Genomic DNA, 57,103 nt, shown 5'->3' on the forward strand with positions numbered 1-57,103 from the left:
TGCCAGAGCCAGCAACCCCAGCCATGCCAGACTGCCAACAATAATGTAGGGCCGCTTCACCAGCTCGACACCCAATTGCCCCCAGTCCAGGCCAAGAATAAACAAGGCATACAAGGTCACGTGCAGAACCGCGTATGCAAAGCACCATAACCCCAGTTGCCGGCGCACAGCCATCCACCCACCCCACCCAGTAAGGCGGGCCAGCGGCGTCATGCATAACGTGATCAACAATAGAATCAGCGTGCCAAGCCCCAACCTGTCTACCAGCACCTTGCCCGGGTCTGGCCCCAGCGCAAAGATCCATGCCTCATACAACCACCAGACCGGCCACACCAGCACCAGCATAAAGACCATCAACCGCCATACGCCGTAACGCATCAGTAATCCTTGCGCAGATCCATACCGGAATACAGGGACGCCACCTCTTCCCCATAACCATTGAACATCTCGGTCTGCCGCACATTGGGGCTGAACAAGCCGCTGGGCAACCGCCTTTCTCGTGCCTGGGTCCAGCGCGGATGATCGACCGTCGGGTTCACATTGGCATAAAAACCATACTCACTGGGCGCCAGGCTTTGCCAGGTGGTGCGTGGCTGCTCATTGACCAGGCTGATCCGTACAATTGACTTCACACCTTTGAAGCCATACTTCCAGGGCACTACCAGACGCAACGGCGCACCATTCTGGTTGGGCAGCTCACGTCCATACATCCCCACCGCCAGAATGGTCAGCGGATGCATCGCCTCATCAAGCCGCAACCCCTCTACATAAGGCCAGTCAATCAGAGCAAACCCCGAACGCTGGCCGGGCATTGACTGCGGATCCTTGAGGGTCTCGAAACGGATGTAGCGCGCCTTCGAAGTCGGCTCAACCTGCTTGAGCAATTCAGCCAGCGGAAAACCTATCCAGGGAATGACCATTGACCAGGCTTCGACGCAGCGCATCCGGTAGATCCGCTCCTGTAGCTGGAAGGGCTTGATGAAATCCTCAAGCGCATAGCGGCCCGGCTTAGCCACCTCTCCGTCAATGACCACGCTCCAGGGCTCGACCTTGAGAGACCCGGCATTCTGCGCCGGATCACCTTTGTCAGGGCCGAACTCATAGAAGTTGTTGTAGTGAGTGGCATCCTTGTAAGGCGTGACAGCTTCGTCTTTGGCCGTCACGACCTGCCACTGCAACGAACCGAGCTTGTCGTTGAACCAGCCAGGCGCCCTGCCCGGCTCGACATCAGCATAGCGAGAGGGCTCGCCGGCATTGGCCCAGTGAGGCAAGCCGGCCATGGCCAACCCCGCCATGGAACTGCCCAGCAGAGTACGGCGGGAGAGATAGATGGATTCGGGCGTGACATCCGACTCGCGAGAGTCGGATGCAGAAGGAAACTTGATAAGCATGATGACTCCGTAGCTTGAGTGGCAGGCACCACCTATAGACTACGGAGTATGCAGAAGATCAGATCACTTGCGCCGCTGTAGACGTAACAGATATTGAGCGGGGCCTGACAGCGCATAACCCAGGAAAATCAACAGCAGGATACGCGGCGGGTCACTGAACACCACGGCAAACACCAACACCACCACAAGAATTGCAACAAAAGGCACCCGCCCCTTGAGATCCAACTCTTTGAAGCTGTTGTACTTGATATTGCTGACCATCAGCATGCCCGCCGCAGCCACCAGCAGCGCGACCAGAAACGACAGCTTCGAGCCCTGGATGCCGTAGTCACTGAACGCCCACACCGTACCGGCGACCACACCGGCTGCTGCCGGACTGGCCAGACCGATGAAGTAACGCTTGTCGGCTTTGCCAACCTGAGTATTGAAGCGCGCCAGGCGCAGCGCGGCGCCCGCCACATAGATGAAGGCGACCATCCAGCCGACCTTGCCCATATCACCCAGTGCCCAGCCGAATGCCAGCAGGGCAGGCGCAACCCCAAACGCGACCATGTCGGACAGCGAGTCGTATTCAGCACCAAAGGCACTTTGGGTATTGGTCATGCGGGCCACTCGACCATCCAGGCCGTCGAGCACCATGGCGACGAAAATCGCGATGGCTGCAAACGCGAAGTACTTGCTGGCACTGGCAGAATCGCCGGCGCTCATGGCACTCATCGAACTGATGATCGAATAGAAGCCGGCAAACAGATTGGCGGTGGTGAACAGATTGGGCAGCAGATAGATACCACGGTGCCGAACCTGACGCCCTTCGGCATCACGCACCTCTTCTACATGCTCATCGATGGGTAGCAGGCTTTCGGCGTCAGAACCCTTGCGGGATTCTTCAGGACGTTCGCTCATGAAGATTACCTTGCAGCGGTTTGAAAATATGACAGGTGTCTGCCCCGAGGGTTCGGGCGCAAACGATGCAGCTTTATACCAGAACTGGCGGCGCTTGAAGCCCAAACACATGTATCGAGACTGAACAGTAGCCATTTCCTACACGCCAAAATGAAAAAACGCGGCCAAGTGGCCGCGTTTTTTCACATCACCGAGAACTTAGTTCTTGGCTTTGTCGACGATTTTGTTCGCCGCGATCCAAGGCATCATCGAGCGCAGCTGCTCGCCAATGACTTCGATACCGTGAGCGGCGTTGTTACGACGCTTGGCGGTCATCGATGGATAGTTGGTAGCGCCTTCGCTGATGAACATCTTCGCGTACTCGCCGTCCTGGATGCGCTTGAGAGCATTGCGCATGGCCTTGCGGGATTCTTCGTTGATGACTTCTGGACCGGTCACGTACTCGCCGTACTCGGCGTTGTTGGAGATCGAGTAGTTCATGTTGGCGATACCGCCTTCGTACATGAGGTCAACGATCAGTTTCAGTTCGTGCAGGCACTCGAAGTAGGCCATTTCTGGCGCGTAGCCAGCTTCAACCAGGGTTTCGAAACCGGCTTTGACCAGCTCAACGGTACCGCCACACAGAACAGCCTGCTCGCCGAACAGGTCGGTTTCAGTCTCGTCCTTGAAGGTGGTTTCGATGATACCGGTACGGCCGCCGCCCACGCCCGAAGCGTAAGACAGTGCAACGTTTTTGGCGTTGCCCGAAGCGTCCTGGTAGATAGCGATCAGGTCAGGAATACCGCCGCCTTTGACGAACTCGGTACGTACGGTGTGACCTGGCGCTTTTGGCGCGATCATGATCACGTCCAGGTCAGCGCGTGGCACGACCTGGTTGTAGTGGATGGCGAAACCGTGGGAGAACGCCAGGGTAGCGCCCTGCTTCAGGTTTGGCTCGATTTCCTGCTTGTACAGCTGGCCCTGGAATTCGTCCGGAGTCAGGATCATGACCAGGTCGGCAGCAGCAACGGCAGAAGCGACGTCAGTCACTTTCAGGCCATGAGCTTCAGCCTTGGCGACAGTAGCCGAACCTTTACGCAGGCCGATAGTGACGTCAACGCCGGAGTCTTTCAGGTTGCACGCTTGAGCGTGGCCCTGGGAGCCGTAGCCGATGATCGCGACTTTCTTGCCCTGGATGATCGAAAGGTCACAGTCTTTGTCGTAGAAAACTTTCATGGAAATCCCCTGTTATCTCGGCCGTTCAGGCCATATTGCAAATTGATTTAGATGCTCAGCACTTTGTCGCCACGGGCAATGCCCGTCACGCCACTGCGAACTGTTTCCAGGATAGCGGCGGTGCCGATGGCCTGAATGAAGCTGTCCAGCTTGTCGCTGGTGCCGCTCAACTGCACGGTATAAACGCTGGCCGTGACGTCGACGATCTGCCCGCGGAAGATATCCGTGGTGCGCTTGATCTCGGCACGCTGCGCGCCAGTGGCCTTGACCTTGACCAGCATGAGTTCACGCTCGATATGCGCGCTCTCGGAGAGGTCGACCAGCTTGACCACTTCAACCAGTTTGTTGAGGTTCTTGGTGATCTGCTCGATCACCTCATCGTGCCCCACAGTGGTCAGCGTCAGACGCGACAGGGTCGGGTCTTCAGTCGGTGCCACGGTCAGGCTTTCGATGTTGTAGTTACGCTGGGAGAACAGACCCACGACGCGCGACAGTGCACCCGGTTCGTTTTCCAGCAGTAGGGAAATGATGTGCCGCATGATTATGTCCGCTCCGTCTTGCTCAACCACATATCGCGCATCGAGCCGTCCTTGATCTGCATCGGATAGACGTGCTCGCTCACATCGACCTGGATGTCGACAAAGACCAGGCGATCCTTCATGGCGAAGGCTTCTTCCAGTTTCGGCTTCAGGTCTTTCAGGTCGGTGATGCGGATGCCGACATGGCCATAGGATTCGACCAGCTTGACGAAATCAGGCAGCGACTCGACGTACGAGTGCGAGTGACGTCCGCCATAGCTCATGTCCTGCCACTGACGGACCATGCCAAGCACGCCGTTGTTGAGCAGGATGATCTTCACCGGCAGGTCGTACTGCAGGCAGGTGGACAGTTCCTGGATGTTCATCTGGATACTGCCCTCGCCGGTCACACAGGCGACGTCGGCGTCCGGGAAGTTCAGCTTGATGCCCATGGCTGCCGGGAAACCGAAGCCCATGGTGCCCAGGCCACCGGAGTTGATCCAGCGATTGGGCTTGTCGAAGCGGTAGTACTGAGCAGCAAACATCTGGTGCTGACCCACGTCGGAGGTGACGTAGGCATCGCCTTTGGTCACTTCGTGCAGGGTCTCGATGACCTTTTGCGGCTTGATGATGCTGCCATCGCCACGGTCATACGGGAACAGGTCGCCACCCGCGCGCCATTCGTCAATCTGCTTCCACCAACTGCCAACCGCTTGCTGGTCAGGGGTCTGGCCGATTTCCTTGAAGGTCGCGACCATATCGGTCAGCACGCTCTCGACAGGCCCCACGATCGGCACGTCGGCCTTGATGGTCTTGGAGATCGAAGCCGGGTCGATATCGATGTGGATGATCTTGGCGTTCGGGCAGAACTTGGCGGCACCGTTGATGACGCGGTCGTCAAAACGGGCGCCAACGGCCAGGATCACGTCGGTATTGTGCATGACCATGTTGGCGGTGTAGCTGCCATGCATGCCGAGCATGCCGACGAACTGACGGTCAGTGCCAGGATAGCCGCCCAGACCCATCAGGGTATTGGTGACCGGAGCGTCGAGCAGACGGGCCAGTTCGGTCAGTGGCGAAGCGCCGTTGCCCATCACCACGCCACCACCGGAGTAGATGACCGGGCGCTTGGCGGCCAGCAGCATTTCGACCGCCTTGCGGATCTGCCCGGAGTGACCACGAACGGCCGGGCTGTAGGAGCGCAGCTTGACCTTTTTCGGGTAAACGTATTCGAACTTCTCGGCCGGGTTGGTCATGTCTTTTGGCAGATCGACCACGACCGGGCCTGGACGGCCGGACTGCGCCAGGTAAAAGGCCTTTTTCAGGACATCCGGGATTTCCGACGGGTGCTTGATCATGAAGCTGTGCTTCACGATCGGGCGCGAGATACCGATCATGTCGGTTTCCTGGAAGGCATCGGTGCCCACCAGGGTGCTCGGCACCTGACCGGAGATCACCACCATCGGAATCGAGTCCATATAGGCAGTGGCAATACCGGTAATGGCGTTGGTCGCGCCAGGGCCGGACGTTACCAGCACCACGCCGGCCTTGCCGGTCGCACGGGCATAACCATCAGCCATATGGGTCGCGGCCTGCTCGTGGCGGACCAGGATATGGCTGACTTCAGGTTCCTTGAACAGCGCATCATAGACGTGCAGCAAAGCGCCGCCCGGGTAGCCATAGATGTGCTTAACGCCTTCGTCACGCAGGAAGCGGACGACCATTTCAGCGCCAGATAAAAGCTCCACGTTGTTCACCTCTAAAACGCCAGAATACCGTCCATACGTGGACGGGTCTTAATAGGTTTACTGCCAAGCAGAGCATGAGCGACGGTGGTCGCCGACTACGTCAGCACTGACTGAGCAAGTATTGGGATGTCCCTGAGTGTTGCGGAACGGTCCCACCCAGCGCGAGGTAACGCGTTGCGGGTGTTACAGGTCGACGCGGATGTGCGCCTCATGATCTACCGAGACGGTCTGCTTCTGGCAGTCCCCCTACAGCGAACTTTGGATTGTTGTGATTCGCCCCTTGCAAGTCAAGTGATCCGTAAGCTTTCTTGACGATTGCCGGGTAAATCAGCCGTATTCGGACGGACAGAGGGGCAATATGATAGCTTGCGCCACAAATGACACTCCAAGGATGCATGATGCGCTGGATGACTCTTGCAGCGGTCCTGGCCATGGCCATGACGGCAACCGCTCAGGCTGCTCAGATTTATAAATGGGTCGATGCACAAGGCGTAACGCACTATGACGCCACGCCGCCGGCCGGGCAGCAGGTCGAGTCGGTGGACATCCAGAAGCCGGCCATGTCAGGCTCTGTGGCGACGCCTGCCACACCTGTCGACCCGCAGCGCGCGATTGACGCCAGGGTCAGAAAGCAGGCGCAGGCAGCCGAAGCCAAGCGCACCGCCAACTGCGAAATCATTCGCACCAACCTGGCCAAACTCAAGGCTTATGCCCGTATACGCGAACCGACCGAAGACGGCTCCAAACGCCTGACTGAGGAGGAACGTCAGGCGCGTATTGGTGAGACCGAGAAGATGATTGCCGAGTACTGCAACTGACTCAGCCGGCCTGAGCGATCAAGCGATCAAAGCGGCTCAGCGCTTCGAGCAGAGCGCGGGCCTGCTCGGCGCGGTCGACAAATACCATCTCGGCCATTTCACGGATACCCGAGGCATTGGGCAATGCCAGGTTCTGCTCGATGATGACTTTCATGCGCGGCAGGAAGATCCATTGCAGCCACTGCTCGAATGCCAGGGTATCGACCGCAAAGGGCTGCTGGCTGGCCAGCGCCTGGGCATCGGGCGGTGAGGCATCCCACCAGCCCTGCTCGCGCAACGCCTGCTCGATCGACAGCAACTGATCTGCCAGCTCTGACACACGCTTGTCCATCAGAGGTTGACCCGGGCTTTCTGACGAGCCTGAGCAGCCCCGGCAGCATCACCCTGCTTTTCACGCGACTGGGCAATCAGCTCCCAGAGGCTGGCCTGCAGGCTGGGGCGACCGTTGGAATAGGTCAGGGCGCGGCGCGACAGTTGCTCGGCCTGGGCGGCATCACCTTGAGCCAGACGCACCTGGGCCAGCTTGTACAGCACTTGCGGCTCGCGCGGGGCAACCCGCTGGGCACGCTCCAGGCTGGACGAGGCGCCATTGAGGTCGCCGCCGCTCTGTTGTTGCTGGGCAGTGGTCAACAGCGCCAGTACCGGACCGTCCAGTTGCTCATCGGCCGACAGCCCGCCGGCATTGTTCGATGGAATACCGGTCGGCACCGATGGCAAATCATAGCTGCCGGTGCTGGCAGGTGCTGAACTGATCGGTGCCTGGTAAGCCCCCGAGGTATCGATCGGCGCCGAATTGACGCTGATCGGTGCCTGACCGACGGGCGCCGAGTAGGTCTGGATGCCGCTGCCACCGGCCGGGATCATCACCGTCACGCCCGAGTCTTCGGGAATCGCCTGGGCCTGAGGCCGGGCCGCCTGGGCGGTATTGGTGCGGTAGCCGGTATTGTTGCGCGACGCCGTTACGCGCTCGCTGTTGGATACCTTGGAGCCCGAATCCACCACCGGAATCGAGCCTTGCTGAACACTGGCACAGCCGCTGAGTACTGTCAGGGCAGTTACGGCCGGGAGCCACCATTTATTCACGTCAAACCCTCTTTGCTTAGTTCAGCCAGCCCTTGACCCAGTCCATGACGGCCTCGGCCGGGGCCGGACCGCTGCCACAGGCTGCGCCTGGCACCGGTTCGCTGCCGCGAATATACGGCATCTGCACCGCGTTCGGGCAACTGGCGTCGGAACCCTGCCCTGTCGCGGCATCCACCCAGGCCTGCACCACGTTGTCCGGCATTGCCATGTCCAGCGGCAAAGGCTCGGCCTTGCGCATGAAACTGGTCCAGACCTGCAACGCACCGGTCGCACCGGTGAACGGGGTCTTGCCATTGTCGTCACGGCCCATCCACACCACGGCCAGGGTGTCCTGGCTGAAGCCGGCAAACCAGCTGTCGCGCGAATCATTACTGGTGCCGGTCTTGCCAGCCAGATTCAACGACCCCGGCAACACGTTGTAGACCGACTTGCCAGTACCTTCCCGCATGACCCGCTGCATGGCGTTCTGCACCAGATAGATCGCGCCCGGATCGAAGCGCTGCTGGATCTGGAACGGGTAACGCTTGAGCGGCTCGCCCTCGGCGGTCAATACACTGCGAATGCCGCGCATCGGCGTGTTGAAGCCGCCACTGGCGATGGTCTGGTACATGGTTGCCACTTCCATCGGCGTCAGGCCGCCAGCGCCCAGCAGCATCGACGGATAGGCCGGCCATTCACGCGTCACGCCCAGCTTGTTAAGGGTCTTGAACACGTTCGGCACACCCAGCTCCAGACCCAGTTTGGCCGTGGACAGGTTGTAGGAATGCGCCAGCCCCTGATACAGGAAGATGTTGCCGTGGGATTTGCGGTCGTAGTTCTGCGGCTTCCAGACCTGGCCATCGGCGCCTTTGACCTGGAATGGCTCATCGGCCACCCAACTGGTCAGGGTGTATTTACTCGGCTGCTCCAGTGCCGTCAGGTAGATCGCCGGCTTGACCAGCGAGCCGATCGGCCGCACCGCATCAATGGCCCGGTTGAACCCGGCATAACCGGCCTGACGGCTGCCAAGCAAAGCCTGAACCTCACCGGTTTCCGGGTTGGTCACCACCATCGCCGACTCGACCTCATCGGCGCCCTTGCGCCCGGCCAGACGTTTGAAGGTCTCATCCATCGCGGCTTGAGACTTCATTTGCAGGATCGGATCGAAACTGGTGAAGATTCGCAGACCTTCTTCGGTCAAGTCCTCGTCGCGATAGTCTTCGCGCAATTGACGCTTGACCAGGTCAAGGAAAGCCGGGAACGAACTGTCCGCCAGGCTGCCAGTGCGGGTTACACCCAGTGGCATTTTCTTCGCAGCCGCCACCGCTTCCGGTGTGGCGACCCCCTGTTGCTCCAGCAGGTCGAGCACCAGGTTACGTCGCTCCAGAGCACGCTCAGGGTTGCGCCGCGGGTTGTAATACGACGGCCCCTTGACCAGACCCACCAGCAACGCCACCTGATGCAGTTTGAGTTCCGAGAGCGGCTGGCTGAAGAAATACTGACTGGCCAGACCAAAGCCATGCACGGCGCGCGGGCCGTCTTGGCCGACGAACACCTCGTTGAGATAAGCCTCGAGAATTTCCTGCTTGCTGTAGTGCACCTCAAGCAGCACCGACATCATCGCTTCATTGAGTTTGCGTGACAGGCTGCGCTCGTTGGTGAGGTAGAAGTTTTTTACCAACTGCTGGGTCAGGGTACTGCCGCCCTGGCGCATCTGCCCGGCCGAGGTGTTGACCCAGATCGCCCGGGCAATGGATTTGGGCGATACGCCAAAGTGGCTATAGAAGTCGCGGTCTTCGACCGCTACCAACGCGTCGAGCAGGTAGGGCGGCGCCTGATCAAGCTTGATCAGGATCCGGTCTTCGAGATTTTTCGGATACAGGCCGCCGATCAACAGCGGCTCCATACGCGCCACCGCCAGCTTGGCACCATTGGCAGCGCTCAGGTCGGCGACAAAGTCACCGGAGAAACGCACGCGAATCTGCTGCGCAGGGTCGGCACCTTCATAGAATTGAAAACCGCGAGTGTTCAGATCCACGGTATTGCCATTGACCGCTGCGGCCCCGGGACCATTGGCCACGCTTTCACGACGGTAGCCCAGCGCGTCGAGCTCAATGAGAAAATCGTCGCGGCTAAGCTTCTGGCCGACGAATAGCTCCAGCGGCCGGGCATAAACCTTGGCCGGAATCATCCAGCGTTTGCCAGAAAATTTCTCTTGGACCACGGCATCGAGATACACCGCGAAACCGGCCAGGATAACCAGGCCGACAATGCTGAGTTTCAGCCCCCAGCCAAGCCAGGTACGCAGCCTGCTGGTGGGTGGGCGTTTCTTGGAGGTACGGGAAGAACGGGATCGAGTCATGGGCGCGGATTATACGCACTTTAAAAAGGTTCGACAGACGCCTCGGCCAGCGGTTTGCAGTGCTGGGCCAAGCAGCCATAATGGCCGGCTTGAGGCATTAAAATTCCAAACATTTTGAAGGATCACCTGTGAGCCAGTCACTCATTGCAGCCCTGCAGAACCCTGCCCTGTTTCCCCATCCGGTGGAAAACTTCCAGGTCATCGAAACGCACATCTCATGGGTGCTGCTCACAGGCCCTTACGTTTACAAAATCAAGAAACCGATGAACTTTGGCTTCCTGGACTTCACCAGCCTGGAGTCACGCAAGCACTTTTGCCATGAAGAGCTGCGTCTGAACCAACGCCTCACCGAAGGCCTGTACCTTGAAGTGCTGCCACTGACCGGCTCAGCCGAAGCGCCGCAACTGGGCGGCGAAGGCCCGGCCATCGAATACGCCCTCAAGATGCGCCAGTTCCCGCAAAGCGGCCTGCTCAACGTCATGCAGGCCAACGGCGAACTGACTCAGGCACACATCAGCGAACTGGCCAGCCAGATCGCCCGCTTCCACCTGTCAGCGCCGAAGGTCGGCGACGAAACCGAGCTTGGCTCGCCAGACAGCGTCATGGCCCCGGTGACCCAGAATTTCGAACAGATCCGGCCAATGATCAGCGAAAAAGCCGACTTGCAGCAGCTTGAAGCACTGCAGGCCTGGGCCGAGTCGAGCTTTGAGCGGCTCAGGCCCCTGTTGGTTCAACGCAAGGCCGAAGGTTTTATCCGCGAATGCCATGGGGATATCCACCTGGGCAACGCCGCGCTGATCGACGGTAAGGTCGTGCTGTTCGACTGCATCGAATTCAACGAGCCGTTCCGCAAGACCGACGTCTACGCCGACATCGGCTTCCTGGCCATGGACCTGGAAGACCGCGGCCTCAAACCACTGGCCAACCGCCTGATCAGCGAATACCTTGAACTGACCGGCGACTACCAGGGGCTGGAGCTGCTGAACTTCTACAAGGCCTACCGCGCTTTGGTTCGCGCCAAGGTCGCGCTGTTTGGCCTGGGGCCGGATGCGGACGCCGAACGCCGCGCCGCCGTGCTCGCTCAATACCGCAACTATGCCAACCTCGCAGAAAGCTACAGCGCCATCACTTCGCGCTTTCTGGCCATCACCCACGGTGTCTCGGCAGTCGGCAAAAGCCAGGTGGCGCTGCGCCTGACCCAATCGCTGGGGGCCATTCGCCTGCGTTCGGACGTTGAGCGCCAGCGCCTGTTCAGCAGCGAGAGCGGCGAGCGCTACGGCAGCGATGCCAGTGCAGCCACCTACAGCCGCCTGAACGAACTGGCCAGCCAGGTTCTGCACGCCGGTTTTTCGGTGGTTCTGGACGCCACCTTCCTCAAGCAGGCGCAGCGTCAGACTGCTGCACATGTCGCAGAGGAAAACGGCGTGCCGTTCCTGATCCTCGACTGTGAAGCACCCCAAGCCGTCATCGAGCAGTGGTTGCAGCAGCGCCAGACCGAAGGCGGCGACCCCTCCGAAGCGACTCTGGAAGTGGTACAGGCCCAACAGGCTGCCCGCGAGCCGCTGAGCGCCGAAGAAGTCCTGCTCAGCCAGCGCATCCAGACCCATGTCGGCAGCGACCTGGACAATCTCGCCGATGAACTGCGCCAGCGCCTGCCAGGCCTGTAAATAGCTGAAGAGCCGTTGAGCAGATGCTGCTTCACGGCCCCCAGATAGTGGCGATATAATGGCGCCATAAATCCAACGAACCCGAGTTAATGCTATGAGCCAGCCCAAACAGATCGACTCACCGCTGTATCTGTTACTGCGCAAGGATGATGTGGACGGCTTCAACAGGGAAAAACCCAGGGACGGCGTGATCGACCTGCGTGGTGGTGATTTCCGTGGCCTGGACCTGCGTGATCTGGACACTACCGGTATCGACTTTACCGATGCCTACTTCCGCTCTGCCGACTTACGCGGCCTGGATTTGCGCAACATCCCGATGGAAGGCGCCAGCATTGCTCACGCGCAGATTTCCGGAGCCTACTTCCCACCGGAACTGACCGCCGATGAGATTCTTATGTCGGTGAATTTCGGTACCCGCCTGCGCTACCGCACCCGCTGAGCGGTTCTGGTTGTAACCCGCCTGCGCAACGCAGGCGGGTAGCTGCACGTTTGCCTCCCCCCGTTTCCCGCTTGTTTGTCCCGACGGCTCGACAAGACTGAGCTGACGGCTGGATTCGTCGCGCAGCGCCATTGCAAAAAATTAATAAAACAACTGTTGACTTCGAAATGAGAATCGTTATGATTATCACAACTGGTCGCGAGACTGGTCGGTAACCTGAAAGACCTTGGTTCGGACTCTCAGATTATCTCCTCATCAGGCTAATCACGGTTTTTGACCCGGCACTTTGCCGGGTCTTTTTTTGTCTGCTCAATACCTGCCCGCCTCCAGTACACCCAAACTCACCAACAAGTCATCGAGCAGCACAGAGCCGCCGATCCGGACCCGCTGCGGCGAACACCAGGCGCTGCTGAAGCGGCTGCTGGCCAGACTCATGAGCGGTCTGGCGTCATTGAGGGTACGGACCCCGCCAACGATCTTGCAGCCCACCAGCCCTCCCGTTTCCGCTATCGACTCCAGCATGATCCGCACGATTTGTGGGCTGACCGGTGCCACCAGGCGGTCGGTGCAGCTCTTGAGAAAATCCGCGCCGGCGGCTATGGCGTCACGGCAGGCGCTGCGAATCAACTGCGGGTCGCGCAACTCGCCGGCTTCCAGGGTCACAGTAAAGCTGGCGCGGCTGCCGCACTCGGCCTTGCACGCAGCAAGCAACTCCGTTACCAGCGGGGCGTTACCGGCAAGCAGGGTGCGAAACGGATACACCACGTCGATTTCATCAGCACCAGAAACCAGCGCCGCACGTGCTTCCCGGACCACCATGTCGACGCTGTCGTTGGCCCATGGGAAATTGACCTGCGCCACCACCCGCACTTGCCGCGCTCGCAAACGGTCCAGAGCAGTCCGGGCCAGGCAAACAAAACGTGGCGCCACACAGACCGCCGCCACCGCGCCGACCGGCGTCAGGGCACGCTTGCAGAGGTTAATGATCCGCTCTTCGCTATCGTCGTGGTTGAGGGCCAGCAGTTCCAGCATCTCCAGGGCCCGGAGCGCCAGTTGCTCGGCATCGTCGCTCATTGCGTGCATCTCCCATCAGGAAAAGGATGGGCAGGACAATAACCGAGGCGCCAAGGTAAGAATCTGGCATACCAGGTTCAGGGAAGAGAGCTACATGAATGCAGGAAATGTCTGACTCAGCATCAGCGGGCAATCACCAGTGGATGCCCCAACTCCGGATGCGCCTGCACCAGCACGTCCAGGCCAAATACATGCTTGAGTGCTGCCGGCTGCAAGACTTCAAACGCCGTCCCCGCAAGATGCACGCAACCCTCATTGATCAGCAGCAAGCGATCGCAGTAACGCGCTGCCAGATTCAGGTCGTGGAGCACGATCAACACCGCCACCGAGCGCTCGGCGAAGCGTCGCACCGCTTGCAGGACGGTGTGCTGATGCAGCGGGTCAAGCATTGAGGTGGGTTCGTCGAGCAGCAACACACAATCACCGTCACCCGGCCAGAGCTGTGCAAGCACCCGTGCCAGATGCACCCGCTGGCGCTCGCCACCCGACAGCGCCATATAGCCACGCTCGGCCAGATGCAGGGCATCGGCGGCCTGCAAGGCCGCCTGTACGATCCGCGCATCTTGTTCGGCGCCGGTGGCATGGGGTAGCCGGCCCATGCCCACCACTTCATCAACCCGAAAGGCAAAGCTCAGCGTCGAGCTTTGCGGCAGCACGGCCAGACGCCGGGCGCGCTCCTCTGCAGCCCATTGCTGCAGCGGTTTGTCGGCCAGCCACACCCGGCCCTGAGCCGGCTTGAGGTCACCGCTCAGCGCAGCAAGCAGGCTGCTCTTGCCTGCGCCGTTAGGCCCCAGCACGCCGAGCACCTGACCGGCTTGCAACTGCAAATCGACCCCGCTGAGCACGCTGCGCTCGCCACGCACAATGTGCAGATTCTCGGCCCGCAACATCAACGCGCTCCCCGTACCAGCAGATAAAGAAAAAACGGCCCGCCCAGCAGCGCGGTGACAATCCCGATTGGCAGCTCAGCCGGGGCCAGGACCTGGCGTGCGAACAAGTCAGCGAACAGCAGCAGGCTGGCACCGGCCAATGCCGAGGCGGGTAACAAGACCCGGTGATCCGGACCGCAGAGCAGACGCACCAGGTGCGGGACGATCAGGCCAATAAAGCCGATTAGCCCGGCAGCCGCCACCGCTGCGCCGACCCCCAGCGCCGTGCAGAACACCAGCTCACGCTTGAGCGCCTGAACATCAACCCCCAGGTGGCGCGCCTCTGACTCGCCCAACAGCAACGCATTGAGTGCCTTGGCGCGGCGCGGCAGCCAGAGAATGATCAGCAGGCAGACCGGCAACAACGGCCATAACCTCACATAACTGGCGCCATTGAGGCTGCCCAGGTTCCAGAAGGTCAAGGTGCGCAGGGTCGCATCGTCGGCCAGGTAGGTGAGCAAACCAATCACCGAGGTCGCCAAGGCAGTCAACGCGATGCCGGCCAGTAACATGGTGGCGACGCTGGTCTGGCCGTCGCGGCGGCCCAGGCGATAAACGATCCCGGTCACCAGCAAACCACCGGCGACCGCGCTGAGCGACACCAGATAAGGCTGCAGCACCGTGGGCAGGCTGGCCCACCAGATACCGCCGACGATGGCCAGTGCTGCACCAAGCGCAGCGCCACTGGACACACCAACCAGCACCGGGTCGGCCAAGGGGTTGCGAAACAGGCCTTGCATGGCCACCCCGGACATCGCCAATACCGCGCCCACCGCCAGCCCCAGCAAGGTGCGTGGCAAGCGGATCTGGCCGATGATCAGCTCAGCCTGGCCGGCCTCCCCCGCCAACGGCCAGCCCGCCAGCCGCACAATGGCCGCCAGAGTGTCGTTGATCGGCAGCCTGACCGGCCCCATGGCCAGCGATAACAGGGTCGCCAGCAGACACAGGCCGATCAGCAGCGTAAACAGCAGCCGCGCCGATAAAGCGCGCTTCATGGCTGCGGATAAAAGACTTTGGACACGCCCAACAGCGCCCCGGGCAGGCGCGGCCCCAGCCCGCCCACCAGCAACGTCGGATCCAGATCGATCACTCGCTTGTCACGCACCGCCGGCATGGCTGTCAACAACGGATTCTCTTTGAGCAGCGCCTGGCGGGCCGCCTCTCCGGTCAGGGTGCGGTCAGCGACGATCAGCACCTGGGCTTCAAGTCCGGCCATGGCTTCGCTGGAAACCACTTTGTAGCCGTGGTGGCTCGCAAGATTGCGGCCACCGGCCTGCCTGATCAGCCAGTCTCCCACCGTACCGGTGCCGGCCACCATCGGCTTGCCACCGCCGTGGCCGACCAGCAGCAGGACACCGGGAACCGCCTGGCGGCGGCGCGCCTCGGTCACCCATTGTTGTTGGGTATCAAGCTGGCTGGCAAAGTCCTCGCTCAACTGGTCGGCCCGCTCCGGCACACCGAGCAAATGACCCAGACGCTGCAGGTTGTCCTTGAGAATGTCGAGTTCAGGCTGCGCCGGTAACACCTCGATTCTCACCCCGGCTGCGCGCAACTGCTCAAGTACCGCCGGCGGCCCCATTTCGTCGGTGCCCGCCATGGCGTCCGGACGCAGACTGAGAATGCCTTCGGCGGACAACTGACGCTGATAACCGATACGCGGCAAAGGCTTGAGCGACTCGGGGTTCTGACTGGTCGTGTCGACCCCCACCAGGCTGGGCTGAGCGCCCAGTTTGACGATCCATTCGGTCACTGCGCCGCCGGCACTGACCAGCCGCGCAGGTGGCTCGGCTGCCGTGGCCATTGGCACCGTCAGCACGCTGACACACAGGGCGACCAGCAAGGCGCGCAGAGACATGCAAGAATTCCTTTTATTGAATACGGGCGCAGCGACTCATGGAGCCGTTGCGAATCGACGACATTTGATAATTGTTTGCATTTAACGGTCAAGCACAATGAAGTTACTTTGCCTTTCCAGCCAACTCGCCGAAGGCAGCAGCCAGGCATTGAGCCTGGACGATCTACAGTTGCTGGCGGTGCGCAGGCATGGGCAGGTGTACCTGTATCGCAATCGCTGTCCGCACCGGAACATAACGCTGCATTGGCAAACAGATCATTGCCTGGATGACTCCGCCAGCCTGATCCGGTGCGCCAGCCACGGCGCACTGTTTCTGATTGAGAGTGGTGAATGCGTGGTCGGACCCTGCGAAGGCCAGTTTCTCAGTGCCGTGCCCTGCCGGGAAGACAGCCAGGGCATCTGGATACTGCCCGACTGATCAGCCGCTCAGAGCGACCGTACCTGCAGGCGCCGGACCAGACGGACCTCCTCGGCGCTGATGTCCACACCATAGGCCAGCACCTCGACTCCGGCGGCCACGGCCTCACGCAAGGCCGCAGCGTAGGCGGGGTCGATCTCCGCAGCCGGGCGCACCGCTTCGATGCCGGCCAGATTCACGCAGTACAGCAAGGCGGCGCGAACGCCCTCGCGCGCCAACGCCGCCAGTTCACGCAAGTGCCGGGCACCACGCTGGGTTACCGCATCGGGAAATGCCGCTACCGGCGAATCATCAAACCCCAGGGTGACGCTCTTGACCTCCAGGTACAGGTCGCCCTGTGGGTATTGCAGGCGAAAATCCACCCGGCTTTTTTCCTGGCCGTAAGGCACCTCACGCCTGAGGGCGGTAAAGCCGTTGAGTTCGCTGATGACACCGGCACGCAGGGCTTCTTCGACCAGCGTATTGGCCCGTCCGGTATTGATGCACGCCAACCGCCCCTGCGGCGTTTCACTGATCTCCCAAGTGCCCGGCAGTTTGCGCTTGGGATCATTGGAGCGACTGAACCACACCCGGCCACCGGGCTGCATGCAGTTAAGCATCGAGCCGGTGTTGGGGCAGTGAATGGTCAGGCGTTCGCCGCTGTCGGTTTCGATATCAGCCAGAAAACGCTTGTAGCGCTGCAACAGGCGGCCTTGTTCAAGTGCAGGATCAAAGCGCATCAGGCGCTCCAGCTACGCAGGCCACGGGCAATACGCTCGACCGCCTGCTCCAGGCGTTCGAGGCTTTGGGTGTAGGCAAAGCGCACGTGATGGCCGGCTTTATGGCGGCCGAAATCCAGCCCCGGAGTAAAGGCCACATGTTCGGTTTCCAGGAAATGCTGACAGAACGCGAAGGCATCGCCGCCGAACGCGCTGATATCAGCATACAGATAAAATGCGCCTTCAGGCTCCACGGCAATCCCGAAGCCCAACTCGCGCAGCGCCGGTAGCAGGTAATCACGGCGCCGGCCGAACTCGGCACGGCGCTGTTCAAGAATCTCCAGAGTCGGCGTTTCGAAACAGGCCAGCGCAGCGTACTGCGCCACACTCGGCGCGCTGATATAGAGGTTTTGCGCCAGTTTTTCCAGCTCACCGACTGCCGCTGGCGGTGCCACCAGCCAGCCCAGCCGCCAGCCGGTCATGCCAAAGTATTTGGAAAAACTGTTAAGCACGAAGGCATCGTCGTCCACTTCCAGGACACTGCTGGCCTCGGTGCCGTAAGTCAGGCCGTGGTAGATCTCGTCGACCACCATATGGCCGCGATGCGCCTTGAGGGTCGTGGACAATGCCTTGAGCTCATCGCGCTGCAGCAAGGTGCCGGTCGGGTTAGCCGGTGATGCCAGCAATGCACCCACACTGTCCTGATTCCAGAAACGCTCGACCAGCCCCGGCGTCAACTGATAACGCTCATCGGGGCCGACCGGGACCAGTTGCGCGCCGCCTTCAACCAGGCGCAGAAAATGCCGGTTGCACGGGTAGCCCGGATCAGCCAACAGCCAGTGCTTACCCGGATCGACCAGCAGGCTGCTGGCCAGCAGCAGCGCACCCGAGCCACCCGGAGTGATCAGAATACGCTGCGGATCAATATTCAGGCTGTAGCGCCGGGCATAGAACCCGGCGATCGCCTCGCGCAGCTCCGGTAGACCGCGGGCTGCGGTGTAGCGGGTCTTGCCCTCGGCCAGGGCAGCCTGGCCCGCCGCAACGATCGGCTGGGCGGTGGTAAAGTCGGGCTCGCCGATTTCCAGGTGGATCACATCGTGCCCGGCCGCCTGCAGTTCATTGGCGCGCGACAACAAGGCCATGACATGAAAGGGTTCGATGGCGCGGCTGCGCGCACTGTAGTGCTGGACCATGGGCGTTCCTTTGAAATTGGACATTCGGGCACCTCTGAAAACTGCCTGCTGGCTGGGCGCCTGCGGAGTTACACGCAGCTTGCGCTGGCTGCCTCGCCGATGTTTTCAGAGGTGCCCGTTGATTTGCCTTGTGCAACGGGCAGGCAGACACGATTCTACCCATGAGCTGGCCGCCGCAGGGTGATCAAAGTGCCGCAAAAAGGTGCATTAACAAAAATAAAAAAGAAACTCTGGTGCGCTTTAATGTTCTAGGTTTGATTGTCGGCAACCAGACTTTAACGGCTCGTTCACAACCCGGTGCCATGCACGACAACCGGGAGTAGCGGACGGCGAATTGATCTGGTAAGTTCGCCGGCTTGCACCTGCAGGGCCGACGGGTGTCGGTGATGGAACATCCTGCGCAACAGATTAGAAGAGTGAGAGGCGGTCCCTACATGCCCACGCAAGAAAAGCAACAGAATCTAATCAGCGGTTTCGAGCCTTATGTAGAAACCAAGGGCGAAGAGTACATGGGCGAGCCTATGCGCGCGCACTTCACCAAAATCCTCAACAAGTGGAAAAGTGACTTGATGCAGGAGGTCGACCGCACGGTAGACCATATGAAGGATGATGCGGCAAACTTTCCCGACCCGGCCGACCGCGCCAGTCAGGAAGAAGAGTTCAGCCTTGAACTGCGTGCCCGTGACCGCGAGCGCAAACTGATCAAGAAGATCGACAAGACTCTGCAACTGATCCTCGACGAAGAGTACGGCTGGTGCGAGTCCTGCGGCGTTGAAATCGGCATTCGCCGTCTCGAAGCCCGCCCGACTGCCGACCTGTGCATCGACTGCAAGACCCTGGCAGAAATCAAGGAAAAGCAGGTCGGCAAGTAAGCCTGCCGCCCCTGCAATAAAAAGACGCTTCGGCGTCTTTTTTGTTGAGCCGTTATTATCACCGCATGAACAAATCTTCTTACGTCGGGCGCTTCGCACCCACCCCCAGCGGTTATCTGCATTTCGGCTCACTGGTCGCTGCCCTGGCCTCTTATCTGGACGCCCGCGCAGCCAACGGCGTGTGGCTGATGCGCATGGAAGATCTGGACCCGCCACGGGAAGTGGCCGGCGCCCAGACCGCCATTTTGCAGACCCTGGAAGCCTACGGTTTTGAATGGGACGGCGACTGCGTGCGCCAGAGCGAACGCCATGAGGCCTATGCCCAGGTTCTTGAGCGCTGGTTCAGCCAAGGGCTGGCCTACACCTGCACCTGCTCGCGTAAACAGCTGCAAGCCTATGACGGGGTGTACCCCGGCTTGTGCCGCAACCTCGGCCACGCCCCGGATGACGGTGCTATCCGGCTGCGTGTACCGGAGCTCGAGTACCGCTTTACCGACCGGGTACAGGGTGAGTATCGCCAGCATCTGGGCCGCGAGGCCGGTGATTTTGTGATTCGCCGCCGCGACGGGTTTTACGCCTATCAACTGGCGGTGGTCATCGACGACGCCTGGCAAGGTATCAACAACATTGTGCGCGGCGCCGACCTGCTCGACTCCACGCCTCGGCAACTGTACCTGCAAGAGCTGCTCGGCATTGCCCAACCGCGCTACCTGCATGTGCCACTGATTACCCAGCCCGACGGCCACAAACTCGGCAAGTCCTACCGCTCGCCCCCGCTGCCCGCCGACCAGGCCACCCCGTTGCTGCTGCGAGCCTTGCGCGCACTTGGGCAACCCACTGACGAACAACTGCTCTATGGTACGCCGCAGGAAGTGCTCAGTTGGGCGGTGCAGCACTGGGATGCCGGGCAAATCCCCAGGCTTTCAGTCATTGCGGAGTCTGGAATAGACTGATCCAGAGCGGTTGCCGAATTCTGCTGAAATCGGCGCTTGCAGGTTGTACCGCATTGGTTAACATGCCGCTCCTCACCCACCCAAGACACCTGGTTCAAGGAGGCGCCATGTACATCTACCGACTGGTCCTGCTGCTGGTGGTGGGCATCTATCTGTTTTCGCCAGCCATCATGGACTGGTGGATCGACGCAACAGGCGCCTGGTACCGGCCATACATGCTCTGGCTGATTCTCATCGTGGTGACGTTCATTCTGCAAAGCCAGCGAGACGCCGATGAGCTTTAGCCTGACCCAAATGCTGCTGGTCAGCACGGCCTACCTGCTGGTGCTGTTCGGCGTTGCCTGGATCAGCGAGCGCGGCCTGATCCCACGCTGGATCATTCGCCACCCGCTGACCTACACCCTGTCGCTTGGGGTTTACGCCAGCTCCTGGGCGTTCTACGGCACGGTGGGCCTGGCCTATCAGTATGGCTATGGTTTTCTGGCGACCTATCTGGGTGTTTCCGGGGCGTTTCTGCTGGCGCCGGTGCTGCTTTACCCGATTCTGAAAATCACCCGCACCTATCAGCTTTCGTCGCTGGCCGACTTATTCGCGTTTCGCTTTCGCAGTACCTGGGCAGGCGCCCTGACCACGATATTCATGCTGATCGGCGTCTTGCCGCTGCTGGCTTTGCAGATTCAGGCGGTGGCCGACTCGATCGGCATTCTGACCGGTGAACCGGTGCGCAATCGGGTCGCCGTAGCATTCTGCGCCCTGATCAGCCTGTTCACGATCTTCTTTGGCTCGCGGCATATCGCAACCCGGGAAAAGCATCAGGGCCTGGTGTTCGCGATTGCCTTTGAATCGATCATCAAACTGGTCGCGCTGGGCGCTCTGGGTATCTACGCCCTGTACACGGTGTTCGGCGGCCCGCAACAACTGGAACTCTGGCTGTTGCAGAACCAGACCGCCCTGGCCTCGCTGCACACCCCATTGCAGGAAGGCCCGTGGCGCACCCTGCTGCTGGTGTTCTTTGCCTCGGCCATCGTCATGCCGCACATGTATCACATGACCTTTACCGAAAACCTCAACCCGCGCGCGCTGGTCAGCGCCAGTTGGGGGCTGCCGTTCTACCTGCTGCTGATCAGCCTCGCCGTGCCGCTGATTCTCTGGGCCGGTCTGAAACTCGGCGCACCGACCAGCCCGGAATACTTCACCCTGGGCCTGGGCATGGCCGCGCACAGCAAATCACTGGCGTTGCTGGCTTATGTAGGCGGCCTGTCGGCAGCCAGCGGGCTGATTATCGTCACCACCCTGGCGTTGTCGGGCATGGCGCTCAACCATCTGGTGCTGCCGTTGTACCAGCCGCCGGCCGAGGGCAATATCTATCGCTGGCTGAAATGGACCCGCCGCGCGCTGATCATCGCCATCATCGCTGCCGGCTACTGCTTCTACCTGATGCTCGGCGCCCAGCAAGACCTGGCCAATATGGGCATCGTCGCCTTCGTCGCCACCTTGCAGTTCCTGCCCGGCGTCCTGTCGGTGCTGTACTGGCCGACCGCCAACCGACGCGGCTTTATCGCCGGGATCCTGGCCGGCATCACGGTCTGGGTGTTCAGCATGCTGTTGCCGCTGCTGGGCAATCTCGAAGGCTTCTACATTCCGATGCTGAACATGATCTATGTGCTGGATGACACCAGCTGGCACATGGCGGCGATCGCCTCACTGGCGGCCAACGTGGTGATGTTCACTCTGGTGTCGCTGTTCACCAACGCCAGCGCCGAAGAGGCCAGTGCCGCCGAAGCCTGCGCTGTGGATAACGTGCGCCGCCCACAACGCCGTGAGTTGTTCGTCGCCTCGCCTCAGGAATTCGCCACCCAACTGGCCAAGCCGCTGGGCGGCAAGGCCGCACAAAAAGAGGTTGAACAGGCACTGCGTGACCTGTACCTGCCCTTCGACGAACGCCGCCCCTATGCCTTGCGCCGCTTGCGCGACCGGATCGAAGCCAACCTGTCCGGCCTGATGGGCCCAAGCGTCGCCCAGGACATGGTCGAAACGTTCCTGCCGTATAAGTCCGGCGGCGAAAAGTACGTGACAGAAGACATCCACTTCATCGAGAGCCGGCTTGAGGACTACCACTCGCGCCTCACCGGCCTGGCCGCGGAACTCGATGCCTTGCGCCGCTACCACCGCCAGACCCTGCAGGAACTGCCCATGGGGGTCTGCTCGCTGGCCAAGGATCAGGAAATCCTGATGTGGAACCGAGCCATGGAAGAACTCACCGGCGTCCCTGCCCAGCATGTGGTGGGCTCGCGGCTGGAGACCATTGCCGAGCCCTGGAAAGGCCTGCTGAGCAGCTTCATCAGCGTGCCTGACGAACACCTGCACAAACAGCGGCTGTCGCTGGAGGGCCAGATTCGCTGGCTGAACCTGCACAAGGCGGCCATTGACGAGCCGCTGGCGCCCGGTAACAGTGGCCTGGTGCTGTTGGTCGAAGACCTTACCGAAACCCAGATGCTCGAAGACAAGCTGGTGCATTCCGAGCGCCTGGCCAGCATTGGCCGACTGGCCGCCGGGGTGGCCCACGAAATCGGCAACCCGATCACCGGTATCGCCTGCCTAGCGCAGAACCTGCGCGAAGAACGCGAAGACGAACCGGAATTGGCGGAAATCAGTAGCCAGATCATCGAACAGACCAAGCGTGTATCACGCATCGTCCAGTCGCTGATGAGCTTCGCCCACGCCGGCGCACACCAGAACAGCGACGAACCGGTGTGCCTGGCCGAGGTCGCGCAGGATGCCATTGGTCTGCTGGCACTCAACCGGCGCAACTTTGAAATACAGTTCTACAACCTCTGTGACCCCGACCACTGGGCCGATGGCGACCCGCAGCGGCTGGCTCAGGTGCTGATCAACCTGCTGTCCAACGCACGCGACGCATCCCCGGCCGGCAGTGCCGTGCGGGTCATGAGCGAAGCCTCTGAACATACCGTGGACCTGATCGTCGAAGATGAAGGCAGTGGTATTGCGAAAGCAATCATGGACCGATTGTTCGAACCGTTCTTCACCACCAAAGATCCTGGCGAAGGCACTGGGCTGGGGCTTGCTCTGGTCTATTCCATCGTTGAAGAGCATTATGGACAAATCACCATCGACAGTCCGGCCGATCCTGTACGGCAACGAGGCACCCGTATCCGGGTGACGCTACCGCGACATGTCGAAGCGACGTCCACCGTGAACTGAGACCGTCGAGAGAACCGAATCAATGCCGCATATTCTGATCGTCGAAGACGAAACCATCATCCGCTCGGCGCTGCGTCGCTTACTGGAGCGCAATCAGTATCAGGTCAGCGAAGCCGGCTCGGTGCAGGAAGCTCAGGAACGCTTCAGCATTCCATCGTTTGACCTGATCGTCAGTGACCTGCGCCTGCCCGGCGCTCCGGGCACCGAACTGATCAAGCTTGGCGAAGGCAAGCCGGTGCTGATCATGACCAGCTATGCCAGCCTGCGCTCGGCCGTCGACTCGATGAAAATGGGCGCGGTCGATTACATCGCCAAGCCTTTTGACCACGACGAGATGCTTCAGGCGGTGGCGCGAATCCTGCGCGATCGCCAATCGGCGCAACCCCAGTCACAACCCCAGGCCGCCGAGCGCAGTAACGGCAAGGCTGCCAGCGCAGCGGATAAACCGACCGCCGCCAACGCCAATGGCGAAATCGGCATTATCGGTTCCTGCCCGCCGATGCAGGACCTGTACGGCAAGATTCGCAAGGTTGCGCCCACTGACTCCAACGTGCTGGTCCAGGGCGAGTCCGGCACCGGTAAAGAGCTGGTCGCGCGCGCCCTGCATAACCTTTCGCGCCGCGCCAAGGCGCCGATGATCTCGGTCAACTGCGCGGCGATTCCCGAATCGCTGATTGAATCGGAACTGTTCGGCCATGAAAAAGGCGCCTTTACCGGGGCCAGTGCCGGCCGTGCAGGCCTGGTCGAGGCGGCCGATGGCGGTACGCTGTTTCTCGACGAAATTGGCGAGCTGCCGCTGGAGGCCCAGGCACGGCTGCTGCGCGTCTTGCAGGAAGGCGAAATTCGCCGGGTCGGCTCGGTGCAATCGCAAAAGGTCGATGTGCGCCTGATTGCTGCGACCCACCGCGACCTCAAGACCCTGGCCAAAAACGGCGAATTTCGCGAAGACCTTTATTACCGCCTGCATGTGATTGCCTTGAAGCTGCCGGCGCTGCGCGAGCGTGGTAACGACGTGCTGGAGATCGCCCGCGCGTTTCTGGCCCGGCAGAGCGCCAAGGCCGGACGCCCTGAACTACGCTTCGGTGCCGATGCCGAGCAGGCCATCCATCACTACAGCTGGCCCGGTAACGTGCGCGAGCTGGAAAACGCCGTCGAACGCTCGGTGATTCTCAGTGAGTCGGCGGAAATCTCTGCCGACCTGCTAGGCATCGACATTGAGCTGAGTGATCTGGACGAGGTGGATTTCGTCGGCCTGGCGCCGCTGCCCAATGGCGCAAGCGGGGCCAATCAGGATCCCAGTGAAGACCTGTCGCTGGAAGACTACTTCCAGCATTTTGTCCTTGAACACCAGGATCACATGACCGAAACCGAACTGGCGCGCAAACTGGGCGTGAGCCGCAAGTGCCTCTGGGAGCGCCGCCAGCGCCTGGGCATACCACGGCGCAAGGGTGTCACCAACGAAACCTGATCGCGTGACCAGGTAACAGTTCCCGCCCAGCGAGCAAAACTGTTACCGATCCTTATCCAGACGTAACAAAAGCCGGGGTTTACGGTAACGAAATCCCGGCTTTTTTTCGCCCCCTTGCAATCACGGCACGGCCAAACCCTTGATTTACAAGGACTTCAAAAAGTTGGCACGTGTTCTGCTATATGCTTAGTACAAGAAAAATAAAAACCTGTACCACCCACATAATAAAAACAAGACGAATCGACTCACGCATAACAAGAACAACACGGCGGAGGCGCAGCTAACTGATTCTTTTGGAGAGGTGTTGTATTTGGGGCTTGCCCCACGACCAGGCTGAGAACAACAAAAACTACCCCAAGGTAGCACCTGAACTGGTTGGATCGATTGATCATTGCAAGACAGCGACCAAAGCAATCCGTTTGCTCTTTACTCTCGGTTTGAGAGGTTTCACAGGCACAAAGCCTTGTGAATGGGCACTCAACAAAAACAAGAAGCCCGACTCAATAATAAAAATAAAGAGCACGCACTTTGGGGGAGCTTCGGCTCCCCCAGTAGCTTCCGGACTTCTGTCACCCTGCCTACAAGGCCCGCAGCACGCGGCCTACCTCCCGCTTAGACGGCTTCCTACACCATTGCTCGATCAAATGCTAGAATCCCCGCCCATCATGCGGTCATTCTCCATTTTTGGCCGAATATTCCTTCAAACAGTGCATCCCATGCTGAAGAAGCTGTTCCAGTCATTTCGTTCTCCACTGCGCACGCCGCAGCAACACACGCGTTCAACGCCGATCGTGCTCAATAGTAATCAGCATTCGCTGCAACGCGCTCAGTTCAGCCGCCATGCGGTGAACATCGTCGAGCGCCTGCAAAGCGCGGGCTACCAGGCTTATCTGGTCGGCGGCTGCGTTCGCGACCTGCTGCTGCAGATCAACCCCAAGGACTTCGACGTTGCCACCAGTGCCACGCCCGAGCAGATCCGCGCCGAGTTTCGTAATGCGCGCATCATTGGCCGACGCTTCAAGCTGGTGCATATCCACTTCGGCCGGGAAATCATCGAGGTTGCGACCTTTCGCGCCAATCATCCCGACGAAGATGAAGAAGAAAACACCCACCAGTCATCGCGCAACTCCAGTGGCCGGATCCTGCGTGACAACGTCTACGGCACCCTGGAAGACGATGCACAGCGCCGCGACTTCACTATTAACGCGCTGTACTACGACCCGGTGACCGAGCGCATCCTCGATTACGCCAACGGTGTACACGATATTCGCAATCGGCTGATTCGCCTGATCGGCGACCCGGAGCAACGCTACAAGGAAGACCCGGTGCGCATGCTGCGTGCGGTGCGCTTTGCGGCCAAGCTGAACTTCGGCATCGAAAAACACAGCATGCTGCCGATCCGGCCGCTGGCACCGATGCTGCGCGATATCCCGGCGGCACGGCTGTTCGAGGAGTCGCTCAAGCTGTTCCTGTCCGGGCATGGCGAGATCACTTTCGAAATGCTCGTCGACCTTGAGCTGTTCGACCCGCTGTTCCCGGCCACCGCCAAGGCGCTGGAATACAACCCGACCTACACCCATACGCTGATCAGCAAGGCGCTGGCCAACACCGACCTGCGGGTGCGTCAGGAAAAGCCAGTCACCCCGGCCTTCATGTTCGCAGCGCTGCTCTGGCCAGCCTTGCCGGCCCGGGTACTGCGCCTGCAAGAGCGCGGCACGCCGCCGATCACCGCGATGCAGGACGCCGCTCACGAACTGATCGTCGAACAGTGCCGCAGCATTGCCATCCCCAAGCGTTTCACCCTGCCGATCCGCGAGATCTGGGACATGCAGGAACGCTTGCCGCGCCGTTATGGCAAACGCGCCGACCAGTTGCTCGACCATCCGCGCTTTCGCGCCGGTTACGACTTCCTGTTGCTACGTGAAACCGCTGGCGAACAGACCGATGGTCTGGGCCAATGGTGGACCGATTATCAGGACGCCAACGACAGCGAACGGCGGCACATGATCAGCGACCTGAGCAGCAAGTCCGACGAAACCGGCAACGGCCCGCGCAAGCGCCGCCGCAGCGGTTCGAAACGCAAGCGCGGCAGCGACGATGCAGACCTGTTCAATGACTGAACGCGCCTATATCGGCATGGGCAGCAACCTGGCCGATCCGGCGGCGCAGTTGCGCAACGCCCTTGAAGCCATGACCCGGCTGCCCGGCACCCGGTTGGCTGGGGTATCGTCGTTCTACGTCAGCGACTCATTGCTGCCCGGCCAACCGCGCTACACCAATGCGGTGGCGGCACTGGATACTGATCTGGCGCCCTTGCAATTGCTCGACGCCCTGCAGGCCATAGAACTCGATCAAGGCCGCGAGCGCCTGGAGCGCTGGGGGCCACGTACGCTGGACCTGGATATCCTGTTGTTCGGCGAGCAGTTGATCGATGTGCCGCGCCTGCAGGTGCCGCATTACCACATGCAGGCCCGGGCATTCGTGCTCTATCCGCTGGCCGAGCTGGACGCCGACCTGCAACTGCCCGACGGCCGCCGCCTCGACCAGATGCTGGCCGCCTGCCCCTTCGAAGGCCTTGAGCGCCTGCCAGCCTTGCAGTAGCAATCCTTTAATGCCCAGAGGGCGCTTATAAAAGAAGTTTTTAGAAGCGTCCTCGTAACGGGTAACACCTCCAATTGACTTCACACTCCCGCCTCACGAAGATAGGCCTCCCGCGCCGGCTTGCTGGCGAATGGGCACAAGACAGGCCTTTGCAAAACACCGCGACACGACGGTGTGCCTGCTTTCCAGGATAAATCCCGAGGATTTACAACGCCTGGTGATGGAGGAACTCTACATGCCGGTTACAACCGTTACGTCGTTGCAGTCGCTCAAGCAAAAGGGTGAAAAGATCACCATGCTGACGTGCTATGACGCGACTTTCGCCCATGTCGCCAGTGGTGCGGGCGTCGAAGTCCTGCTGGTCGGTGACTCGCTGGGTATGGTCCTGCAGGGCCATGACAGCACCCTGCCTGTTACTGTGGCCGACATGGCGTATCACGTCGCCAGTGTCAGCCGTGGCAATCAAGGCGCGCTGGTGCTCGCTGACCTGCCCTTCATGGCCAACGCCAGCATTGAGCAAACCCTGCTCAACAGCGCCACGCTGATGCGGGCCGGCGCGCACATGGTCAAGGTCGAAGGTGCTGCATGGCTGGCCGACTCGGTACGCCAGCTCACCGACCGCGGTATTCCGGTGTGCGTACATTTGGGCCTGACCCCGCAAACCGTCAATGTGATGGGCGGCTATAAAGTTCAGGGCCGGCTCGAAGCCCAGGCCCGACAGATGCGGGCCGACGCCATTGCCCTTGAACAGGCCGGCGCAGCGATGATTCTGCTCGAATGCGTGCCCACCGAGCTGGCCCAGGAAATTACCCAGGCCGTCCAGGTGCCGGTCATCGGGATCGGTGCCGGCAGCGGCACCGACGGCCAGGTGCTGGTGCTGCACGACATGCTCGGCCTGTCGATCAGCGGCCGGGTCGCCCGCTTCGTGCGCAACTTCATGGTCGGCCAGCCGGATATCCCGTCGGCCATCAGCGCCTATGTAGCCGCAGTCAAAGACCTCAGCTTCCCTGCCCTTGAACACGGATTCCAGGCATGAACACAGTCAACAGCGTTCAGGCACTGCGCGCAGCCATTGCCCAGGCACGTAAAGACGGCAAACGCATTGCGCTGGTGCCGACCATGGGTAATCTGCACAGCGGCCATACCACTCTGGTGGCCCGCGCCGCTGAACACGCTGACTTCGTGGTGGCGAGCATCTTCGTCAACCCGCTGCAGTTCGGCGCCAATGAAGACCTGGCCAGTTACCCGCGCACCCTCACCGCCGACCAGCAAAAGCTCCAGCAGTCTGGCTGCCACCTGTTGTTCAGCCCCGGTGTGGACGAGATGTACCCCAACGGCATGGGCGAGCAGACCCGGGTCAGCGTACCGCTGGTTTCCGAAGGTCTGTGCGGTGCCAGCCGGCCCGGGCATTTTGAAGGCGTGGCCACGGTGGTCAGCAAGCTGTTCAACATGGTTCAGCCGGATGTCGCGGTATTTGGCGAGAAGGACTTCCAGCAGCTGGCGGTGATCCGCGCGATGGTCCGCGACCTGAACATGCCAATCCAGATCATTGGCGAACCCACCGTGCGCGCCGCTGACGGCCTGGCGCTGTCGTCGCGCAATGGTTACCTGAGTGATGAGCAGCGCGCCCAGGCGCCGGCCCTGTACCGGGTACTGCGCTCGATAGCCGATGCCCTGCAAGCCGGTGACACCCGGTTCACAGCCTTGCTCGACAGTGGCCGCGACGAGCTTGCGGCAGCTGGCTTTCGAGTCGATTATCTGGAGATTCGCGAGGCTACCAGCCTGCGCCCGGCCACCGAGGCTGATCGCGATGTGGTGGTGATTGGCGCAGCGTTGCTGGGCAAAACCCGACTGATCGACAACCTGCACCTGAGCCGCTGAGGCGTCATTGGCTACTGCAACGGCGCCCTGCGATGAACTAAGCTGGGACAGCAGTGCCATAGCCCTACAGATTGGCGTGGTAATCGATGGCACCCTGGCGTGAAATGCCCGTACATTGAGCGGCGCCCCCAATGTCGAGCCTGCGCTACACAACGGCCGCCGCAGCTGCGGCCCTGACATGTCCACTGGCAGTTCAAGTTAAAGGAAACCCCAAGCGATGGCGTACTACCGCAATCCTTCCGATGTGACCGCTCTGCCCGCCTGGCAGGCATTGAGCCAACACCGCCAGGCAATGCAAGACTTCAGCATGCGCGATGCATTCGCCGCTGACCCGCAGCGTTTCAGCCAGTTCACCCTGAGCAGCAATGGCCTGTTTCTCGACTACTCGAAAAACCTGATCACCACCGAAACCCGCGAGTTGCTGGTCAATCTGGCCAAGGAAGCGGGCCTCAAGGAAGCCATCAAGGCGCAGTACGACGGCGAGCTGGTCAACGCCTCCGAAGGCCGCCCGGCGCTGCACACCGCGCTGCGACGCCCGGTGGGTGACAAGCTGCTGGTCAACGGCACCAACATCATGCCCGAAGTGCACCGGGTGCTGAGCCAGATGACCGAACTGGTCGGCCGGATCCATGACGGCCTGTGGCGCGGCTACACCGAAAAGCCGATCACCGACGTGGTCAACATCGGCATCGGTGGCTCCTACCTGGGTCCGGAGCTGGTCTCCGAATCGCTGCTGGCCTACACCCACAAGGGCGTACGTTGCCATTACCTGGCCAATATCGACGGCAGTGAATTCCACGAGCTGTCGATGAACATCCGTGCCGAAACCACACTGTTCATCGTCTCGTCGAAATCCTTCAGCACCCTGGAAACCCTCAAGAACGCCCAGGCGGCAAGGGCCTGGTATCTGGCTCAGGGCGGCTCGGAAGCCGAACTGCATCGTCACTTCATTGCCGTGTCGAGCAACAACGCGGCGGCGGTGGCATTCGGTATTCGTGAAGAAAACATCTTCCCGATGTGGGACTGGGTCGGTGGCCGCTATTCGCTGTGGTCGGCCATCGGTCTGCCGATTGCGCTGGCCATCGGCATGTCCAACTTCAAGGAGCTGTTGTCGGGCGCCTACACCATGGACCAGCACTTCCAGAGCGCGCCGTTCGAGCAGAACATGCCGGTGCTGCTGGGCCTGCTCGGGGTGTGGTATGGCAATTTCTGGGGCGCACAGAGCCACGCGATCCTGCCGTACGACCATTACCTGCGCAACATCACCAAGCACCTGCAACAGCTGGACATGGAGTCCAACGGCAAGAGCGTGCGTCAGGACGGCAGCCCGGTATCGACCGACACTGGCCCGGTGATCTGGGGCGGTGTGGGCTGTAACGGCCAGCACGCCTACCACCAGTTGCTGCACCAGGGCACCCAGCTGATTCCGGCCGACTTCATCGTGCCGATCGTCAGCTTCAACCCGGTTGCCGACCATCATCAGTGGCTGTACGCCAACTGCCTGTCGCAGAGCCAGGCGCTGATGCTGGGCAAGACCCGCACCGAGGCCGAAGCCGAACTGCGTGAAAAAGGCGTGCCCGAAGAGCAGATTCAGAAGCTGGCGCCGCACAAGGTGATCCCCGGCAACCGGCCGAGCAACACCCTGGTGGTCGAACGCATCAGCCCGCGCCGGCTGGGTGCACTGGTCGCCATGTACGAGCACAAAGTGTTCGTGCAAAGCGTGATCTGGGGCATCAACGCCTTCGACCAATGGGGTGTGGAGCTGGGCAAAGAGCTGGGCAAAGGCGTCTACCAGCGCCTGACCGGCGGTATCGAAGAGCCTGCCGAAGATGCCTCTACCCAGGGTCTGATCAACTACTTCCGCGGCCGTCATCGCGGTTGATCCCCTTGTAGGGACGACCCATGCGGGAACGACCTTGGTCGTGAAAGCGGCGTGATGTTCACAGCAGATAGTGTGAATGTAACGCCCCCTTCACGAGCGAGCTCGTTCCCACTGAGGTAGCAACTCAGATCTGTGAGAACACCCTCTGTGGGAACGAGCTCAGATCGGTAACACCCGCGCTATGCCTACCGGGATTGAACCCTCCTCCCCCTTGCCGCTCCTATTCTTGTAGACACCCAAGAACAAGGAGCATGGCATGTTGCAGCTCAGCGATTTCCCTCAAGCCGATGCCGTACGCCGCGCAGCGCGCCTGAGCCCGGATGACTATCAGCGCCTGTATCGGCAGTCTATCGAGCAGCCGGAACAGTTCTGGGCCGAACAGGCCAAGGCCTTTCTCGACTGGGATGCACCCTGGACCCAGGTCTGTCAGGCCGACCTGCACACCGGCCAGGCGCAGTGGTTCAAGGGCGGCAAACTGAACGTCAGCTACAACTGCATCGACCGCCACCTGGCCAGCCGCGGCGATCAGCCGGCCATAATCTGGGAAGGCGACAACCCCGGCGAGTCCGCCGAAATCACCTACAAGAAGCTCCATCACCATGTGGCACGGCTGGCCAACGTGCTCAAGCAACGTGGCGTGAAAAAAGGCGACCGGGTGTGCATCTACATGCCAATGATCCCCGAAGCCGCCTACGCCATGCTCGCCTGCACGCGCATCGGCGCGGTGCATTCAGTGGTGTTTGGCGGCTTCTCTCCAGAAGCGCTGCGCGACCGGATACTCGATGCCGACTGCCATACCGTGATCACTGCCGATGAGGGCGTGCGCGGCGGCAAGTACATCCCGCTCAAGGCCAACGTCGACAAAGCGCTGCAAAGCTGCCCGGCGGTCACTACCGTACTGGTGGTAGAGCGTACCCAAGGCGAGATCGACTGGGTCGAAGGCCGGGATATCTGGTATCACCTGGCGCTCAAAGGGGTCGATGACCATTGCCCGCCCGAGGCGATGGACGCCGAGGACCCGCTGTTTATCCTCTACACCTCCGGCAGCACCGGTAAACCCAAGGGCGTGTTGCACACCACCGGCGGCTACCTGTTGCACGCGGCGCTGACTCACAAGCTGGTGTTCGACTACCAGGATGGCGAAGTCTACTGGTGCACGGCGGATGTCGGCTGGGTCACCGGCCACAGCTACATCGTCTACGGCCCATTGGCCAACGGCGCGACCACCCTGATCTTTGAAGGCGTGCCTAACTACCCGGACAGTTCGCGCTTCTGGCAGGTGATCGACAAGCATCAGGTGAATATCTTCTACACCGCACCAACCGCGCTGCGCGCCCTGATGCGCGAGGGTTCCGGTCCCTTGCAGAGCACTTCGCGCAGCAGCCTGCGGGTGCTGGGCAGTGTCGGCGAGCCGATCAACCCCGAAGCCTGGGACTGGTACTTCCGCCAGGTCGGCCAGGCGCGCTGCCCCATCGTCGATACCTGGTGGCAGACCGAGACCGGCGGCATCATGCTCAGCCCACTGGTGGGTGAGGCGCGGATCAAACCCGGTTGTGCCAGCCGGCCGTTGTTTGGCGTGCAGCCGGTGTTACTCGATGACAAAGGCCAGCCAATCGAAGGCGCGGGCAGTGGCTTGCTGGCGATCAAGGCCAGTTGGCCAGGGCAGATCCGCAGTGTGTACGGTGACCCGCAGCGGATGATCGACACCTATTTCAAGCCTTACCCCGGCTATTACTTCACGGGTGATGGTGCGCGCCGCGACGAGGACGGTGATTACTGGATTACCGGGCGGGTCGATGATGTGATCAATGTGTCCGGGCACCGGATCGGCACGGCGGAGGTCGAGAGCGCGATTGTGCTGCATGACAGCATTGCCGAGGCGGCCGTGGTCGGTTATCCGCATGAGGTCAAAGGCATGGCGATCTATGCCTTTGTGACCCCGGTCAAGGGCGTGGAACCCTCTGATACGCTGAAGCAGGAGTTGCTGACGCGGGTCAGTGGCGAGATCGGCAGCTTTGCCAAGCCTGAGCTGATCCAGTGGACGCCAGCGTTGCCCAAGACCCGTTCGGGCAAGATCATGCGGCGGATCCTGCGCAAGATTGCCTGTAACGAGCTCGACAGCCTGGGGGATACCTCGACCCTGGCCGATCCGGCGGTGGTGGATGAGCTGATCGACAAGCGGATGAACCGTTGAGAGGGTTTATCCGTTAAATGCGACCCGGCGCTTGAGCATCAAGGCGCTTAGCCTTCATTATTCGCGAGCAAGTTCGCTCGGGGTTATGCTCCGGCCCGTGGATCAGCCTTAGGCGTTATATGGAATTCATTCGCCGTCGTATCGAAACGCAGGTTCTGAGCCTGACCGGCCTGGCGCTCGGTCAGCTCGACCTGGAAAATCCCAAGGGTGACCCTGGCCTGTTCGGCCCGCAGGCGGTGTGCTGGCGGGTCAATGGGGATTTCACCAGTATGCTGATCGGCGGTATCAGCGCGCTGATGCTGCAGACCCTGCATCCACTGGCATTGTCCGGGGTCTGGGATCATTCGAGCTTTCGTCAGGACATGCTCGGTCGCCTGCGCCGCACCGGGCAGTTCATCTCAGGGACCACCTATGGCTCGACGCAGGATGCCCAGTGGCTGATCGACAAGGTACGGCGTATTCACCTGCAGATCACCGGCACTGCACCGGACGGCCGGATTTATGCGGCCAGCGATCCGGCCTTGCTGACCTGGGTGCATGTCGCGGAGGTCAGTTGCTTCATGGCCGCGCACCTGCGTTACCTCAACCCGCAGCTGTCGCCAGCCGAGCAGGACGCCTATTTTGCCGAAACCGCCCTGGTCGCAGAGCAACTGGGTGCCCGCAACGTCCCGCGCTCACGCCAGGCGATTGCCGAGTATCTGGACAATATCCGCAGCGAACTGGTCTGCGACCAGCGCAGTCATGAAGTGATCCGCCTGCTGCTGGCGGAGCCGGCGCCCAATCGGCTGGTCAAACCGTTCGGCGCGCTGATGATGCAGGCCGGTATCGAGCTGTTGCCCAACTGGGCCAGCACCATGCTCAGCCGCCAGCAGAGCGCGCCCAAGCGCGCCCTGATCCGCACCGCCGTGCGCAGCGTGGCGCCGGTATTGCGCTGGGCAGTGCGCAACGGCTCGGTGCACCGGGCGAGGCGGCGCATGGGGGTGCAATAATCTGATCGCGCTGCACAAATCTTCTAGATAGCCAGCGGCGCGGGTGGACGATAATGGCGGCGCGAATGAACCTGCGGGCACCCTTGACCGATCATGCCGACCACTAGCTGGATCACCCTCAAACTGGATGCCGAAACCGGGATCGAGACCATTCGGGCGCACTTTACCGGCCATGCCTACGACCCGCACTGGCACGACTGTTACCTGGTGGGCATTACCGAGCAGGGCGTGCAGCAATTCAACTGCCGCCGCCAGTTGCACAGCAGCACGCCGGGCCAGGCGTTTTTGCTGGAGCCCGGCGAAGTTCATGACGGCAATGCGCCGCTGAGCGGTGGTTTTACCTATTCGACCCTGTACCTGCAACCGCATTGGCTTGAAACCCAGATGCAGGCATTGTTCGGCGACGCCCCGGCCAACAGCCTGCCCGGCTTTCGTCAGACCCTGGCCCACGAGCCGGCGCTGGTGCAGCGCATCGCCCAGGCCTTTGTCGCGCTGCATCACCAGGATCTGCGGATTGTCCGCCACGCGGCGCTGGATGCTTTGCTGGAAACCCTGAGCGCCACCCTGCACTGGCGTCAGGCCGAACCGGGTAGCGCGCGGCTACCACAGGTGGCTATCCGCGCACGCGAATACCTGCACGCCCACGTCGAGCAGGATATCGGCCTGGATGAGCTGGCGCGGGCCAGCGGCGTCGACCGCTTTCGCCTGTCACGGGCGTTCAAGGCGGCTTATGGGCTAGCGCCACATGCCTATCTAGTGCAACTGCGCCTGAGCCTGGCACGCAGGCTGCTGCATCAGGGCTCGACGCCTGCCGATGTCGCCGCCGCGCTGGGCTTTGCCGACCAGAGCCATCTGGGCCGCTGGTTCCGCCGCGCCTACGGCCTGAGCCCGGCCGCCTACCGCAAGCACTGCACAAACCTTCCAGACCGCTGAGCGACAGGTGCGGACAATCGGCAGCTCCAAGGAGCTACCCATGACCCACTATCTGCCCTTCATCGTGTTCGCCTTCGTTGCCTCGATCACACCCGGCCCGACCAATATTCTGGTGCTGAGCAACAGCGCCCTGCATGGCCTGGGCGTCGCGCTGCGCATTGCGTTGGGGGCCAGTGCCGGTGCGGCGCTGATTGTGTTGCTCACCGGGCTGGGCCTGGGCGAGTTTCTCCAGCGCCTGCCCTGGCTGCAACAGCTGATGGGCTGGCTGGGCGTGGCCTGGATCAGCCTGCTGGCCTGGCAACTGTGGCGTGCGCCCGCCAGCGTGCTGACAGCCGATAGCCAGAGCAAAGCCATGGGCGCCTGGGCCGGCGCCGGCCTGCAACTGATCAACCCCAAAACCTGGCTGATGGCCCTGGCGGTGGTCAGCGTGTTTACCGGGACACAGGCAAGCGCTGTCGATTACGGGCTGTATGCCGCGATCTTCTTTGTGATCGCCATTCCCTGCCTGCTGGTCTGGGCGTTGCTGGGGCGCGGGGCGGCTGGTCTGCTGGCAACGGCGCAAGCCATGCAGCGCTTCAATCGCGGCATGGCCTTGCTGTTGTTGGGGTCAGCCTGGGGCGGGATGCTGCTTTAAGCTTTTTCCTGAGCCTCAACACCCTGCCCGGCAGCGTCGTGCTTACCGGCAACGAAGATGCCGATCAGCGAGATGGCCAGCGCCAGGCAGATGGTCGAGGTGATTTCCGCGCGGTGATCCGGGGTGATCATCATCACCACCAGCGCGGCCGAGATAAACAGGATCACCGCATAGGTCAGCCACGGGAACAGCCACATCGGCAAGGCAATCTCGACTTTCTGCCGGGTCAGCGTGCGGCGCATGCGCAGTTGCGAGATAGCGATCACCAGGTACACCAGCAACGCGATGGCGCCGGAACTGGCCAGCAGGAATTCAAACAGCCCGGACGGCGCGAAGTAACTGACGACGGTGATAATGGCACCGAGCACGACACTGGCGTACACCGCCATGCGCGGCACACCGACCTTTGATGTCTTGCGTACTGCAGCCGGTGCTTCGCCGCGCTTGCCCAACGAGTAGAGCATGCGCGAGGAGATATAGATCGACGAGTTCATGCAGCTACCCACCGCGACCAGCACCACCACATCGACCATGAACTTGGCGAACGGGATGTCCATGATCTCCAGCGCCCGCTGGTAAGAGCCCACCACGGTCAGTTGCGGGTCGTTCCATGGCACCACGGAAATGATCACGAACACCGACAGGATGTAGAACACGCCAATGCGCCAGATCACCGAGCGGGTGGCCCTGGCGATGTTGCGTGCGGGGCTGGCGGACTCAGCGGCAGCGATGGTCACCGCTTCAGTACCGATAAAGCTGAACATCACCGTGATGAAGGCCCCGACCACTGCCGACCAGCCGTTGGGGGCAAAGCCGCCATGATTGGCCATCAGGGTGGTCAGGCCGCTGGCCTCGCGGCCCGGCACCCAACCGAACAACACCGCAAAACCGAGGCTGATGAAACCGATGATTGCGGCAACCTTGAACAGCGCGAACCAGAACTCGAACTCGCCGTACTTGGCCACGCTGAACAGGTTGGTCGCGGCCAGCAGCACGATCGACAGCAAGGCGAACAACCAGGCATCGACCTGCGGGAACCACTGATGCAGCACATGGCCGGCGGCCAGCGCTTCGATGGGGATGACCAGCACCCAGAACCACCAGTACAGCCAGCCGATGGTGAAACCGGCCCATGGCCCGATGGCCTGGTCGGCGTAGGTGGAAAACGAACCGGTGTCCGGGTTGGCCACAGCCATTTCGCCGAGCATGCGCATCACCAGCACGACCAGCAAACCGGAACACAGGTAGGAGAGGATGGTGGCCGGGCCGGCGGCGGCGATGGCGTGACCGGAGCCAACGAACAGGCCGGCGCCGATAATGCCGGCAATCGATAACATCGTGACATGACGCGGCTTGAAACCTTGCGCCAGTTGACCACTGGAGTCGGGGCTGATCATGGTGCTTGTTCTTCTCTTTTTTGTGTCGACGGGTACAGGCTGGCTACCCTGGAAACGGCGCACCTTACACGCTGAGGCACATCGGGAGTAACTACAACGCACGCCAATGAAAATGCCCCGCCACCTTACCCTTGGGCTGCATGGGGTCTATTACCCGATTGCGCCCCGACCAAAGCCAATCACGACATGGGTGTCGCAACCACGACAGCGCTGCGCCGGGCGGTCGCAGGCACGCCGTCAGGGGCGTTTTTTGATCAAACGGCAGGCGAAAAAAATGGCCGCGGCACAGGCTGCGACCATCAAAAGAGGAGGTTAAAGCGATAAAGCAGAATCAGGCGAACACGAAATACTTGCGCACGGTTTCAACCACTTCCCAGGTGCCCTTCATGCCAACTTCAACGATGAACTTGTCACCGGCTTTCAGATGAATCGGCTCTTGGCCATCGGGGGTGATGATGCAATAGCCTTCCTGGAAGTCGCAGTATTCCCACTTCACATACTCCACGCGCCACTTACCCGGCGTGCAGATCCAGGTGCCCATGATCTTCGAGCCGTCCTCGGAGGTGTAGGCATTGAGGTTAACGGTATGCGGCTCGCCCTCGATGCGCTCCCATTTGCAGGCATCGACAACGGGCAAGGGAGTGGTGTCGCGCAGGACGGTGATCGGTTTCTGGCTCATCGGAGGACGCCTGGGTGGTTGAGAAAGACACCGCAGGGTACGGGGGTGGGGCGAGGGGTAATTGTCTGGATGAGACGTTGGGTTTGCTGATTGCGCAGCAAATAATCAGAAGAGCCCGCATAAGCGAGCTCTCTATCGATACGAATTCCGGAAACTCAACAGAATTAGTGCGATCAGTTCTTCACGTAGCCCTGGTTTACGCACTCGCCTGTGTAGGACCAAGTGATAGCACCGGCGTTAGCAGCACCAGTGTTAACAGTAGGGGTCAGCGTGCAAGTCTCAGTAGCCGCAATGCCCTTGTAAGCACGTGGCGTAGCCTGGATAGCAGCGGTACCAGATGCAATAGCAATTGTGCCTACAGCGCCAGTGGTTGCCGCAGTCGGCAAGGCGGCGACACCAATTTTACCCGTGGTGTCACACTGAGCAGCATCTTGTGTTTGTGCCAGACATACGCCAATCGCTGATTTCACAGCACCCATTGCAGCAATGACCTCAGTGTAGGCCGCACGCTTTGAATAGTTCTGGTAAGCCGGGATCGCCACGGCCGCCAAGATACCAACGATCGCTACAACGATCATCAGCTCGATCAGGGTAAAACCTTTTTGTGCATTCATCTGCGCATCTCCAGGCGTCAAGGAAAAGGTGCCTGACAGGGTCAAAGCACAGGGCATGCCAAAGTGACAGCCATCACAATTTCGGCGCAAAAACGCCAGTTGAGCGCAGCAAAGCCTTCAACAATCCGCACAAACTGACATTTTTTGTCACTCGGCACATCCTCATTTGGCAGTACCGCCTGACTGCGATATAACCGTCACACTGTCTGTGTCTGGTGGTGTTATGTCTGATGTTGTCCTCAGCGGTCTGGCCAAGCAACTGGTCGCTTCCGAGCTGTTAACCGAAAAAGCCGCCCAGCAGGCCTCCCAGCAGGCGCGCCGCGACAAGGTTTCGCTGATTACCTATCTGGTCCAGCACAAGCTGGTGAAAAGCCTGACACTGGCCGAGATGGCTTCCGAGCAATTCGGTGTGCCATTCATGGACCTGCACAGCCTCGACAAGGACGGCCAGCCCAAAGGACTGGTCAGCGAAAAGCTGGTGCGCCAGCATCACGCCCTGCCGCTCTGGCGGCGCGGCAACAAGCTGTTCATTGGCGTGTCGGACCCGACCAACCATCAAGCTGTTACCGATATCCAGTTCAGCACCGGCCTGAATACCGAAGCCATTCTGGTTGAAGACGATAAGCTCAGCGATGCCATCGAGCGCCTGTTCGATACCGGTGGGGGCCTTGCAGAAATTGGCGACATTGATCTAAACGTCGATCTGGAGCCTACCGATAATCTCAAAGAAACATCGCTCAGCGCCCAAAGCGATGCCGACGACGCGCCGGTGGTGCGCTTCGTCAACAAGATGCTGCTCGATGCCATTCGCCTGGGCTCTTCGGACCTGCACTTCGAGCCCTATGAAAAGAGCTACCGGGTACGCTTTCGCACCGATGGCATCCTGCATGAAGCCGCCAAACCGCCGATTCAGTTGGCCGGGCGGATTGCCGCACGCCTGAAGGTGATGGCCAGCCTGGATATTTCCGAGCGGCGCAAGCCGCAGGACGGGCGGGTCAAGTTGCGCATTTCCAATAACAAGGCCATCGATTTCCGGATGAACACCCTGCCCACTCTGTGGGGCGAAAAGATCGTGATGCGGATTCTCGACTCTGCCAGTGCGAAGATGGGTATCGACGCCCTGGGCTACGAACCGGATCAGAAAGCCCTGTACCTGGAAGCGCTCAAGCAACCGCAAGGCATGATTCTGGTCACCGGCCCGACCGGCTCGGGCAAGACCGTGTCGCTGTACACCGGCCTGAATATTCTCAATACCGTGGGCATCAATATTTCCACCGCCGAAGACCCGGTGGAGATCAACCTCGAAGGCATCAACCAGGTCAACGTCAACCCGCGCCAGGGCATGGACTTCGCCCAGGCCCTGCGAGCGTTTTTGCGTCAGGACCCGGACGTGATCATGGTCGGCGAGATCCGCGACCTGGAAACCGCCGAAATCGCTATCAAGGCCTCGCAGACCGGCCATATGGTGCTCTCGACCCTGCACACCAACAGCGCGGCAGAAACCCTTACGCGCCTGCACCATATGGGCGTGGCTTCGTTCAACATTGCCACCGCGATCAACCTGATCATTGCCCAGCGGCTGGCCCGCAAGCTGTGCAAGCATTGCCGCAAAGAGATCGAAGTGCCGCACGACACCCTGCTTAAAGAAGGCTTCAGCGAGGCGCAGATCGGCACCTTTACCCTGTACGCGCCGGTCGGTTGCGAGCAGTGCAATGGCGGCTATAAGGGCCGGGTGGGGATCTACGAGGTGGTGAAGAAAACCCCGGAACTGGAACGGATCATCATGGAAGAAGGCAATGCCCTGCAAATCGCCGCGCAGATGCGCAAGGACGGCTTCAATGACCTGCGCACCTCTGGTCTGGTGAAAGTGATGCAGGGCGTTACCAGCCTGGAAGAAGTCAACCGGGTGACCAAGGACTAAGCATGGCCAAGAAGGCAGTCAAACTCAGTACCTTCAATTGGGAAGGCCTGGACCGCAAAGGCGCCAAGGTGCGTGGCGAGATGGACGGTCACAACCCGGCACTGATCAAGGCCCAGTTGCGCAAGCAGGGCATCAACCCGACCAAGGTGCGCAAAAAATCCACCTCGATCTTTGGCAGCCGGGGCAAAAAGATCAAACCGCTGGATATCGCCTTCTTCTCACGGCAGATGGCGACCATGATGAAAGCCGGCGTGCCGCTGCTGCAGTCGTTCGACATCATTGCCGAAGGCTCGGAAAAACCGGCCATGCGCGTGCTGGTCGAGTCGCTGAAGCAGGACGTGGCAGCCGGTAACAGCTTTGCCACCGCACTGCGCCAGAAGCCGCAGTATTTCGACGAGCTGTATTGCAACCTGGTGGACGCCGGCGAACAGGCCGGTGCCCTTGAAGCGTTGCTGGACCGGGTCGCCACCTACAAGGAAAAAACCGAAGCGCTCAAGGCCAAGATCAAGAAAGCCATGACCTATCCGGCAGCGGTGATGATAGTGGCGGCCATCGTCTCGTCGATTCTGTTGATCAAGGTCGTGCCGCAATTCAAGTCGGTGTTCGAAGGCTTCGGTGCCGAGCTACCGGCCTTTACCCTGATGGTGATTGGCCTTTCCGAAGTATTTGAACAATGGTGGTACATCATCCTCGGCGGGCTGATCGGCGGGATTTTTCTGTTCCTGCGCAGCTACAACAACTCGCAGAAATTCCGCGATACGGTTGACCGTTTTCTGCTCAAGCTACCGCTGGTAGGCCCGCTGATCTACAAGTCCTCCGTGGCGCGCTATGCCCGCACCCTGGCCACGACCTTTGCCGCCGGCGTGCCGCTGGTCGAAGCGCTGGACTCGGTGGCCGGTGCGACCGGCAACGTGGTGTTCAAGAATGCGGTATACAAGGTCAAGCAGGACGTGGCGACCGGTATGCAACTGAACTTCTCGATGCGCTCGACCAATGTATTTCCCAGCCTGGCGATCCAGATGACCGCCATCGGCGAAGAATCTGGCGCACTGGACAGCATGCTCGACAAGGTCGCGACCTACTACGAAGACGAAGTGGACAATATGGTCAATAACCTCACCACCCTGATGGAGCCGATGATCATGGCGGTACTGGGGGTGATTGTCGGCGGCCTGGTGATCGCCATGTACCTGCCGATCTTCAAACTGGGGGCGGCGGTCTGACATGTCACTGGCCGAATTTCTGGCCGCCTCCCCGGCGGCCTTTATCGTTTGCACCCTGCTGCTCGGCCTGCTGGTCGGCAGCTTCCTGAATGTGGTGATCCACCGCCTGCCGAAGATGATGCTGCGCGACTGGCAGACTCAGGCCCGTGAAGTGCTTGAGCTGCCCGCAGAACCGGCCCCGGCGCGCTACAACCTGATCCTGCCGCATTCCGCTTGCCCGCATTGTGAACACCGTGTCCGCCCCTGGGAAAACGTGCCGGTCATCAGTTGGTTGCTGCTCAAGGGCCGCTGTTCCAGTTGCCGGGCGCCGATCAGTAAACGCTACCCGTTGGTCGAGCTGGCGTGCGGGGTATTATCGGCCGGCGTCGCCTGGCACTTCGGCTTCGGCTGGCAATGCGCAGCAATGCTGGTGCTGGGCTGGGGTCTGTTGGCCATGAGCCTGATCGATGCCGATCACCAGTTGCTCCCCGACAGCCTGGTGCTGCCGCTGTTGTGGCTGGGCCTGATCGTCAACAGCTTCGGCCTGTTCACGACCCTCGGCGATGCGCTGTGGGGGGCGGTGGCCGGTTACCTGTCGTTGTGGACGGTGTTCTGGCTATTCAAGCTGCTGACCGGCAAGGAAGGCATGGGTTATGGCGACTTCAAGCTATTGGCCATGCTCGGCGCCTGGGGCGGCTGGCAGATCCTGCCGCTGACCATTTTGCTGTCGTCACTGGTCGGCGCGCTGCTGGGCATGATTTTGCTGCGTCTGCGCCGCCATCAGGCGGGCACGCCAATGCCTTTTGGTCCTTATCTGGCCATCGCGGGGTGGATCGCTTTGCTATGGGGTGGTCAAATAACCGACTCCTATCTGCAATTTGCCGGTTTTAAATGACCCACCCTGTTAACACCCCCTGGATTCTCGGCCTGACCGGCGGTATCGGCAGCGGCAAGAGCGCTGCGGCGCAGTGCTTTATCGACCTGGGTATCCATACCGTCGACGCTGACCACGCCGCCCGCTGGGTGGTCGAACCCGGCCGCCCGGCGCTGGCAAAAATCGTCGAACACTTCGGCCCGCAGGTGCTGCAAGCCAGTGGCGAGCTGGACCGGACTGCATTGCGCCGTTTGATATTCAGCGACCCCGAACAACGCCGTTGGCTCGAAGCACTGCTGCACCCGTTGGTGCGCGAAGAGATCGCCAGCTACCTGAGCCGCGCCGAATCGCCCTATGCCATTCTGGTGTCGCCGCTGCTGATCGAGTCCGGGCAATACCAGACCACCCAGCGCGTGCTGGTGATCGATGCGCCCGTCGAGCTGCAGATCGCCCGAACCATGCAGCGTGATGCCAGCAGCGCCGAACAGGTGCAGGCCATTGTCAAGGTTCAGGCCCAGCGCGAGGAGCGCTTGCGCCATGCTGACGATGTACTGGTCAACGACCGCGACCCGGCCTGGCTGAAAAGCGAGGTCGAGCGCCTGCATCACTTTTATCTGACCCTGACAGGAGGCCACTGATGAGCCAACCCATGACCGTACAGTGCCCCACCTGCGGCGCCCCCGTTGAATGGAGCGCCGCCAGCCCGACCCGGCCATTTTGTTCGGAGCGCTGCAAGCTGATCGATCTGGGCGCCTGGGCGGCTGAAGAGCACGCCATCCCGGTGGCACCGGATGCCGAAGACGAGCTTTTTTCCGCTGACCTGGAAAGGCCGTTTCGCGAACATTGATGGTCAGGAGCCTGTAGGCTCTGGCACAGCACTATCGCGCTGCACACCCCGTAGGAGCGGCTTCAGCCGCGAAGCTTTAGCGGCGAAGCCTTCGCCGCTAAAGCGGCTCCTACAGGCATCAATGTATGGGCTGTTCCAGTGCCTTGCGCAGCGCCTGGGCATCACTGAACTGCTGCTGGCTGAGCAGCTTGCCGTCACGCAATTGCAGCCACAGGACTTTATCCTCGTCACCGGCATAGCGCGGCGCGATCTGTGATTCACGGTCCAGCATCACCCGGTACGAATAGTCGCGCATCTTCGGAATGGCGAACATTTTGGCGATGATGGCCGGCATTTTCTGAATGTCAGCGACAAACACCGTGTTACGCGCCTCCAGATAGCCCTTGGGCTTGCCCTCCAGCGCCGCATTGACCAGTTTGGCGGCGTCCATGCTGCGCGCTACCAGCAGGGTCTGGGCCTGGTCGGTCAAGGTGTAGGGCTGATCGTACTGGTCAAGCAGTGTCCAGGGTTGCAGACGCTCGCCAACTTCGACGGCCTGAGCGGCCATAGGCAGCAGGGCCAGCAGCAGGATGGGCAGAATTTTCAAGGCGTTGTCCTCAAGGCAATGGATGACGGCGATTGTGCGCCTGTCTGGCGCATGGCAGGCTACAGGCATATTCACTTTCAGTCACCGCGACGCGACGGCTATGGATGATTCAGATTACCTGCGCCTGCTGACCAGCCAGGCCGAACAAGCCAATGCGTTTCTGTCCAACGCACGCAAATGGGAGCGTGAGCGCTGGGTCTGCCAGCGCCTGCTGCAAGGCCTGAATATCCCCTATCGCCACGAAGACTTTCTGCCAGCCGAACAGGAGCCGCCGGATGTGCTGTTCTTCGATGCGCGCTTTGAGGTGTTTTTCGTGCTCGACGAAGGCCGGCGTCTGAACGATGAATGGCGCGAAGAACTGCAACGTCGCCGCAGTGCTTTCTCGCTCAGCCAGCTGGTGCGCCGCGAGACCAAGCCCAAACGGGTGCCGGCCCCTGCCCTGCTGCGCCGGCTGGCCCCGACCCTGCTCAAAAAGGCCAGCAACTACCAGGAACGCGGTCTGGACCTGGGCGCGCTGGACATCATTGCCTTTGCCAGCCTCAAGCGCGAAGCGCTGGACCTCAATAGCCACTTTCCGCCGCCCACCGAATACCTGCGCCAGGGCTGGCGTTCGCTGTCGCTGGTCGGCCCCAATTTTGCCAGGGTGCTGTTCGCGCACCCTGGCGCACCGGACTTTCTGCGTACCAACCTGGGCCGCACGGTGGTTTTCGACGTAGGAATCAGCCTGTGATCAGCCCATTGCAGCAATTATTGGCCGAGGTGCCGCAAACCGGCCAGGTCCGCTGGATCGGGGTACGCCCGCAGGCCCGTGGTGCCATGCTGGAACTGGACGCTGTCGAAGCACGTCGTGAGGCTGGCCTGACCGGCGATCACGCGCGCCCCGGCCCGCGCAATGCCCGCCAGGTGACGCTGATTCAGTGGGAACATCTGGCCGTCATCAGCGCCCTGCTGGGACGCCCTGCGGACCAACCCATCCTGCCCCAGGACCTGCGCCGCAACCTGGTGATCAGCGGCATCAACCTGTTCAGCCTCAAAGGCCGTCGCTTTCGGGTGGGCCAGGCGATTCTGGAAACCACCGGCTGGTGCCAGCCATGCGCACGGCTGGAGCAAAATCTGGGCGTTGGCACCTTTCAGGCAGTGCGCGGGCATGGCGGAATCACTGCGCGAGTGATACAAAGCGGAATCATTCGCTTATGCGACGATCTGCAGGTTGAGCCATTGAGCTGATCCGCCCTGTGGCCTATCGAGCCGAGGCGTCGTCCATGAACCACTTGTTATCCGAGCAGTCTCAATTGTCCAGTGTGTCAGCACAGCCTCCGTATCCGGTAGAGCGCCAGCCTCGCAAGGCTTCGGCAGCTCCCGTGCGGCCATCTGTGGCTTGCCGCCTGACTGCTCTGGATATTCGATCCGCCGCTCTGAGCCGCGCTGCGCTCGCGAAGATCGTTATCACCGATTTCCTTAACCTTCCGAGTAATCCCTATGACTCATCGTATTGTTATCGTCGGCGGCGGCGCCGGCGGTCTCGAACTGGCTACCCGCCTGGGTAAAACCCTGGGCAAAAAAGGCACCGCCAGCGTGACCCTGGTAGACGCCAACCTGACCCACATCTGGAAACCGCTGCTGCATGAAGTGGCGGCCGGCTCGTTGAACTCCTACGAGGACGAGCTGAACTACGTGGCTCAGGCCAAGTGGAGCCACTTTCAGTTCCAGCTCGGGCGCATGAGCGGCCTGGACCGCGCCAACCGCAAAATCCACCTGGCGGCCACGCAGGATGAGCACGGTGAGGTGCTGGTGCCCGCACGTAGCCTGGACTACGACACTCTGGTGTTGGCGGTGGGCAGCACCACCAATGATTTCGGCACCCTGGGGGCAGCCGAGCATTGCCTGTTCCTCGACACCCGCAAGCAGGCCGAGCGCTTTCACCAGCAATTGCTCAACCTCTATTTGCGCGCCCACGCCGGCCAGGCAGACAGCGCCCAGGAGATTAGCGTGGCCATCGTCGGCGCTGGCGCCACGGGGGTAGAGCTGGCTGCCGAGCTGCATAACGCCGCCCATGAACTGGCTGCCTACGGCCTGGGCCAGATCAAACCGGAAAACCTGCGCATTACTGTGATCGAGGCAGGCCCACGCGTACTGCCGGCCCTGCCCGAACGTATCGGCGGCCCGGTACACCAGACCCTGGAAAAACTCGGGGTTACCGTGCTGACCAACTCGGCAGTCAGTGAAGTGACTGCCGATAGCCTGGTGACCAGTAGCGGCCAGGTGATTCCGGCAACGCTCAAGGTCTGGGCGGCGGGCATTCGCGCACCGGGCTTTTTGCAGGACATCGACGGCCTGGAAACCAACCGTATCAATCAACTGCAAGTGCTGGCGACCCTGCAGACCACCCGCGACGAAAACATCTTCGCCTTCGGCGACTGCGCAGCCTGCCCGCAAAAAGGCACTGATCGCAACGTCCCGCCACGCGCCCAGGCCGCCCATCAGCAAGCCTCACTGCTGGTCAAATCGCTGCGCTTGCGCATTGAGGGCAAGGCGTTGCCGGAGTACAGCTACAAGGACTACGGCTCGCTGATCTCGCTGTCGCGCTTCTCGGCGGTAGGCAACCTGATGGGCAACCTGACCGGCAGCGTCATGCTTGAAGGCTGGCTGGCGCGGATGTTCTACATCTCGCTGTACCGCATGCACCAGATGGCCCTGTATGGCACCTTCCGCACCTTGATGCTGATGCTCGGCAGCCGGATCGGCAAAGGCACCGAGCCACGAATGAAACTGCATTGATGCCTTCGCAACCCTAGCCACCGGGAACAACTGTAGGACCGGCCGGGCGGCGACCGGCTTTAGCCGGGAAGCCTTAGCAGCGCCGCCCGGCCGCTGCTACCGGCTGGGCAACAGCCCAGCCGCAATTTTCTTGAATCAACGCCTTGAGCCATCTGTCACATCTGTTGAAGCCCGGATAACCGGTATGTTCATCAAGTGAGGTGTTGCATGGATTTGGCTATCAAGGGGCGGGTCGCACTGATCAGCGGCGCCAGCGGTGGGATCGGGCTGGCCACGGCCCGGTTGTTGGGCGAGGAAGGCGTTCATCTGGTGCTCACCGACAAAGACACAGACGAGTTGCACAAAGCCTGTGCCGGCCTGCCAGGTGAACCGTTGCTGTGGGCCGCCGATATGACCAACCAGAAGCAGGTCGATCAGCTGGTGCAACACGCCGTCGACCGGTTTGGCCAGGTGGATATCGTGGTCCATACCGCAGGGGTTACCGGCGCTAAAGGCGATCCGCTGGAGCTGTCTGATGACGATTACCTGGAAGCCTGGGAAACCGATTTTTTCTCGGCGGTGCGGGTCGCCCGCGCCACCATCCCGGCCATGCGCAGCCGCAACTGGGGGCGTTTTGTCTGCATCACGTCCGAGAACGCCGTGCAGCCCTATTGGGAAGAGGCGGTCTATAACACGGCCAAGGCGGCACTGGCAGCGTTCATGAAGAATCTTTCGTACCAGGAAGCCAAGGACGGCGTGCTGTGCAACACCGTAGCACCGGCCTTTATCGAAACCGGCATGACCGACGGCATGATGGAAAAACGCGCTGAAGAACTCGGCGTGTCGTTTGAAGAAGCGGTGGAGAGTTTTCTGGAAGAGGAACGGCCAGGCATCGTACAGAAACGCCGGGGCCAGCCTCAAGAAGTGGCTGCAGCCATCGCCTGGCTGGTGTCGGACCGGGCCAGCTTTGTGAACGGCAGCAATCTGCGGGTCGATGGCGGATCAGTACAAGCGGTGCAGAATTGACCGAAGATTTTTAACCTGAAATAAAAAAGGCGTCCTTTGCAGGACGCCTTTTTCAAATATGGTCGGGGTGAGGGGATTCGAACTCCTGACATCCTGCTCCCAAAGCAGGCGCGCTACCGGGCTGCGCTACACCCCGAGGTGACACAGAAAAACGCCCGTTAGGACGTTTTTCGAGGATGATGCAACTGGCATCATCTCCCTAAGATTTGACCCAGTGTAGCAAGGTCAAAAATGGTGGGTCGTGTAGGATTCGAACCTACGACCAATTGGTTAAAAGCCAACTGCTCTACCAACTGAGCTAACGACCCAAATATGGTCGGGGTAAGGGGATTCGAACTCCTGACATCCTGCTCCCAAAGCAGGCGCGCTACCGGACTGCGCTATACCCCGACATGTATAACTTGTATTTGAATCTGGCTCCACGACCTGGACTCGAACCAGGGACCCAGTGATTAACAGTCACTTGCTCTACCAACTGAGCTATCGCGGATCGTATTCAGATTCAGCTACGGCGTTGATTCTAAACAAGTTTTTGTTTCGAATCAACCTCTTTGATTTGATTGTTTCGCGTTTTGCGCTACGTTCGCGTCTCTGAGGCGCGCCATTCTACAAGAATAAAAGACCCTGTCAACACCCTAAATTGCTTTTACTACAATGATTTGCAGTTTTTTTGCGAAGTTGTTGTTCGGGCTCGAAAAAACACTGGTTTGCCGCCAAAAAAGCAGGGCTCCGTTAATGGAGCCCTGCTTTACAACCCCATAGCGACATCAGGCAAAAACGATTTCGTCGCCTTCCAGCGTGGCATTGATCACCTCGCCCGGCACGAAACGCCCGGACAGAATCAATTGCGCCAACGGGTTTTCGATCCAGCGCTGAATCGCCCGCTTGAGCGGCCGTGCGCCGTACACCGGGTCGTACCCTACCGCAATCAGCTTGTCCAATGCCTCGGGGCTGAGGGTCAGGCTCAGCTCGCGTTCAGCCAGGCGGCTGAGCAGGCGGCTCAATTGAATCTGGGTAATGCCTGCGATCTGCTCACGACCCAGCGGTTCGAAGATCACCACTTCGTCGATCCGGTTGATGAACTCGGGCCGGAAATGGGCGCCCACCGCATCCATCACCGCTGCACGCTGCGCCTCGCGGTCACCGGACAACTCCTGGATCTGCGCCGAGCCCAGGTTGGAGGTCATGACGATCACCGTATTACGGAAATCCACGGTACGCCCGTGGCTATCGGTCAGGCGGCCATCTTCCAGCACCTGCAACAGAATGTTGAATACATCGGTGTGGGCCTTCTCTACCTCATCAAGCAGGATCACCGAGTACGGTTTGCGCCGCACGGCCTCGGTCAGGTAGCCGCCCTCTTCGTAACCGACGTAGCCTGGCGGCGCGCCGATCAGGCGAGCCACGGAGTGTTTCTCCATGAACTCGGACATATCGATCCGCACCATGGCCTCATCGGTGTCGAACAGGAACTCGGCCAGCGCCTTGCACAGCTCGGTTTTGCCGACCCCGGTCGGGCCGAGGAACATGAACGAGCCGCTGGGGCGGTTCGGGTCGGACAAGCCGGCCCGCGAGCGCCGCACCGCGTTGGCGACCGCCACCACGGCTTCGTTCTGGCCAATCACCCGCTCGTGCAGCAGGCTTTCCATCTTCAGCAGTTTTTCACGTTCGCCTTCGAGCATCTTGGCCACCGGAATACCGGTCCACTTGGACACCACTTCGGCAATTTCTTCTTCGGTCACCCGGCTGCGCAGCAACTGGTTCTCGGGTTTGCCATGCTGGTCGACCATCTGCAGGCTGCGCTCCAGGTCCGGGATGATCCCATACTGCAATTCAGCCATGCGATTGAGGTCACCACGGCGCCGCGCCGCTTCCAGCTCCTGGCGCGACTGTTCGATCTTCTGCTGGATTTGCGCAGAGCCTGTGACTTCAGCTTTTTCCGACGTCCAGACTTCTTCCAGGTCGGAATACTCCCGCTCCAGCCGCTCAATCTCGATCTGCAGTTTTTCCAGACGCTTGAGGGTCGCTTCGTCGTTCTCTTTCTTCAACGCCTGCGCTTCAACCTTGAGCTGAATCAGGCGACGTTCCAGCCGGTCGAGCACTTCGGGCTTGGAGTCGATTTCCATGCGAATCCGGCTGGCCGCTTCGTCGATCAGGTCGATGGCTTTGTCGGGCAACTGCCGGTCAGTGATGTAGCGATGGCTCAACTTGGCGGCAGCGATGATCGCACCGTCGGTGATTGCCACCTTATGGTGAACCTCATAGCGCTCTTTCAAGCCACGCAGGATGGCGATGGTGTCTTCTTCACTCGGCTCGTCCACCAGCACTTTCTGGAAACGCCGCTCAAGCGCCGCGTCCTTCTCTATATATTGCCGGTACTCATTGAGCGTCGTGGCACCCACGCAATGCAGCTCGCCGCGCGCCAGGGCCGGCTTGAGCATATTGCCAGCGTCCATTGCGCCCTCGCCTTTGCCGGCGCCGACCATGGTGTGCAGCTCATCGATAAACAGGATGATCTGGCCTTCCTGCTTGGCCAGCTCGTTGAGCAACGACTTGAGGCGTTCCTCGAACTCGCCACGGAACTTGGCACCGGCAATCAACGCGCCCATGTCCAGCGACAACAGCCGCTTGCTCTTCAGGCCATCGGGCACTTCACCGTTGATGATGCGCTGGGCCAGGCCCTCGGCAATCGCGGTCTTGCCCACCCCGGGCTCGCCGATCAGCACCGGGTTGTTCTTGGTCCGGCGTTGCAGCACCTGGATGGTCCGGCGAATCTCGTCGTCACGGCCAATCACCGGGTCGAGCTTGCCCTCTTCGGCACGCTTGGTCAGGTCGATGGTGTACTTGTCCAGTGCCTGACGCGACTCCTCGACGTTGGGGTCATTGATCGCGTTGCCGCCGCGCAGGTTGTTCACTGCGTTTTCCAGGGCTTTCTTGCTGACGCCCTGGCCAAGCAGCAGCTTGCCGATCTTGGTGTTTTCATCCAGCGCCGCAAGCAGCACCAGCTCGCTGGAAATGAACTGATCACCCTTCTGCTGGGCCAGCCGGTCGGCCTGATTGAGCAGGCGCGCCAGATCCTGAGACAGGTTCACGTCGCCGGTGGGGTTCTGGATTTTCGGCAAGGTGTCGAGCTCTTTGCCCAACTCCTTGCGCAGGCTGTTGATATCAAAACCGACCTGCATCAGCAGTGGTTTGATCGAGCCGCCTTGCTGTTCCAGCAGAGCATGCAGCAGATGCACAGGCTCGATGGCCGGATGATCGAAACCGACCGCCAACGACTGGGCATCGGATAACGCTAACTGAAGCTTGCTGGTCAATCTGTCGATACGCATTAGTCACCTTCCTTCTGAGCAGGCCGGAGTAATGGACACACCTGTAAAGAAAACCTGCCGGATTACCCGTTAGATGCGGACGATTCTGCAGGTTTCAAGGTAGTACAGATTGATGCGGGTCAGTCTTGGGACAGCCAGACCAGAGAGGCAAAACGACCGGTGCGGGCGCCACGGCGGTAGGAGAAGAAACGCTCATCGGTAAAGGTGTCGAGCCCACCGCCATACACCTGGGTGATTCCGTAAGCCGCCAGACGCAAACGCGCCAGGGCATAGATATCGGCCATGAAGCGGCCATCGTTGACGCTGGGTATGAAGGCAGCAGCGGTTTGCCGATGGCTGGCGACAAATGCCTCACGCACCTCGCCGCCCACCTCAAACGACGGCTGACCGATGGCCGGGCCCAGCCAGACCAGAATCTCGTCAGGTGCCGTCTGCAAGCTGTCGGCAGTGGCTTCCAGTACACCGGCCGCCAGCCCGCGCCAGCCGGCATGGGCTGCCGCTACGCGGGTGCCGGCACGGTTGCAGAACAACGCGGGCAGGCAATCGGCAGTCATGATGGTACAGGCCACACCGGGTGTGGCCGTCCAGCTGGCGTCTGCCTCATCGACCCGCAACGGATCAGCATGGGCGACGGCAACGCCGTGAACCTGTTGCAGCCAGGCGGGCTCGACGCCCAACGCTGTGGTCAGGCGCAGACGATTGGTGGCCACTGCCTGTGGCTCGTCTTGCACATGATCACCGAGGTTGAAGCTGTCGAATGGCGCCTGACTGACGCCGCCGGCCCGTGTGGTCACACAGGCTCGCACATTGGCGGGCGCGGGCCAGTCAGGCAGCAGCCAGTCGTTGCTCACCCGATGAACGCCTCGCGGTCCTGCTTGAGCAGCGACAGCATCCACACCAGGTCTTCGGGCAACGGCGACTCCCAACGCATGCGTACGCCGGTGGTCGGGTGATCCAGCTCCAGGAACCGCGCATGCAGCGCCTGGCGCGGGAAAGTCTTGAGCGACTCGACCAGGGTTACGCTGGCCGCTGGCGGAATACGGAAACGACCGCCGTAGACCGGGTCACCGATCAGCGGGAAGCCGACGTGAGCCATGTGCACGCGGATCTGGTGGGTACGGCCGGTTTCCAGCTTGACCCGCACATGGGTGTGCGAGCGGAAGCGCTCCAGCACCCGGTAATGGCTGACCGCAGGCTTGCCGTTGTCCATCACCGCCATCCGCTGGCGCTGCTGGCCGTGACGACCGATGGCGGCGTCGATCTTGCCGCCTGCGGTCACCACACCCAGCACGATGCATTCATAGATACGGCTGACCGTGCGGCTCTGCAACTGGTTGACCAGTTGGGTCTGGGCCTGCAGGGTCTTGGCCACCACCATCAGACCGGTGGTGTCCTTGTCGAGGCGATGGACAATACCGGCGCGCGGCACGTTGACGATGTCCGGCACATGGTGCAACAGGGCGTTGAGCAAGGTGCCGTCGGCGTGCCCGGCGGCCGGATGAACCACCAGCCCGGCAGGCTTGTTGATGACCAGGATCTGGTCGTCTTCGTAGACGATATCCAGTTCGATATCCTGGGCCACCCACTCGCCCTGGGCTTCCTGCTCGGCAGTAAGGTGCAAAACGGAGCCGCCGTGGACGATGTCGCGCGGACGCAAGACGGCACCATCCACCGTCAGGCGGCCGTCCTTGATCCAGGTGACAAGGCGTGAACGCGAGTATTCGGCGAACAATTGGGCGGCGACCTGATCGAGGCGTTGACCGCCGGATTCTGACGGTACCTCTGCGCTGAGTTCTATATTTTCGGACATGGCCAGACTGGAAGGCGGCTAGCCTTTGGTTTCGGCTGCGCGCTTGTGGTTAAATACGGCGTCTTTTGTCCCGCATGTTAGCGGGGCGCTCATCATAACAGGACGGCCCCGCCCAAGACAGCAGGCCGTTATAGGGACGCAAGCCGCCATGCAAGTGAAACACCTGCTGCTGATCGCCATCCTCGCAACGACCGCGGCCTGCTCGTCGAAAGAAGTCATCGACGAGAACCTGAGCGAAGTCGAGCTGTACCAGCAGGCGCAGAACGACCTGAGCAATAACAGCTACAACAGTGCCACCGAAAAACTCAAGGCACTGGAGTCGCGTTACCCGTTCGGCCGTTATGCCGACCAGGCCCAGCTCGAACTGATCTACGCGAACTACAAAAATGGTGAGCCGGAAGCGGCAAAATCGGCTGCCGAGCGGTTCATTCGCCTGCATCCGCAGCACCCTAATGTCGACTATGCGTACTATATGCGCGGCCTGACCTCCTTCGACCAGGACGTCGGCCTGCTGGCGCGCTTCCTGCCGCTGGACCAGACCAAGCGTGACCCTGGCGCTGCGCGCGACTCGTTCAACGAATTCGCCCAGCTGACCAGCCGCTACCCCAACAGCCGCTACGCCCCCGACGCCAAGCAGCGCATGATCTACCTGCGCAACCTGCTGGCCTCCTATGAAATCCACGTGGCCGACTACTACCTGACCCGTCAGGCGTATGTAGCCGCCGCCAACCGTGGCCGCTATGTCGTGGAAAACTTCCAGGAAACCCCGGCAGTCGGCGACGGCCTGGCGGTCATGGTCGAGTCGTACCAGCGCCTGCACCTGGACGACCTGGCAGCCACCAGCCTGGAAGTACTCAAAGCCAACTACCCGGACCACCCGCAACTGGCCGGTGGCGAGTTCACCCCGCGTCAGGCCGAGGCTGATAACCGTCCATGGCTGTCCAAGGCCACGCTTGGCCTGATCGGTAATAGCGCGCCGCTGCCACCGGGCGAGACCCGTGCCAACCAGGACATCCAGCGCCAATATCAGGAAGCCAAAGACGGCATTCCGAAAGAACTGTTGCCGGAGAATCAGGCCGAGCTCGACAAGCAGGCGGCCGAAGAGGCTGCAGCCAAGGGCGAGAAAAAACGCTCCTGGTTCAGCTACGCAACTTTCGGTCTGTTCGATTAAGACCGGTAGTTGAGCAAAGAGGCCTGCGGGCCTCTTTTTTATTGCCTGCGCCATGGGCCGCACCTAAAAACTACCTGCGTAGCCACCGCCGCTTGGCTACACTGCGCCATTAACACACCTTCAATCGGTCCATCATGATTCGCATTCTTTTGTGGGCAGCGCTGATCTTCGCCGCTGTCTGGTTCATCAAGCGCTTGCTCAACCCACCGGCCCGCAAGCCCGCCCAGGTCAAAAAGGCAGAAGATGCCGCCGCGCCGATGGTGCGTTGCGCTCACTGCGGCGTCCATCTGCCGCAAGATCGCGCCCTCAACCAGCAACAACAATGGTACTGCAGCGAGGATCACAGGCTGCTGGGCCCCGCCTCACGTGATCGCTGAGCCGCTGGCCCTCGGCAGCGCCCTGGCGCAGCGGATCCTGCGCCTGTACCACCTCTATCGGCTGATCATCGGTGTCATGCTGGTGCTGCTGGTCTCCAGCGACCTGGATGCCGAATTGCTGGAAATGGCCAACCCGAGCCTGTTCCGCGCTGGCTGCTGGATCTATCTGGTTTTCAACATCCTGATCGTCGTGCTGCTGGAGCGGCCGCGCTACAAAGCGCTGATGTTCAGCCTGGCACTGAGTGACACGCTGTTGTTGTCGAGCCTGTTCTATGCCGGCGGCGGCCCGGCCAGCGGCATCGGCAACCTGCTGATTGCCTCGGTGGCCATCAGCAACATCCTGCTGCGTGGACGCATCGGCTTGCTGATCGCTGCGGTGTCGGCCATCGGCATCATTTACCTGACCTTCTACCTGAGCATCGCCAACCCGAAGACCTCCAGCGACTATGTCCAGGCTGGCGGCCTTGGCGCCTTGTGCTTTGCCGTGGCCTTGCTGATGCAGGCGCTGACCGCCCGTTTGCGCTTCAGCGAGGTGCTGGCCGAGCAACGCGCCGTAGACGTCGATAACCTTGAAGAGCTCAACGGTCTGATCCTGCAGCGCATGCACACCGGCATACTGGTGCTCGATGCCGGCCGACGGGTGTTGCTGATCAACCAGAGTGCCCTGAACCTGTTGGGCCATGAAGCCTTGCTGGGGCGGGTTATCGATGATTACTGCCCGCACCTGGTCGAACGCCTGCGCCATTGGCGCATGAACCCGATAAGAACCGCCGACAGCTTCAAGAACTCGCCCGCAGGCCCGGCCCTGCAAGCCAGCTTCGCCACCCTCAACCGTCACGAGCAACGTCAGACCCTGGTATTTATCGAGGATCTGTCGCAAGTCGCCCTGCAAGCCCAGCAACTCAAGCTGGCCGCAATCGGGCGCCTGACCGCCGGCATCGCACACGAAGTCCGCAACCCGCTGGGCGCGATCAGCCACGCCGTACAGTTGCTTGAAGAGTCCGAAGAGCTGCCCCCCCCTGACCGGCGGCTGGCGCAGATCATTCACGAGCAGTCCCGACGCATCAATGTGGTCATCGAGAACGTTCTGCAACTTTCACGACGTCGTGAGGCCGAGCCGGAGCTGCTGAACCTTGCCGTGTGGCTTGAAGAGTTCGTCAGCCAGTGGCGCTACAGCGCAGCGCCCCGGCATCAGTTGCATTGCGAGACCGGCAGCGGAGTGCTCAGTACCCGGTTCGATCCGGACCAGTTGACCCAGGTCCTTGCCAATCTGGTGCAGAACGGCCTTCGCCACAGCGGCCAGGCGCACGACCAGGCGCAGGTCTGGCTACGGTTGTATCACCATCCCCAGAGCAACCTGCCGACCCTCGACGTGCTGGACGACGGCGCCGGAGTGTCCGAGCAACATCTGGGCAAGATGTTCGAGCCCTTTTTCACCACGCAAACCAAAGGCACGGGACTCGGGCTTTACCTGTCCCGTGAGCTGTGTGCAAGCAACCAGGCCCACCTGGAATATTCCAGGCGGCCTGAAGGTGGCAGTTGCCTGCGCATTACCTTCGCCCACCCGTTCAAATTGAGTTGAGCATGACTTCAAGGCAGAAGATCCTGATCGTTGACGATGAGCCGGATATCCGTGAACTCCTGGAAATCACCCTGGGACGGATGAAACTCGACACCCGCGCCGCGCGCAATGTTGCCGAGGCCTATGACTGGCTCAGGCGCGAAGCCTTCGATCTGTGCCTGACTGACATGCGTCTGCCCGACGGTAACGGCATGGAGCTGGTGCAGCACATTCAGCAGCAGTACCCGCAGACACCGGTGGCGATGATTACTGCCCACGGCAACCTCGATCTGGCGATCGGCGCCCTCAAGGCCGGAGCTTTTGACTTTTTGACCAAGCCGGTGGACCTGCCGCGCCTGCGCGAGCTGGTCGGCAGCGCCCTGCGCCTGCGCAACGGCAGCGAGCAGGACCAGAGTATCGACAGCCGCCTGCTGGGCGATGCGCCGCCGATGCGCACCTTGCGCAAACAGATCAGCAAGCTGGCCCGCAGTCAGGCGCCGATCTACATCAGTGGCGAATCGGGCAGCGGTAAAGAACTGGTTGCCCGGCTGATCCATGAACAAGGTCCACGGGCCGATAAAGCCTTCGTGCCGGTCAACTGCGGCGCGATCGCCTCTGAGCTGATGGAGAGTGAGTTCTTCGGTCATCGCAAAGGCAGTTTTACCGGCGCCCACGAAGACAAACCGGGGCTGTTCCAGGTCGCCGATGGCGGCACCCTGTTTCTCGATGAAGTCGCCGACCTGCCGCTGGCCATGCAGGTGAAACTGCTGCGCGCTATTCAGGAGAAGGCTGTGCGCTGCATTGGCGGGCAACAGGAACAGGTCGTGGACGTGCGCATCCTGTGCGCAACCCACAAGGATCTGGCCCAGGAAGTCAGTGCCGGGCGGTTCCGCCAGGACCTGTATTACCGGCTCAATGTCATTGAGTTGCGCGTACCGCCATTGCGCGAGCGTCGCGAAGATATCGAGCTGCTGGCCGAAAGCATGTTGCAGCGCCTGGCGGTCAGTTACGCCCAACCGCTGGCCCGGCT

General features: G+C 60.9%; 54 protein-coding genes and 4 tRNA genes (2 of these 58 running past the window's edge). 32 read left to right on the forward strand and 26 right to left on the reverse strand.

The features are described from left to right. From msrQ to PSCI_RS04850, 6 genes are all read right to left on the reverse strand, one after another. On the reverse strand, positions 1–378 hold the 5' portion of the coding sequence (msrQ, locus tag PSCI_RS04825) for a protein-methionine-sulfoxide reductase heme-binding subunit MsrQ (protein WP_045483492.1). The gene continues 225 nt to the left of window position 1, outside the view; the window shows 378 of its 603 coding nt (coding positions 1–378); the start codon lies at positions 376–378; the stop codon falls past the left edge of the window. Next, the gene (gene msrP, locus PSCI_RS04830; protein WP_045483495.1) at positions 378–1,391 is read right to left on the reverse strand and encodes a protein-methionine-sulfoxide reductase catalytic subunit MsrP; all 1,014 of its coding nucleotides are present in this window, start codon (positions 1,389–1,391) and stop codon (positions 378–380) included. The genes msrQ and msrP overlap by 1 nt, the downstream gene beginning before the upstream one ends. Before the next feature lie 63 nt (positions 1,392–1,454). Next, positions 1,455–2,294: a CDP-diacylglycerol--serine O-phosphatidyltransferase gene (pssA, locus tag PSCI_RS04835; RefSeq protein ID WP_045483498.1), complete on the reverse strand. Its 840-nt coding sequence runs from the start codon at positions 2,292–2,294 to the stop codon at positions 1,455–1,457. Positions 2,295–2,492: 198 nt separating this feature from the next. Continuing rightward, on the reverse strand, positions 2,493–3,509 hold the full coding sequence (ilvC, locus tag PSCI_RS04840) for a ketol-acid reductoisomerase (protein WP_045483502.1): 1,017 nt from the start codon (positions 3,507–3,509) through the stop codon (positions 2,493–2,495). Positions 3,510–3,556: 47 nt separating this feature from the next. Further along, positions 3,557–4,048, reverse strand: coding sequence for an acetolactate synthase small subunit (gene ilvN, locus PSCI_RS04845; RefSeq protein ID WP_025258538.1), 492 nt, complete (start codon positions 4,046–4,048; stop codon positions 3,557–3,559). A gap of 2 nt (positions 4,049–4,050) precedes the next feature. Beyond that, positions 4,051–5,775 (reverse strand): acetolactate synthase 3 large subunit, encoded by a 1,725-nt coding sequence (locus PSCI_RS04850; RefSeq protein ID WP_045493847.1) that lies wholly within the window; start codon positions 5,773–5,775, stop codon positions 4,051–4,053. Positions 5,776–6,173: 398 nt separating this feature from the next. On the opposite strand from PSCI_RS04850, the gene PSCI_RS04855 reads away from it, so the two are divergent. Next, the gene (locus PSCI_RS04855) at positions 6,174–6,593 is read left to right on the forward strand and encodes a DUF4124 domain-containing protein (protein WP_045483507.1); all 420 of its coding nucleotides are present in this window, start codon (positions 6,174–6,176) and stop codon (positions 6,591–6,593) included. 1 nt (position 6,594) lies between these two features. Here PSCI_RS04855 and PSCI_RS04860 read toward each other — a convergent pair whose 3' ends face one another. From PSCI_RS04860 to mrcB, 3 genes are read right to left on the reverse strand one after another with little or no spacing between them, the layout of a single operon-like run. Beyond that, positions 6,595–6,924 (reverse strand): YqcC family protein, encoded by a 330-nt coding sequence (locus PSCI_RS04860; protein WP_045483510.1) that lies wholly within the window; start codon positions 6,922–6,924, stop codon positions 6,595–6,597. Then, positions 6,924–7,676, reverse strand: a complete 753-nt coding sequence (locus tag PSCI_RS04865; RefSeq protein WP_045483513.1) for a tetratricopeptide repeat protein — start codon at positions 7,674–7,676, stop codon at positions 6,924–6,926. The genes PSCI_RS04860 and PSCI_RS04865 overlap by 1 nt, the downstream gene beginning before the upstream one ends. A gap of 16 nt (positions 7,677–7,692) precedes the next feature. Continuing rightward, positions 7,693–10,017, reverse strand: a complete 2,325-nt coding sequence (gene mrcB / locus PSCI_RS04870; protein ID WP_045483516.1) for a penicillin-binding protein 1B — start codon at positions 10,015–10,017, stop codon at positions 7,693–7,695. 128 nt (positions 10,018–10,145) lie between these two features. Here mrcB and PSCI_RS04875 point away from each other — a divergent pair, with 128 nt between their 5' ends. Both PSCI_RS04875 and PSCI_RS04880 read left to right on the forward strand, forming a co-directional pair. Continuing rightward, positions 10,146–11,684 carry a bifunctional aminoglycoside phosphotransferase/ATP-binding protein gene (locus PSCI_RS04875; protein WP_045483519.1) on the forward strand — a complete coding sequence of 513 codons (1,539 nt, stop codon included), beginning with the start codon at positions 10,146–10,148 and terminating at the stop codon, positions 11,682–11,684. 94 nt (positions 11,685–11,778) lie between these two features. Then, positions 11,779–12,123: a pentapeptide repeat-containing protein gene (locus PSCI_RS04880; RefSeq protein WP_045483522.1), complete on the forward strand. Its 345-nt coding sequence runs from the start codon at positions 11,779–11,781 to the stop codon at positions 12,121–12,123. Positions 12,124–12,432: 309 nt separating this feature from the next. Here the strand turns inward: PSCI_RS04880 and deoC are convergent, their stop codons facing one another. The 4 genes from deoC to PSCI_RS04900 all read right to left on the reverse strand — a co-directional run bounded on the left by deoC (position 12,433) and on the right by PSCI_RS04900 (position 15,981). Next, positions 12,433–13,206 carry a deoxyribose-phosphate aldolase gene (gene deoC / locus PSCI_RS04885; protein ID WP_045483525.1) on the reverse strand — a complete coding sequence of 258 codons (774 nt, stop codon included), beginning with the start codon at positions 13,204–13,206 and terminating at the stop codon, positions 12,433–12,435. Between the two features lie 113 nt (positions 13,207–13,319). Beyond that, entirely contained in the window at positions 13,320–14,087 is a 768-nt protein-coding gene (locus tag PSCI_RS04890; protein ID WP_045483528.1) for a heme ABC transporter ATP-binding protein, read from the reverse strand. Beyond that, positions 14,087–15,067, reverse strand: coding sequence for a FecCD family ABC transporter permease (locus tag PSCI_RS04895; protein ID WP_162484343.1), 981 nt, complete (start codon positions 15,065–15,067; stop codon positions 14,087–14,089). The genes PSCI_RS04890 and PSCI_RS04895 overlap by 1 nt, the downstream gene beginning before the upstream one ends. A gap of 50 nt (positions 15,068–15,117) precedes the next feature. Continuing rightward, positions 15,118–15,981, reverse strand: coding sequence for a heme/hemin ABC transporter substrate-binding protein (locus tag PSCI_RS04900; protein WP_045483534.1), 864 nt, complete (start codon positions 15,979–15,981; stop codon positions 15,118–15,120). 97 nt (positions 15,982–16,078) lie between these two features. Here PSCI_RS04900 and PSCI_RS04905 point away from each other — a divergent pair, with 97 nt between their 5' ends. Continuing rightward, complete coding sequence (locus PSCI_RS04905; protein ID WP_045483537.1) at positions 16,079–16,399, forward strand: Rieske (2Fe-2S) protein; 321 nt, start codon at positions 16,079–16,081, stop codon at positions 16,397–16,399. A gap of 8 nt (positions 16,400–16,407) precedes the next feature. Here PSCI_RS04905 and sfsA read toward each other — a convergent pair whose 3' ends face one another. Both sfsA and PSCI_RS04915 read right to left on the reverse strand, forming a co-directional pair. Beyond that, positions 16,408–17,118, reverse strand: coding sequence for a DNA/RNA nuclease SfsA (sfsA, locus tag PSCI_RS04910; RefSeq protein ID WP_045483540.1), 711 nt, complete (start codon positions 17,116–17,118; stop codon positions 16,408–16,410). After that, the gene (locus PSCI_RS04915) at positions 17,118–18,290 is read right to left on the reverse strand and encodes a pyridoxal phosphate-dependent aminotransferase (RefSeq protein WP_045483544.1); all 1,173 of its coding nucleotides are present in this window, start codon (positions 18,288–18,290) and stop codon (positions 17,118–17,120) included. The genes sfsA and PSCI_RS04915 overlap by 1 nt, the downstream gene beginning before the upstream one ends. Positions 18,291–18,451: 161 nt before the next feature. Between PSCI_RS04915 and PSCI_RS29425 the strand changes: the two genes are divergently transcribed. From PSCI_RS29425 to PSCI_RS04985, 15 genes are all read left to right on the forward strand, one after another. Further along, positions 18,452–18,613, forward strand: coding sequence for a hypothetical protein (locus tag PSCI_RS29425; RefSeq protein ID WP_158497582.1), 162 nt, complete (start codon positions 18,452–18,454; stop codon positions 18,611–18,613). 111 nt (positions 18,614–18,724) lie between these two features. Continuing rightward, the gene (gene dksA / locus PSCI_RS04920) at positions 18,725–19,162 is read left to right on the forward strand and encodes an RNA polymerase-binding protein DksA (RefSeq protein ID WP_045483546.1); all 438 of its coding nucleotides are present in this window, start codon (positions 18,725–18,727) and stop codon (positions 19,160–19,162) included. A gap of 65 nt (positions 19,163–19,227) precedes the next feature. After that, positions 19,228–20,115, forward strand: a complete 888-nt coding sequence (gene gluQRS / locus PSCI_RS04925) for a tRNA glutamyl-Q(34) synthetase GluQRS (RefSeq protein ID WP_045483548.1) — start codon at positions 19,228–19,230, stop codon at positions 20,113–20,115. Between the two features lie 107 nt (positions 20,116–20,222). Further along, positions 20,223–20,399, forward strand: a complete 177-nt coding sequence (locus PSCI_RS28955) for a hypothetical protein (RefSeq protein WP_002552060.1) — start codon at positions 20,223–20,225, stop codon at positions 20,397–20,399. Then, entirely contained in the window at positions 20,389–23,337 is a 2,949-nt protein-coding gene (locus tag PSCI_RS04935; protein WP_045483552.1) for a sensor histidine kinase, read from the forward strand. The genes PSCI_RS28955 and PSCI_RS04935 overlap by 11 nt, the downstream gene beginning before the upstream one ends. A 22-nt stretch (positions 23,338–23,359) precedes the next feature. Beyond that, positions 23,360–24,805, forward strand: coding sequence for a sigma-54-dependent transcriptional regulator (locus PSCI_RS04940; RefSeq protein WP_045483555.1), 1,446 nt, complete (start codon positions 23,360–23,362; stop codon positions 24,803–24,805). A 716-nt stretch (positions 24,806–25,521) separates the two neighbouring features. After that, positions 25,522–26,925 carry a polynucleotide adenylyltransferase PcnB gene (locus tag PSCI_RS04945; protein WP_045483558.1) on the forward strand — a complete coding sequence of 468 codons (1,404 nt, stop codon included), beginning with the start codon at positions 25,522–25,524 and terminating at the stop codon, positions 26,923–26,925. Beyond that, entirely contained in the window at positions 26,918–27,406 is a 489-nt protein-coding gene (gene folK, locus PSCI_RS04950; protein WP_231906365.1) for a 2-amino-4-hydroxy-6-hydroxymethyldihydropteridine diphosphokinase, read from the forward strand. Before PSCI_RS04945 ends, folK begins: the two co-directional genes overlap by 8 nt. A gap of 235 nt (positions 27,407–27,641) precedes the next feature. Next, complete coding sequence (gene panB, locus PSCI_RS04955; protein WP_045493853.1) at positions 27,642–28,442, forward strand: 3-methyl-2-oxobutanoate hydroxymethyltransferase; 801 nt, start codon at positions 27,642–27,644, stop codon at positions 28,440–28,442. Beyond that, entirely contained in the window at positions 28,439–29,287 is an 849-nt protein-coding gene (gene panC / locus PSCI_RS04960) for a pantoate--beta-alanine ligase (RefSeq protein WP_045483560.1), read from the forward strand. The genes panB and panC overlap by 4 nt, the downstream gene beginning before the upstream one ends. 217 nt (positions 29,288–29,504) lie before the next feature. Beyond that, on the forward strand, positions 29,505–31,169 hold the full coding sequence (pgi, locus tag PSCI_RS04965; RefSeq protein ID WP_045483564.1) for a glucose-6-phosphate isomerase: 1,665 nt from the start codon (positions 29,505–29,507) through the stop codon (positions 31,167–31,169). A 256-nt stretch (positions 31,170–31,425) separates the two neighbouring features. Then, positions 31,426–33,363 (forward strand): acetate--CoA ligase, encoded by a 1,938-nt coding sequence (acs, locus tag PSCI_RS04970; RefSeq protein WP_045483567.1) that lies wholly within the window; start codon positions 31,426–31,428, stop codon positions 33,361–33,363. 119 nt (positions 33,364–33,482) lie between these two features. After that, positions 33,483–34,352: an oxygenase MpaB family protein gene (locus tag PSCI_RS04975; RefSeq protein ID WP_045483570.1), complete on the forward strand. Its 870-nt coding sequence runs from the start codon at positions 33,483–33,485 to the stop codon at positions 34,350–34,352. Between the two features lie 93 nt (positions 34,353–34,445). Next, positions 34,446–35,285 (forward strand): AraC family transcriptional regulator, encoded by an 840-nt coding sequence (locus PSCI_RS04980; protein WP_045483572.1) that lies wholly within the window; start codon positions 34,446–34,448, stop codon positions 35,283–35,285. Between the two features lie 40 nt (positions 35,286–35,325). Continuing rightward, a complete protein-coding gene (locus PSCI_RS04985; protein WP_045483574.1) occupies positions 35,326–35,919 on the forward strand; it encodes a LysE family translocator in 594 nt (197 codons plus the stop codon). Here PSCI_RS04985 and PSCI_RS04990 read toward each other — a convergent pair. The 3 genes from PSCI_RS04990 to PSCI_RS05000 form a co-directional block, all read right to left on the reverse strand. After that, the gene (locus PSCI_RS04990; RefSeq protein WP_045483576.1) at positions 35,916–37,316 is read right to left on the reverse strand and encodes an amino acid permease; all 1,401 of its coding nucleotides are present in this window, start codon (positions 37,314–37,316) and stop codon (positions 35,916–35,918) included. The genes PSCI_RS04985 and PSCI_RS04990 overlap by 4 nt on opposite strands. A 331-nt stretch (positions 37,317–37,647) precedes the next feature. Further along, positions 37,648–37,995 (reverse strand): cupin domain-containing protein, encoded by a 348-nt coding sequence (locus tag PSCI_RS04995; protein ID WP_045483578.1) that lies wholly within the window; start codon positions 37,993–37,995, stop codon positions 37,648–37,650. 173 nt (positions 37,996–38,168) lie between these two features. Beyond that, on the reverse strand, positions 38,169–38,609 hold the full coding sequence (locus PSCI_RS05000) for a pilin (protein ID WP_045483582.1): 441 nt from the start codon (positions 38,607–38,609) through the stop codon (positions 38,169–38,171). 223 nt (positions 38,610–38,832) lie between these two features. On the opposite strand from PSCI_RS05000, the gene pilB reads away from it, so the two are divergent. The 5 genes from pilB to yacG are packed head-to-tail and all read left to right on the forward strand — an operon-like array spanning position 38,833 to position 43,453. After that, positions 38,833–40,530, forward strand: coding sequence for a type IV-A pilus assembly ATPase PilB (pilB, locus tag PSCI_RS05005; protein ID WP_045483599.1), 1,698 nt, complete (start codon positions 38,833–38,835; stop codon positions 40,528–40,530). Between the two features lie 2 nt (positions 40,531–40,532). After that, positions 40,533–41,753 carry a type II secretion system F family protein gene (locus PSCI_RS05010; RefSeq protein ID WP_045483602.1) on the forward strand — a complete coding sequence of 407 codons (1,221 nt, stop codon included), beginning with the start codon at positions 40,533–40,535 and terminating at the stop codon, positions 41,751–41,753. Position 41,754: 1 nt separating this feature from the next. After that, positions 41,755–42,627, forward strand: coding sequence for a prepilin peptidase (locus PSCI_RS05015; protein WP_045483605.1), 873 nt, complete (start codon positions 41,755–41,757; stop codon positions 42,625–42,627). Next, positions 42,624–43,244, forward strand: a complete 621-nt coding sequence (gene coaE / locus PSCI_RS05020; RefSeq protein ID WP_045483609.1) for a dephospho-CoA kinase — start codon at positions 42,624–42,626, stop codon at positions 43,242–43,244. Before PSCI_RS05015 ends, coaE begins: the two co-directional genes overlap by 4 nt. Beyond that, on the forward strand, positions 43,244–43,453 hold the full coding sequence (gene yacG, locus PSCI_RS05025; protein ID WP_045483612.1) for a DNA gyrase inhibitor YacG: 210 nt from the start codon (positions 43,244–43,246) through the stop codon (positions 43,451–43,453). Before coaE ends, yacG begins: the two co-directional genes overlap by 1 nt. A gap of 118 nt (positions 43,454–43,571) precedes the next feature. Here yacG and PSCI_RS05030 read toward each other — a convergent pair whose 3' ends face one another. Then, positions 43,572–44,039 carry a hypothetical protein gene (locus PSCI_RS05030; protein ID WP_045483615.1) on the reverse strand — a complete coding sequence of 156 codons (468 nt, stop codon included), beginning with the start codon at positions 44,037–44,039 and terminating at the stop codon, positions 43,572–43,574. A gap of 100 nt (positions 44,040–44,139) precedes the next feature. On the opposite strand from PSCI_RS05030, the gene PSCI_RS05035 reads away from it, so the two are divergent. From PSCI_RS05035 to PSCI_RS05050, 4 genes are all read left to right on the forward strand, one after another. Then, on the forward strand, positions 44,140–44,769 hold the full coding sequence (locus tag PSCI_RS05035; RefSeq protein WP_045483618.1) for a DUF1780 domain-containing protein: 630 nt from the start codon (positions 44,140–44,142) through the stop codon (positions 44,767–44,769). After that, positions 44,769–45,266, forward strand: a complete 498-nt coding sequence (locus PSCI_RS05040; RefSeq protein ID WP_045493854.1) for an MOSC domain-containing protein — start codon at positions 44,769–44,771, stop codon at positions 45,264–45,266. The genes PSCI_RS05035 and PSCI_RS05040 overlap by 1 nt, the downstream gene beginning before the upstream one ends. A 252-nt stretch (positions 45,267–45,518) precedes the next feature. Further along, complete coding sequence (locus tag PSCI_RS05045) at positions 45,519–46,817, forward strand: NAD(P)/FAD-dependent oxidoreductase (RefSeq protein ID WP_045483621.1); 1,299 nt, start codon at positions 45,519–45,521, stop codon at positions 46,815–46,817. A 207-nt stretch (positions 46,818–47,024) separates the two neighbouring features. Next, positions 47,025–47,822 (forward strand): SDR family NAD(P)-dependent oxidoreductase, encoded by a 798-nt coding sequence (locus PSCI_RS05050; protein WP_045483624.1) that lies wholly within the window; start codon positions 47,025–47,027, stop codon positions 47,820–47,822. A 59-nt stretch (positions 47,823–47,881) separates the two neighbouring features. On the opposite strand, the gene PSCI_RS05055 is transcribed toward PSCI_RS05050, so the two are convergent. The 7 genes from PSCI_RS05055 to rluD all read right to left on the reverse strand — a co-directional run bounded on the left by PSCI_RS05055 (position 47,882) and on the right by rluD (position 52,964). Beyond that, a tRNA-Pro gene (locus PSCI_RS05055) sits at positions 47,882–47,958 on the reverse strand. A 96-nt stretch (positions 47,959–48,054) separates the two neighbouring features. Next, positions 48,055–48,130: transfer RNA gene (locus tag PSCI_RS05060), tRNA-Lys, on the reverse strand. Between the two features lie 5 nt (positions 48,131–48,135). Then, positions 48,136–48,212 (reverse strand) — tRNA-Pro (locus PSCI_RS05065). Between the two features lie 24 nt (positions 48,213–48,236). Continuing rightward, a tRNA-Asn gene (locus tag PSCI_RS05070) sits at positions 48,237–48,312 on the reverse strand. Positions 48,313–48,589: 277 nt separating this feature from the next. Then, positions 48,590–51,154, reverse strand: a complete 2,565-nt coding sequence (gene clpB / locus PSCI_RS05075; RefSeq protein WP_045483627.1) for an ATP-dependent chaperone ClpB — start codon at positions 51,152–51,154, stop codon at positions 48,590–48,592. Between the two features lie 119 nt (positions 51,155–51,273). After that, on the reverse strand, positions 51,274–52,005 hold the full coding sequence (gene pgeF, locus PSCI_RS05080) for a peptidoglycan editing factor PgeF (protein ID WP_045483629.1): 732 nt from the start codon (positions 52,003–52,005) through the stop codon (positions 51,274–51,276). Further along, positions 52,002–52,964, reverse strand: a complete 963-nt coding sequence (gene rluD / locus PSCI_RS05085; protein WP_045483632.1) for a 23S rRNA pseudouridine(1911/1915/1917) synthase RluD — start codon at positions 52,962–52,964, stop codon at positions 52,002–52,004. Before rluD ends, pgeF begins: the two co-directional genes overlap by 4 nt. A 148-nt stretch (positions 52,965–53,112) precedes the next feature. Between rluD and PSCI_RS05090 the strand changes: the two genes are divergently transcribed. The 4 genes from PSCI_RS05090 to PSCI_RS05105 form a co-directional block, all read left to right on the forward strand. Next, positions 53,113–54,135: an outer membrane protein assembly factor BamD gene (locus PSCI_RS05090; RefSeq protein ID WP_045483635.1), complete on the forward strand. Its 1,023-nt coding sequence runs from the start codon at positions 53,113–53,115 to the stop codon at positions 54,133–54,135. A 134-nt stretch (positions 54,136–54,269) separates the two neighbouring features. Next, positions 54,270–54,512, forward strand: coding sequence for a PP0621 family protein (locus tag PSCI_RS05095; RefSeq protein WP_045483638.1), 243 nt, complete (start codon positions 54,270–54,272; stop codon positions 54,510–54,512). Beyond that, positions 54,502–56,094: a two-component system sensor histidine kinase NtrB gene (locus PSCI_RS05100; RefSeq protein ID WP_045483641.1), complete on the forward strand. Its 1,593-nt coding sequence runs from the start codon at positions 54,502–54,504 to the stop codon at positions 56,092–56,094. Before PSCI_RS05095 ends, PSCI_RS05100 begins: the two co-directional genes overlap by 11 nt. 2 nt (positions 56,095–56,096) lie before the next feature. Continuing rightward, a protein-coding gene (locus PSCI_RS05105; RefSeq protein ID WP_045483644.1) for a sigma-54-dependent transcriptional regulator crosses the window boundary here: on the forward strand, positions 56,097–57,103 show its 5' portion. The gene runs 334 nt beyond the window's last position; only the first 1,007 of its 1,341 coding nucleotides appear in the window; it begins with the start codon at positions 56,097–56,099; its stop codon lies beyond the right edge, outside the window.

The organism is Pseudomonas sp. StFLB209 (assembly GCF_000829415.1).
GTDB lineage: Bacteria > Pseudomonadota > Gammaproteobacteria > Pseudomonadales > Pseudomonadaceae > Aquipseudomonas.

Coding starts and splice junctions, on each gene's coding strand:
- yacG (WP_045483612.1), top strand. CDS start 43,244: ATGAGCCAACCCATGACCGTACAGTGCCCCACCTGCGGCGCCCCCGTT.
- PSCI_RS04905 (WP_045483537.1), top strand. CDS start 16,079: ATGAAGTTACTTTGCCTTTCCAGCCAACTCGCCGAAGGCAGCAGCCAG.
- PSCI_RS04900 (WP_045483534.1), bottom strand. CDS start 15,981: ATGTCTCTGCGCGCCTTGCTGGTCGCCCTGTGTGTCAGCGTGCTGACG.
- mrcB (WP_045483516.1), bottom strand. CDS start 10,017: ATGACTCGATCCCGTTCTTCCCGTACCTCCAAGAAACGCCCACCCACC.
- acs (WP_045483567.1), top strand. CDS start 31,426: ATGTTGCAGCTCAGCGATTTCCCTCAAGCCGATGCCGTACGCCGCGCA.
- pgi (WP_045483564.1), top strand. CDS start 29,505: ATGGCGTACTACCGCAATCCTTCCGATGTGACCGCTCTGCCCGCCTGG.
- ilvN (WP_025258538.1), bottom strand. CDS start 4,048: ATGCGGCACATCATTTCCCTACTGCTGGAAAACGAACCGGGTGCACTG.
- rluD (WP_045483632.1), bottom strand. CDS start 52,964: ATGTCCGAAAATATAGAACTCAGCGCAGAGGTACCGTCAGAATCCGGC.
- panB (WP_045493853.1), top strand. CDS start 27,642: ATGCCGGTTACAACCGTTACGTCGTTGCAGTCGCTCAAGCAAAAGGGT.
- PSCI_RS04985 (WP_045483574.1), top strand. CDS start 35,326: ATGACCCACTATCTGCCCTTCATCGTGTTCGCCTTCGTTGCCTCGATC.
- PSCI_RS04945 (WP_045483558.1), top strand. CDS start 25,522: ATGCTGAAGAAGCTGTTCCAGTCATTTCGTTCTCCACTGCGCACGCCG.
- sfsA (WP_045483540.1), bottom strand. CDS start 17,118: ATGCGCTTTGATCCTGCACTTGAACAAGGCCGCCTGTTGCAGCGCTAC.
- PSCI_RS04880 (WP_045483522.1), top strand. CDS start 11,779: ATGAGCCAGCCCAAACAGATCGACTCACCGCTGTATCTGTTACTGCGC.
- ilvC (WP_045483502.1), bottom strand. CDS start 3,509: ATGAAAGTTTTCTACGACAAAGACTGTGACCTTTCGATCATCCAGGGC.
- PSCI_RS05010 (WP_045483602.1), top strand. CDS start 40,533: ATGGCCAAGAAGGCAGTCAAACTCAGTACCTTCAATTGGGAAGGCCTG.
- PSCI_RS05095 (WP_045483638.1), top strand. CDS start 54,270: ATGATTCGCATTCTTTTGTGGGCAGCGCTGATCTTCGCCGCTGTCTGG.
- PSCI_RS29425 (WP_158497582.1), top strand. CDS start 18,452: ATGAGCTGGCCGCCGCAGGGTGATCAAAGTGCCGCAAAAAGGTGCATT.
- PSCI_RS04995 (WP_045483578.1), bottom strand. CDS start 37,995: ATGAGCCAGAAACCGATCACCGTCCTGCGCGACACCACTCCCTTGCCC.
- PSCI_RS04855 (WP_045483507.1), top strand. CDS start 6,174: ATGCGCTGGATGACTCTTGCAGCGGTCCTGGCCATGGCCATGACGGCA.
- pilB (WP_045483599.1), top strand. CDS start 38,833: ATGTCTGATGTTGTCCTCAGCGGTCTGGCCAAGCAACTGGTCGCTTCC.
- coaE (WP_045483609.1), top strand. CDS start 42,624: ATGACCCACCCTGTTAACACCCCCTGGATTCTCGGCCTGACCGGCGGT.
- clpB (WP_045483627.1), bottom strand. CDS start 51,154: ATGCGTATCGACAGATTGACCAGCAAGCTTCAGTTAGCGTTATCCGAT.
- PSCI_RS04890 (WP_045483528.1), bottom strand. CDS start 14,087: ATGTTGCGGGCCGAGAATCTGCACATTGTGCGTGGCGAGCGCAGCGTG.
- PSCI_RS05035 (WP_045483618.1), top strand. CDS start 44,140: ATGGATGATTCAGATTACCTGCGCCTGCTGACCAGCCAGGCCGAACAA.
- msrP (WP_045483495.1), bottom strand. CDS start 1,391: ATGCTTATCAAGTTTCCTTCTGCATCCGACTCTCGCGAGTCGGATGTC.
- PSCI_RS04980 (WP_045483572.1), top strand. CDS start 34,446: ATGCCGACCACTAGCTGGATCACCCTCAAACTGGATGCCGAAACCGGG.
- PSCI_RS04990 (WP_045483576.1), bottom strand. CDS start 37,316: ATGATCAGCCCCGACTCCAGTGGTCAACTGGCGCAAGGTTTCAAGCCG.
- PSCI_RS04940 (WP_045483555.1), top strand. CDS start 23,360: ATGCCGCATATTCTGATCGTCGAAGACGAAACCATCATCCGCTCGGCG.
- panC (WP_045483560.1), top strand. CDS start 28,439: ATGAACACAGTCAACAGCGTTCAGGCACTGCGCGCAGCCATTGCCCAG.
- gluQRS (WP_045483548.1), top strand. CDS start 19,228: ATGAACAAATCTTCTTACGTCGGGCGCTTCGCACCCACCCCCAGCGGT.
- PSCI_RS04860 (WP_045483510.1), bottom strand. CDS start 6,924: ATGGACAAGCGTGTGTCAGAGCTGGCAGATCAGTTGCTGTCGATCGAG.
- PSCI_RS05000 (WP_045483582.1), bottom strand. CDS start 38,609: ATGAATGCACAAAAAGGTTTTACCCTGATCGAGCTGATGATCGTTGTA.
- PSCI_RS04935 (WP_045483552.1), top strand. CDS start 20,389: ATGAGCTTTAGCCTGACCCAAATGCTGCTGGTCAGCACGGCCTACCTG.
- folK (WP_231906365.1), top strand. CDS start 26,918: ATGACTGAACGCGCCTATATCGGCATGGGCAGCAACCTGGCCGATCCG.
- PSCI_RS05045 (WP_045483621.1), top strand. CDS start 45,519: ATGACTCATCGTATTGTTATCGTCGGCGGCGGCGCCGGCGGTCTCGAA.
- PSCI_RS05090 (WP_045483635.1), top strand. CDS start 53,113: ATGCAAGTGAAACACCTGCTGCTGATCGCCATCCTCGCAACGACCGCG.
- PSCI_RS05015 (WP_045483605.1), top strand. CDS start 41,755: ATGTCACTGGCCGAATTTCTGGCCGCCTCCCCGGCGGCCTTTATCGTT.
- PSCI_RS05050 (WP_045483624.1), top strand. CDS start 47,025: ATGGATTTGGCTATCAAGGGGCGGGTCGCACTGATCAGCGGCGCCAGC.
- deoC (WP_045483525.1), bottom strand. CDS start 13,206: ATGCACGCAATGAGCGACGATGCCGAGCAACTGGCGCTCCGGGCCCTG.
- dksA (WP_045483546.1), top strand. CDS start 18,725: ATGCCCACGCAAGAAAAGCAACAGAATCTAATCAGCGGTTTCGAGCCT.
- PSCI_RS04975 (WP_045483570.1), top strand. CDS start 33,483: ATGGAATTCATTCGCCGTCGTATCGAAACGCAGGTTCTGAGCCTGACC.
- PSCI_RS04915 (WP_045483544.1), bottom strand. CDS start 18,290: ATGGTCCAGCACTACAGTGCGCGCAGCCGCGCCATCGAACCCTTTCAT.
- PSCI_RS28955 (WP_002552060.1), top strand. CDS start 20,223: ATGTACATCTACCGACTGGTCCTGCTGCTGGTGGTGGGCATCTATCTG.
- pssA (WP_045483498.1), bottom strand. CDS start 2,294: ATGAGCGAACGTCCTGAAGAATCCCGCAAGGGTTCTGACGCCGAAAGC.